The organism is Xanthomonas sp. NCPPB 3761, from assembly GCF_041475705.2.
GTDB classification, from domain to species: domain Bacteria; phylum Pseudomonadota; class Gammaproteobacteria; order Xanthomonadales; family Xanthomonadaceae; genus Xanthomonas; species Xanthomonas phaseoli.
This window is the reverse complement of the sequence record NZ_CM191262.1, coordinates 4,248,921-4,306,085: the sequence shown is the minus strand read 5'-3', so window position 1 is coordinate 4,306,085 and position 57,165 is coordinate 4,248,921. Positions and strand designations below refer to the sequence as shown.

Below are 57,165 nucleotides of genomic sequence, written 5' to 3'. Positions count from 1 at the left end.
GGACCGGTGTGGCCGATGTGCTGTTCGGCGACTACAACCCGTCGGCGCGTCTGCCGATCAGCTTCCCGCAGGCGACCGGGCAGCAGCCGTACTTCTATAACCATCTGCGCACCGGGCGCCCGGAATTGCCGACCCTGTCCGAGTACAAGGCGCGTTGGCGCGAGATGCCGAACGAACCGTTGTATCCGTTCGGACATGGCTTGAGCTACACCACGTTTGCATATGCGCAGCCGCAGTTGAGCGCGGCGCAACTGGGCTGGGATGAGACGCTGACCATTACCACGCGCGTCACCAATACCGGCAAGGTCGCAGGCGAGGAAGTGGTGCAGTTGTATGTGCACGATCGCGTGGCCAGCCGCGTGCGCCCGGTGCGCGAACTCAAGGGATTTCGCAAGGTGTTGCTGCAGCCCGGCGAGAGCCAGGACGTGGTGTTCACCCTGGAGCGCGACGCGCTGGCATTCACCAACCACAAGGGCGTGTTCGATGCGGAGCCGGGTTTGTTCGATGTGTGGGTGTGCGCGTCGGCCAAGAGCGGCGAGGCCGTCACCTTCGAGCTGCTGGAGCGCCGATAGCGGCGCGCTTGGCACTCATCGCGAGTCACCAGCGCGCGAACAGGTGACCATTGCTATCGCACGAAGCGCCTGCTGACATCGGGTTTAGAAGCGATGACGACGGTCCATGTCGCCATCGCGCGTGCCGGTGCAATGCGCAGATACACCGGCTGATGCTGCGGCGTCGATCAAGCGTCGTTCTCGACCGCGGCCTTGCTCTTGGGCGTCAGCTTCAGCAGACGTCCGGTGCTGCCACTGGCCTCGTCTTCCAGTAGCCAGAGCGCGCCGTCCGGACCTTGCTCCACTTCGCGGATGCGTGCGCCCATGTCGTAACGCGCCACTTCGCGCGGCTGGTCGCCCAGCGACACCTGCACCAGCGCCATCGACGATAGCCCACCGATGAAGCCATTGCCGCGCCACGCCGGGAACTGCTTGCCGCTGTAGATCACAAAACCGGCCGGCGAAATCACCGGTGTCCAGCTGATCTTGGGCGCGGCGAATTCCGGACGCGTGTTGTGGTCGGGGATCGGCGTGCCGTCGTAGTTGTCGCCGTTAGAAACGATTGGGTAGCCGTAATTGGCGCCACGCTGGATCAGGTTCAACTCATCGCCGCCGAGCGGGCCCATTTCGTGTTCCCACAGACGGCCCTTGCTGTCGAAAGCCAGGCCAAGAATATTGCGGTGGCCCAACGACCACACCTGCGCGGCAACGCCGCCTTGCGCAACGAACGGGTTGTCGGCCGGCACGCTGCCGTCGTCGTTGAGCCGGATCAGCTTGCCGAGGTTGGCTTTCATGTCTTGGGCAGGCGTGAATTTCTGCCGTTCGCTGGAGCTGATCCACAGCTTGCCGTCGGGCCCGAACGCAAGCCGATGCCCGAAGTGACCATTGCCGGTGACCTTGGGATCCTGGCGCCAGATCACTTTCAGGTCCGATAGCGTGCCGCCGCCGGTTGCATCCAGCGTGAGCTTGGCGCGGGCCACCGCCGCGCCGCGCGTGTCGCCCTCGCCCGGCTCGGCATAACTCACGTAGACCAGCCCGTTCTTGGCGAAACGCGGATGCGCCAGAACATCGCCAAAACCGCCCTGGCCGCCATACGCAACGGCCGGAATACCGGTAATGGCGCTCTTGCGTTTGGTCTTGAGGTCCAGTCGCATCAAGGCGCCGCGCTTTTCGCTGACCAGCAAGCTGCCGTCGGGCAGAAAGGTCATTGCCCACGGCTCGTCGAAATCGGCAACCGTGGTGGCCTGAAACGGCCACTGAGCTTTGGGAATGGAGGCCGCGGGGGCGGCTGCGGGCGCAGCAACTGCAGTGCCGGCAGTGAACAGGGTGGCCGTGCAGGCCAGGGCAAGCAGACGACGGACAGACATGGGGTCCTCCTGGGGATGGGCGCGGTACGTTGCAGCCCTCCCGCAACGTGTCCCGCGTCGGGTTTTAAATACCTTACACGACGTCGCCAGGGCGCCCTTGTTGCAGATCACTGTCTGCAAGATGCCCGCGTCTCACATCGTCGTATGTCGTGCATCGTTCCACTATGAAAAGGAGTTTCCATGGCCTCGCAAAAAACCTCGCCTGCTTTTATCGCCGCGTCCTGGGCCGCATTATTGCTGGTTGGTGCGGCGTATCTGGTGGGTTTGTGGAATGCCCAGATGTTGCTCAACGAGAAGGGCGATTACTTCACGCTATTGTTGTTCGGCTTGTTCGCCTCGGTCTCGTTACAGAAGAGCGTGCGTGACCTCGTCGATGGAATTCCGGTGACCGGCTTGTATTACGCCATCTGCTGGTTTTCGCTGATTGTTGCGTTGGTGCTGCTGACCATCGGCTTGATCAATGTCACGCTGTGGCTGGGCGAAAAAGGATATTAGGGCGTGTCCTAGATTTTGTGTAACCGGGCCACAGGCAGGAGACTGCCACCTAACCCGGAGACACCATGAGCCCACGCACACATGAGGTACCCGACGAGCTGCTTAGCAGCCTGTTGGTCAACTACACCAAACCCGAGGATCTGATCGGCGAGAACGGCCTGCTCAAGCAGCTGACCAAGCGGTTGGTGGAGCGGGCGCTGGACGCGGAGATGACCGAACACCTCGGTCATGACAAGCATGAGCCGGTCGCCAACGCGGCCGGCAACACGCGCAACGGACGCAGCCGCAAGACGCTCAAGGGCGAGTTCGGCGAGCTGCCGATCGAGATTCCGCGTGATCGCCACGGCAGCTTCGCGCCACAGCTGATCCCCAAGCACCAGACCCGCTGGGCCGGCTTCGATGACAAGATCTTGTCGTTGTACGCGCGCGGCATGACCGTGCGCGAGATCCAGTCGCACCTGGAGGAGATGTACGGCACCGAGGTGTCGCCGAGTCTGATTTCCTCAGTCACCGATGCGGTCGTCGAGGAGGTCAAGGCGTGGCAGGCGCGGCCACTGGATCCGGTCTATCCGATCGTCTATCTGGACTGCATCCACGTCAAAGTGCGCGAGGGCGCGGTGCGGGTCAAGGCGGTGTACCTGGCCATCGGCATCACCATGGGCGGCGAGAAGGAAGTGCTGGGCCTATGGCTGGCGCAGGCCGAGGGTGCCAAGTTTTGGCTGCAAGTCGTGACGGAGCTACGCAACCGCGGGGTGCAGGACATCTTCATTGCCTGCGTCGATGGCCTGAAGGGGTTTCCCGAGGCGATCGAGGCGGTGTTCCCGCAGACCACCGTGCAGCTGTGCATCGTGCACATGGTGCGGCACAGCCTGAACTACGTCTCGTGGAAACGCCGCGCCGAGGTTGCCGCCGATCTCAAGCGCATTTACGCCTGCGCCACCGTCGAGGAGGCCGAGCAGGCACTGACCGAGTTCGAGGCCAAGTGGGACGCCCAGTACCCGCCCATCAGCCAGTCATGGCGGCGCAATTGGTCACGACTGATCCCGTTCTTCGACTACCCACCGGAGATCCGCAAGGTGATCTATACGACCAACGCCATCGAGTCGGTCAACATGAGCCTGCGCAAGCTGACCAAGAACCGCGGCGCGTTCCCCAGCGACGAAGCCTTGATGAAACTGTTCTACCTGGCTCTGCGCAACATCACCAAGAAATGGACGCTGCCGATCCGCGACTGGAAGGCTGCGCTGAACCGCTTTACGATCCAGTTCGAGGGGCGACTTCCTCAGCGGTAACCCAAACCACGGTTACACAAAATTCTGCACACGCTCGGATATTACGCAATGGCCTACGCGCTGAGCCTGTCTGGTGCGGTTGCGGTGCAGAAGAATACCCGCGATGCGATGGAGATCACCGACACACTGCGTAGTGCGCGTAGCGTGCCGCCGGCACTGGACTGATGCGTTAAAGATCGTGCGATGCAACAACGCCACCTGGATGGTGGCGTTGTCGTTTCAGCGCTTGTGTGCGTCGTCACCGGTAACGAAATCGGCCGCATTTTCCCAGGCGCGCTTGACCGCATGCCGCGCCTTGCTCCAACTCAGCGAGGAGGTGCCGCGCTTGGCTTCCCAATCGCGATGCAACTCGGCTTCGACCTGGTCGTAGGCGCGTGCGTTGTCGCGGATACGCGCTTCATGGCCTGCGAGATAGGCGCCTTCATAATCTTCGTAGCGATCGCCTTCGGTGTAATACGGCTCTTCGGTGAAGCGTTCGCGCCAATACGTCGATACGTTCTGACTGCGGTCTTCGTCCGGTGCCCGGCCCGGAATCTGGTACGGCACGTTCATGCCTGTCTCCGTGGTGGATGTGCGGCCTACCCTAGGCCGGATGTCGTTAATTTCATTGCCAGGACAGGTGAGGAGTGCATCAACGCTGCAGGTTCGAAACAGCGGCATCGGCCACGCTTTTTGACGCGTCATCGCCGCAGCGTTGCGCAGCCTGGAAGGTCTTGGGCAGTCGCTTCAGGTGGTCGCCGAGGCCGCTTCATACGGCAACGGGGTTGCACCGGCGGCCACCATGGCGGCCTCGGCGTCCTGCAGCGCCGCCTGCTCTGCGTCGATAATTACCAGCACGCGCCCGGCCTGGATTTGATCTTCGAATTGACGGCGTACCGGATCGGGCACCGTGGCGCCGATCAACGCCGACGACCAGCTGCCGACCAGCGCACCCGCCAGTGCCATGACGCCCGCGCCGGCCAAGGTCAGCCCGATCGGGGGCACTGCGATGGCGACCAAGCCAGCCACCAGGCCTGCCGCACCACCGGTAGCGGCGCCACGTGCGGCAGCGGGAAGGAAGTCGGTCTTGACGTCCTTACGTTCGTCCGGCACCTCCTGCAGCTCGATATCGGAGCGGGCGATCAACGACAACGCATCGTTGTCGATGCCGGCACTGCGCGCGGCCTGCAGCACGCGCTGGGCGCTGTCGAGATCGGCAGTGCTGTAGACATGGCGCAATTTCATCGCAAGCTCCCATGCAGGTAGAAGCGCAGCGTTGGGTGCGCGCGGTTAGGCGTGCGTGAGCGCTGCGCGAGCATGCCGCGAAATCGCAGGTCACCGCCCAGCGCAGCTCACCGCCCGATGGACGGGAACACGCGGAAAAACATGCTTTCGTATGCGCATGCCGCTTCAGGGGCTGCCCAGTGGCAGCTCGTCGTGCCCTCAGCCGCTGTGAATCTGCTTGCGCGGAAACAGATAAAACACCCAACCGACCAAAAGTGCCACGCCTGCGGCGGCCAGATTCTGCCAACTGGCACTGGCCAGCAGTCCCAGCGACAGCACCAGGGCGGCAATAGGGATGGCCGGGCCGCCGGGCAGGCGCAAGGTATCGGTACGCTGCCGGTAGCGGCGCGCCAGCACGATCACGGCTGCGGCGGTACCGATGTAGGCGAACAGGCGGGTCACCATCGACAGCAATGCCAGCTGCGTAAACGATCCCGACAACGCCAATGCGAGCGACAACGCGCTCTGCGTGAGCACCGCCGCGGCGGGCGTATGGAAGCGCGGATGCACGCGTGCCAGAAACGCAGGGCCATAGCCATCGCGTGCAAGCGCAAATAGAAAGCGCGGGCCGAGCATCACGGTGTTGCTGGTGGTGCCGAGGATGGAAATGGTGGCGCCCACGGTGAGGATCAGTGCCAACGCTTCGCCACCGAATCGGCTTGCGGCATCTGCCAGCGGCGTCGGCGAGGCCGCAAGGTTGGGCAGGGTGCCCTGCGCCACCACCTGCACCGCGGCGTAGATCAGGGTGACGGTGACGATCATGGTGATCAACGCAAATGGCACATCGCGCCGCGGGTTGCGGTATTCGCCAGCGGCTGCGGGAATGTTTTCGAAACCTGCGTAGGCGAACAGCAGCAGCAAGGCCGCTTCACCGAGATTGCCCAGGTCGCGCAGATCGGGCGCGGTGCCGGCAAACGCCCATGACCAATCGACATAGAACAGGCCGATCGCCACGAACAGCAACAACGGCACCAGCTTGCCGATCACCAGCGCGATGCCGGTGCGCGCGGCCGATTTCACGCCGATCACGTTGATCGCGGTGAGCAGGCCCAGCGAGCCGACGACGACCAGCAAGCGCGCCCAGGTATCGGTGGCGGCGGTGGGCCAGAACCGCGCCACTGCGTCGGCCAGGCCATTGCTCAAGGCAGCCGCCGAACTGATGCGCGTGAGCCAGATCATCCAGCCAATCTGAAAACCGACGAACGGGCCGAATGCTTCGCGCGTGTAGAGATAGCTGCCGCCCGGCGTATCGAAGTAGCTGCCCGCCTGCGCGTAGCACAGCACCAGCAAGGCGACTGCAAGGCCGGCCAGCATCACGGCCCACAGGCTCATCGGCCCGAGCAGCGCGGCGGTTGCGGCAGGCAGCAGGTAGATGCCGCTGCCGATGACATCGTTGATCGACAGGCCGACGATCTGCCACCGGCTGACGACACGGACCAAACCTGCCGCGTCCGGCGCGGGCTGCGGTGTGCTCATGGCGTGTCCCCGGTCAGTGCAGGCAAGTGCCATGCAGTGTGCAGGCGCGCGTATTCGGCGCGTGGCAGCAGCACGAACAGCGGATGATCGTCCGGCTTCAGCCAGGCGAGCAAGCGTTGCATGTCGGCCGCTGCCATCGCGGTGCAGCCGGCGGTGAACTGGCCTGGTGTACGCCACAAGTGCGCGAAGATGCAGCTGCCACGTCCGGGAACGGCCCTGGGGTTGTGCGCGATGACGAAGCCCTCGCTGTAACGCGCATCGCCTGCGTGGCGCAGATCCAGACGCATCGGCTCGGTCGAGCCGGCAACGGCCGCCTCGCCCACTTGCGCGGCATCGACGATGCGGTTGTACAGCGGCGAGCTGGGCACATCCATGCAGTAATGGGTAGCGCTCATCGCCTGGTATGGCATCGCGCTGTCGATCTTCGACGCATAACCGAACGCCGGGCCGATGGCGAAGACGCCGGCAGGGCTGCGACCATCGCCTTCGCGCTTTTGCGGGCCCTGCATCTGCACAGGATGCAGGCCCTCGCCCCAGGCACTGCCCTGCCGCCCGAGCGCGACGGCGAAGCTCTGGGCAGCCGGTTGCCATTCGCCATCCACACGGGTGAAGGTGCGCAGACGCGCCTGGGTGCTGTCCCAGTCCGCGGTGGTCACCACGATCAACGTGCGTGCATGGTTCAACGCATCGATCGGGCTGGCCGCGATGGCAAGACTGCAACAGCTTGTCAGCGCCAGCAGCACAAGGGATCGAAACACGGTGGCAAGGCGCATGCAGGCTCCGGGCAATGGTCGAGCGGGATGAGTCCAAAGGCGAGACACGGTTGTCTGGAAACGGCGCGCTACGGTGGTGCGTGACCGACGCCGCGTTGTCGCTACTGTACTCAGCAATGCTGTTGCGTGGTGCATGTGCGTGTCGCGCATCAGACAGGCGCGTCCGTTGCCCGGAATCGGCGAGTAACGCTGGTCATACCCACGTTGTAGCGCGGTCTGCTTCCATTTGGGGGCTGTTCGCCGCACCGCGTCGGCCGCTCTCACGCCGGCAACAGTTCCAGCCCATGAATGCGGCGGATGCCCAGTCCCGGCGAATCGTCGATGTGGATCTGCGCCTCGTCGAATCGCACGCCACCCTCGGTGGGGTCGAACTGCCCAAGCGCAGGTGCATCCAGATCGGCCAGGGTGATGCTGTCGGCCTTGGCCACCGCCAGATGCACCGCGGCGGACACGCTGATGCTGGATTCGATCATGCAGCCGATCATGCATGGCAATCCATACAACCCGGCGATGTCGGCGATGCGGATGGCATTGGACAGCCCGCCGGTCTTCATCAGTTTGATGTTGATGATGTCGGCGGCGCGACGCTGAATCAGCGCGATCACCTGCGTAGGCGAGAAGACGCTCTCGTCGGCCATCACCGGCGTGTCGATGCGTGCGGTGACGAAGGCGAGCCCGTCGAGGTCGGCGGCTTTGACCGGCTGCTCCAGCAGCTCCAGCGCGATGCCGCCATCTTCCAGCGTACGCATGGTGCGCACCGCTTGTTTGGGCGTCCAGCCTTGATTGGCATCCAGCCGCAGCGATGGCGCCCAGCGACTGCCGCATGAATTGCCGTGACGCGTTCGACATCCGACTCGATGTCCTTGCCGACCTTGATCTTCAGTGCGCGATAGCCGTGCGCGAGCGCCGCTTGCGCCTGCGCCACCATGGTGGCGATGGTATCGGCGCTGATGGTGATGTCGGTCGTGACGCGCGGCGTGCCGCCACCGAGCAACTGGTACAGCGGCGCACCAAAACCCTGCGCCCACAGATCGTACAGTGCGATCTCCACGGCGGCCTTGGCGCTGGTGTTGCGTTCGAGCGCGTGTTGAACGAGCCCGCATAGCCGGTTGAGATCGGCCACGTCCTGCCCAATCAGCTTGGGGCCGATGCAGTGTTGGATCGCGGCAATGATGCTGCCATGGGTATCGCCAGTGATGGGCGCGGTGGCGGGTGCGGCGCCGTACCCGATGTGGCCGCTGTCGGTCTGCAACAGCACCACCACGTCCTCGATTGCCTGCACCGTGCGCACGGCTGTCTTGAACGGTGTTTTCAGGGGTACGCGCACCATGCCAAGCCGGAAGCCGGTGATCTTCATAAGGGGCCCGTTGGAAAAACGCGTTGAATGCGGGTGATGTGGTCGATGAATGCAGTGCCATCGCTGGCGAGCAAGGGCAGCAATGGGGTGACCGACACACCATTCAAACGCGCGCGCTGCACGCTGCCGTCGGCCGCGCGGTAACTGGCCCCGGCCACATCATGGATCACCCATGGCGCACCGCCTGCATGGCCGATCACCAGCATCACATGGCCTGGAATGTAGACCAGATCGCCAACCTGCAGCTGTGCGAGCTGTTGCAGGCGTTGCGCCAACGGTGCGCCAGCGTCGAACGTGACACTGTGCAACACCGTGCTGCGCGCCTGGTCGCCGGTATTGCGAGGCAGCGCGAGGCCGAGGCTGCGATAGACATCCAGCACCAAGCCGCTGCAATCGCGCGCATCGTAATCGTTGCCCCAGCCATAGCGTTCGCCAAGGAATTTGAAGGCCTGCCGGAGCAGTGCGGCGTCGGTGGCGGGCAAGGCGCCGATGCGCACATCGGCGCCGCGCGGCATCAATGCAGGCACCAGCTGCAGACGCCCATCGGCACTGCGCACCGGCAATTGCACCACGTGGGCCGCTAGCGGCAACTGTCCGTTGACTGGCTGCTGCGGCGGCCAGTCGCCGAGCAAGGGCAGGCTGGTGCCCATATCCAGTGCGCGTGCAGAAACGGCTGGGTTTTCGGGCGTGTAGGCGGTCTGCGCGCGGGCTGCGGTAACGATCAGGCGCGGGCCGCGTTGTGCGTAATTCAGCACCTCGGTGCGGCTGCCCTCGGCAATCTGCGTGCTTGCGATCCACGCGGCGTAATTGGCGGCGACCACGAACTTCCACGCGCCATCGGCACTGCCGTGCAGGACCGCCACCGGCGTGCCGGGATACAGCGCCGATTCCTGGAAGCGGTCGATATCGCGGTCGTCAGCACTGGTAAACACACGCTGGGCAGTGGGAAAGGTCCGCAACGCGCCACGTGTGACGACCAGCGCAAAGCGCAGTGGCACCTGTGCGGGTATCGCATCCAATGCCAAGGCCGTGCGCAATGCCGCCAAGCGTGCGGTATCCAGACGCCGCCCGTCCGCGTCGTACAGCGGACGTGTCGGCATGGCCGATAACGCGTCGATGCGCGCTCTCACGTCGGTTGCGGGCAGTATCTGGGGAAGCTGCGCGATGTCGTGCATCGATGCATCGCCGCGCAGCAGGCGTGCATTGACGTCAGCGATCTGCGCGGGGTCGATCCTCGGCAGCTGCGCGTTGCGGCTGCGCCGGATCCAGTACTCTGCGGTGAGCTGTGCATCGCTGACGACAAAGGGCGGTGCTTGCGCGGCCGGCGTGGCAGCAGGCGCTGGTGCGGTGCCGCTGGGAAGGGCAAGCGCGATCAGCAGCAACATCAGCAGGTGGCGCGACAATGGCATGCAGGGCTCGGGAGGAAGGCAGCCGCTGGCGCGCTGCGAGGCAAGGCCGATAGTGGCATGCGGCGCAGAGCGTATCCACATGTCCGAGCTGCGTGACGACTCTCGCCGGCAGTGGACGTTTGGGGGCGCGTTGGTGCGGAGCGTGCAGGAAGCCCGTGACCCTCTTTGCCGCAGCCGTAGATACGCGAGTGGCCGCTACTGCCGTCTTCGCAACGGCGATGCTTGCCAAGCTGCGAGACACCACCTGCGACTAACGATGGCAGCGCGCAAGGCCACCGCGCTGCCGACGGTCCCATCGGCAGACGGCCGCGCAAGCACGACTCGGCCGATAATGGTGATGCGCAGGTCGTCCGGCCTTCCCAGGAGCAATCCGTGCTGCCCAGCTTTTCTCTCTCGTCATCGGCCTGGCTGCGGACCGCCGTTTGCCTGGCCGCGCTGTCGCTGGGCGCCTGTGCCCACGCCCCGCAGCGCAATCCGCTGGCGCAGTGGGTGCCATCGCCCAATTACGACACGCGGCGACCGATCCTGATCGTGTTGCACTTCACCGACCAGCATTCAGTCCGGCAAAGCCTGAGTACCCTGCGCGGCCGCAACAGCGGTGGTCGCGTCAGTGCGCACTACCTGATCGGCGAAGACGGGCAGCGCTACCAATTGGTCAGCGATGGGCAGCGCGCCTGGCACGGCGGGGCCGGTCGCTGGGGCACCATCACCGACATCAATTCGGCCTCGATCGGCATCGAACTGGACAACGACGGCAGCGAGCCGTTCGCACCGGCGCAGATCGACAGCCTGCTGGTGTTGCTGGACGACCTGTGTCAGCGTCTGCGTATTCCACGCACGCAGATCGTCGGCCACGAAGACGTGGCCCCGACGCGCAAGAACGACCCCGGGCCGTTGTTCCCCTGGAGGCGCCTGGCCGACGCCGGTTTCGGCCGCTGGCCCGCGGCCGACGCGCCCGCAGCCCCGGAAGGTTTCGACCCATGGCAGGCGCTTGCCCTGATCGGCTACAGCATCGACGATCCCGCCGCCACCCTGCAGGCGTTTCACCGCCATTACCGCGGCAACAGCGCCACCACCCTGGATGCCGAAGATCTGCGCATCCTGTCTGCGATGACCAACCACGCGAGACTTTCTGGCTCGCGACCGGCGCTTGAGCCAACTGAAGGCGACGACCACTAGGCGCACAGGGAGCGCGCCATGCTGTGGCCAGCGGCGAAAGACGCGCAGCATGACCTGCCGCGGAAATGCGGCATCTTGCAAGGGAACGGAAATGACGGACAACCTGCTGTTTCGAAATGGGCGCTGCTGGCGGCAATGTGTTGCTCAAGGCGTCTTGCTGATGAGCGCCGTGGCGCCATGTGCGCTAGTCGCCGGCCAGGTGCATGTGTCCTCGGCAAGGACCGCGGCAGAGGCCGGCCTTGTGGACGTGCACGCCCTTGCGCCGGACATCGCATTGGACATGCGGTATGCGAGCAGCAACAACTTCACCGGCCGGGTGGTACCGGGCTATGACGCGCCGCGGTGTTACCTGTTGCGCCCGGCTGCCGACGCATTGGCACGGGTAGCGCAGACGCTCAAGGCCGAGGGCTATCGGCTACAGGTGTTCGATTGCTATCGGCCGGTGCGGTCGGTGAAGGCATTCGTTACCTGGGCTGCGGATCTGCAGGATCAGGCGACCAAGCCGCAGTACTACCCGCGGGTGGACAAGCGCGCACTGCTGGGCGATTACATTGCGCCCACCTCCGGGCACAGCCGTGGCGCGACGCTGGACCTGGGCTTGCTGGAGTGCCGGCCGGGCGGGTGCCGTGCAGTGGACATGGGCACAGGATTCGATTTCTTCGATGCGCGGGCGCACACCGACGCGCCCGACATCAGCGCAGCGCAACGCACGCACCGCCAGCGCCTGCTGCAGGCGATGGCTGCCGAAGGATTTACCAACTATCCGATGGAATGGTGGCATTTCACGTTTCGTCCCGAACCCACGCCAGAGACGGCCTACGATGTTCCGGTGGACTGACAGCGGTCAGGCAACACGCTCTTGGTCGCTGATCGATCTGATCGTGCTCGCGATCGGTTGGCTGCTCGCGAGACCCGTGGAGGCAGGCATCGTGTCGACGTCGGCCGCACTTACATGGTCGGGCGCGCGCGCGCCTCATGCAGATCGTGCTGGCACCGGTCGCCTCACCGGCACGGCGCAAGCACCAGCACAGCGCCAGTCGTACACTCCAATGTCCGCCAGCAGCACCGGCCGGCGTCGCCGCCACGTCCGGTCACTTGCCTCGACAGATCCAAGGAACCGCCATGTCCGACCCGGAACGCTTCGTCGATATCGCCTGCCCTTACTGCGGGGAGTGGATCACGCTGGCGCTGGATCTGACAGGCGGCGACCAGCATTACATCGAAGATTGCCAGGTCTGCTGCAAGCCGATTGCGGTGAGCGTGCGCTGGGACGAAGAAGGCGAAGCGCAGGTGCGTGCGCGTGGTCAGGACGACGCCTGAGCCATTGCGCAGGCCGCATCTGGCCCGCCTGTGGTTGCGATGCGCGACAGTAGCGCGCCCGACAGCGTCCGGATGCCGGCAATCGCCTGCATCTGCAGGTCGCCACGGCTGCGCCATCGCCCCTGGCAGTCTCCAGGTCGTTCAGGGCGCCTGCATTGCGAGGCGCGCCGATCCAGGCACTGCAGCCGCTAGACTGGTGCGCCTGCTGCCTGGATCGTCACAATGAATTTGCCCCTGCATTTCGGCCTGCTCGGTTCACTGGAGGCCGGGCTGATTGCGCTCATCCTGGGCGTGGTGGTCTTTGCGGTGGTGGAGCGGGGCGGGCGGCGGGTGCAGTTCAACCATGGGCACACGCTGGGCATTGCGTGTCTGCTGGCCGTGGCCATCGGTGCCGGATACGACATCTGGCATCTCGTCTATACCAGCATCGTGCGACTGGAATCGCCGCTGTATGCGCGCCTGGCGCTGGCCAAGATCCACGACCCCAACGAACTGGGCTCGCGCGTGGTGCTGGAAGTGGCCGGCGCGCTCGCTGGCGTGGTGGTTGGTTGGAAGCTGTTCAGTTCCGGGAGCTGGGAAAACGACCCGCCAAGTGCCTGAGCGTGGGGCATAAAGTGCGGGGCGGGTCGCAAATTTTCATGCATTGAATGAAGCGCTTCGGTTTGACTCACTCATGCCTAACAGGCGGTTAGCCGCAAACATTCGGGCTGTGGTTAAAAGACTGTTCTGCGCGAAATTGCGCCGGGTTGGGCGTTCATTTGCGATGGGTAGGGTGGTGCCATGTGCGGCGACACCGCGCATTCCCAAGCACAAGGAGACCACCCCAATGAAGAATCGCAACCGCACCTCGCTGCTCGCCGCTACCGCCGCTCTTGCTGCCGCCCTGGCGCTGCCGGCGATGGCGCAAAGCACCTCTCAAGACGCAGCGGCGCAGTCGGGCAGTTCGGCCACCGCGGCACAGTCGAGCGGTGCAAGCTCCGGTGGGGGCCAGACCTGGGCCAGCGTGGACACCGATAGCGATGGCGCCATCAGCAAGCAGGAAGCGCAGGTCAACGCCGGCCTTGCGCAGATCTTCGATCAGGCCGACGGCAACACCGATGGCAAGCTGACCCCGGATGAGTACAAGGCGTTCGTCGCCAAGCAGCAGGGGGGCGGTGCCACCGGCTCGCAGGGCAACTAAGCGACGCTCAAGGCACCTATGAGGTTTTGAGAAAGTGATGCATGCAGAGCGCTGGCATACAGCCCCGTCAGCGCTCTGCGACAGGCAATAACCAGCACCAGCAACAGCAAAAGACAGTACTAGCAACAGGATGGACACGCGGGAGCGATCTGCCAGGGTCGCTCCCGTTTTGTTGACGTCTGCCGCGTTAGGGTGAGCCGTTCCACGTCGGGCGCTCATCCATCATGTCGCACTTACGTCTTGCACTTCTGCTCGGGTTGGCGAACCCCGTATCTGCGCTCGCCGCGCCGCCGGAACTGCCACCCGCCACCCCGACAACGTCGGTGCCGGCAGCCGCTGGCAGCACTACACCGGCGATGTCGCCGTTGCCGATCGATCCGCCGGCTCCGGCCACCACGCCCCTGCTGCCGACCGCACCCGGGCCCGCCAGGTCCACGAGCGGTGCCGAGGCGTCCGCCACCGCCGGCAGCCTAGCACCGCGTAGTTTCCGTAGCCTGGATACAGACGCCGACGGATCGCTGGCGCTGGCCGAGGCAAGCGCCGCCCCGGTGTTGCGCGAAAACTTCTCCAGCTTGGACAGCAACGGCGACGGGCGCCTATCGCGCGAGGAATTCGCCAGCTATCAGCCTGGCCCGGGCGATGCCGCAGGCGATTGAGCACGGCGCAATACCGATGCGCTGCTAAACTTGCCCGATGAGCTCACTTGCACAGCGCGACGGCCAGGCGATCCAACTGGTCGGCTTCGATGGCGACGATACCCTCTGGAAAAGCGAGGACTATTACCGCATTGCCGAAGCGGATTTCGAAGCGATCCTGGCCGCGTATCTGGATCTGGGCGACAGTCGCATGCAGCAGCATCTGCTGGCAGTGGAGCGGCGCAACCTCAAGGTCTTCGGGTATGGCGCCAAGGGCATGACGCTGTCGATGATCAAACCGCGATCGAACTGACCCAGGCGCGCATCGCCGCGCACGATATCCAGCGCATCGTCGAGATCGGCCGTGCCACGCTGCAGCATCCGGTGGAAGTGATTGCCGGCGTACGCGAGGCAGTCGGTGCGATTGCCGCCGATTATCAGGTGGTGCTGATCACCAAGGGCGACCTGTTTCACCAGGAGCAGAAGATCGAGCAATCTGGCCTGGGCGATCTGTTCCCGCGCGTGGAAGTGGTGTCCGAAAAGGACCCCCGGACCTATGCGCGTGTGCTCGGCGAATTCGGTTTGCCGGCGCAGCAGTTTGCAATGATCGGCAATTCGCTGCGTTCGGATGTGGAGCCGGTGCTGGCCATCGGCGGTTGGGGCATCTACACCCCCTACGCGGTGACCTGGGCGCACGAACAGGAGCATGGTGTGGCTGCCGACGAACCGCGCATGCGCGAAGTGCCCGACGCCGCCGGCTGGCCGGCAGCGGTGCAGGCGCTGGATGCGTTGGCGCGGCGGCAGGGCTAGAGCGTGTTATGTACGTTGAGGTGAGTGCTCCCCGGAGGATTGGCCGTCAGCGGCACGGAGTGCGCGTCGCGGAGCTTGCCTTGGCGCCAGCCAAGCCGGCGCCGCGCAGCACCCGCTCCGCATCGCTGGCGGCCAACGCATCTCATCCCAACGTGCATAACACGCTCTAAGCTGGGCCGGGTCGCCGCTGCCTGGCGACACTGATCTGGCCCGATGCGTCACATGCGGGTGCTGTATGGCGCCCAACGACAGGATGTTCACGGCCCTGCCTGCGTGCGCGGCCGAGCTTGGAGGAAGTGCCGATGACCATGTTGTCCATGACCCAGCGCGCCAGCCTGGCCTTGTTGCTCTTGGTGCTGATCGGTGCCGCGCCACTGGCTGCCGCCGAGCTGGAAGAAGAAATCATCCATCCGAGCGAAGTCATCTTTCGCAACGGGCAGCCTTACTACGACGATGGCGGCCGCTACGTCCGCCTGCAGACCCGTCAGGTGGGTGGTGAGCCAGTGTATTTCCGCACCGTGCGCTTCGATCGCGAGCAGGGCTACGTGGATGCGCGGGGCGAGAGTGTCGCCAGGTTGCAGGCTCGACCGAGCGAGCGCGATCGTAGCGCCGGGTTTGTCGGCGCCGGGTACGATGACCGTGACGTGGGCGATGGCGGATATCGGGGTGTTGGCGGCCCACTCCGCCTTGGTGCCTCGCGCAATCGCCCCTACGGCCAGATTTACTATGGCAATGGCCTGTATGGTCCGGATCCATACAGCAGTCCGCACAACCGCGACGCGCGCCAGCGTTACATCGGTCCCGGCTACATCGGCTCCTGCGATCTGAGCGGTTGCCGCGAGGTCCAACAGTTCGGGTTTTACGACCTGCGTTAGGAGTCAGGGGATGGCTCGCGCCATCCACCGGGCGTATCGTGCGGCATCGCCGGGCAGCTCGCAGTATCCGATCTTTCCGCCAAACCTTCGATTGCGTGCACGTCGATGACCATCGCAAGGGCTGGTTGCCACCAGAGCGCACTGGGACGCTGCGACCGACGCGCTCATCTATGCCCGATAGCGTAACTGGGGGGCTCCGGTGCACTTCCTCGCCAGGCGTGGGTCGTTGAAAAGCGGATGTGCCTGGCGCCCGGCAGTGGCGCTTGATCCGGCGTCCGCCTGACAGCACCGCACGCATGCGGCATCATCGCTGCATGCCCGTATCCCGCTCATCCATGTTGCGCTCTGTGCCATTGCTGGTGGCATTGCTGTGGCCGGCGCTGGGCGCCGCGCAGGCCTTGCCGGCCTCGGCGACCGCAGCTGCTACGGAAGAACCGGCGCCAGCGGCGACCCCAGGCACCGGCGATGCCTGGGTGGATCAGCACCTGGCCGATATGGGCAGTTATGCGCAGCGCTATCCGGCCAGCTTCATCGACGAGGTGGCGCGCTATACCGGCACGCCGCGCGCGTACGTGCAGGCGCTGCTGCAAGTGCACGGCTGGCATGCCGGGGATATCTATTTCGCGTGCTTCTGGGCGCAGACCGTACAGCTGTCGTGCCGCGACACGGTACGCGCCTATAGCCGCGACCATCGCGATGGCTGGGAGGGCGTGGTCGCGCGGCTGTCGGTGGCACCGGACAACCTGCACATGCGCGCGCTAAGGCACGCCATCGTCGCCAGCTACGACCGCTGGGAACGTCCGATCACCCTGGATGCATTGCTGCGCCGGCAGCTCGGCGATCATGCGCAGCGCCTGGAAGCGGCGCGCCAGGCGAGCGAAGCGGCCGAAGCGGCGGCGCAGGCCGGGCTCTGACGCGGTCGTTGTGTCGTCGCGCCATGCACTTCCCGGCATGGCGCGGCTGTCTGCGCACTAATCGCGTCGCCTGCAATGCTGCCGTGCCGCTGGTCGACGCAGGGCGCGGTCGGCGAGAATGCGGTACCGCTGGCGTTCGGCCGGCACCTGCCCAAGACCAGCCCATGCGCGATACCGCCTTTGTCTCTCCCGATCAGATCCGCAGCTGGTTCGCCCAGGCGATGTCGGACATGTATCGCACCGAGGTGCCGTTGTATGGCGATCTGATGTCGCTGGTGGCGCAGGTCAACGCACAGACGCTGCAGGCCAATCCGGCGCTGGCGCAGCGGCTGCAGCGCAACGACGAGCGCGCGCGGCTGGATCTGGAACGGCACGGCGCCATCCGTGTCGGCACGGCGGCCGAACTGGCCACCTTGCGCCGGTTGTTCGCAGTGATGGGCATGCAGCCGGTGGGCTATTACGACCTGTCGGTGGCCGGCGTGCCGGTGCATTCCACCGCGTTCCGCCCGATCGATGAGGCGGCGCTGTCGGCAAATCCGTTTCGCGTGTTCACCTCGCTGCTGCGGCTGGAACTGATCGAAGACGCCGCCCTGCGCGAACAGGCGCAGCAGATCCTGCAGCAGCGACAGATCTTTACCGCCGGCGCCTTGCAGTTGATCGAGCGCTACGAACAGCAGGGCGGGCTGGATGCCGACCAGGCACGGCAGTTCGTGGCCGAAGCGCTGGAAACCTTCCGCTGGCATGGCGATGCCACGGTGTCGTTGCCGACCTATCGCGCGCTGAGCCAGGCGCATAAGTTGATTGCCGATGTGGTGAGCTTCCACGGCCCGCACATCAATCACCTCACGCCACGCACGTTGGACATCGATGCGGCGCAGGAACAGATGCAACGCGCCGGCATCGATGCCAAGGCGGTGATCGAGGGGCCGCCGCGTCGGCGCGTGCCGATCCTGTTGCGGCAGACCAGTTTCAAGGCGCTGGAAGAGCCGGTGCGTTTTGTCGGCGATGACGGGCAAGCGGAACACGGCACCCATACCGCACGCTTTGGCGAGATCGAGCAGCGCGGCCTTGCCCTCACGCCAAAGGGGCGCGCGTTGTACGACGCGCTGCTGGCGCAGGCGCGCGATGCCGATGGTGCCGGCAGCACCGGCACCGATTACGCCACCCGGCTGCAGACTGCCTTCGTGGCCTTCCCCGACGACGAGGCGTTGCTGCGGCAGGAAGGGCTGGGGTATTTCCGCTATGCGCTCACCGACGCCGGCCGCGCCGACCCCGCGCAGGTGGCCGCCATGCCGGCAGAAACGGCGATCGCGCTCGGCTTCGTCAGCGCCGACCCGATCATCTATGAAGACTTCCTGCCGGTGAGTGCGGCCGGCATTTTCCAGTCAAATCTGGGCGGTGCAGAACAGCGCGCCTACGCCGCGCACTCGAGCAAGCGCAGCTTCGAACAGGCATTGGGCGCGCAGGTGCATGACGAATTCGCGCTGTACGCGCAGCTGGAGCGCGACTCCTTGCAGGGCTTGCTGGTGTAGCGCGCTGCGCGCCGTATTGCACTGCGCTGTGACGGCCTCGTTGCACCTCAGCCTGGCATACGGCTGCTATGGAAGACCTGCCACACGTGGCGTCCGGGCGGCAAACCCATGTTGATCCATGAAGCCATCATGCTTCGCGGCGCTGTGCACCTGCCTACCGGCCACACGCGTTTTGCTCACCAACGCATCCACCTCGGCGCGCCCACCGCCGACGCAGTAATGGTTTCTGCGGCATTGGCCATGTCGCAGATGCCTTGATGGCTGAAGCCCCGAAAGAACGGTTTGACCGGCACCATCGCGAAGATGTGCTCGCCCAGACTCAGGCAGGTGGCGTTCGCATCGGTGTAGGCGGGATTGAAGGTAAAGCCCATGACGGTGAAGAAGGCAACCGAGCGCGGTAGCAACTCGACCGGCAGGTTGACCAAAACGTGCGTGGTCATGCCGCGGTGCCCTGCGGCGTGGCGCGTTGGTCAGGCGCTCCGGTCACGGCCGTTGACCAGCCATTGGATGCCGAAGCGGTCGGTGCACATGCCGAAGCCTTCTGCCCAGAAGGTCTGGCCGAACGCCATCTGCACCTGACCGCCCTCGGCCAATGCCGTATACGCGCGTTCGGCCTCAAGGTTATCGTCGAAACCGAGCCCGACCGACACCGGTCTGGCGCCCTCCAACTGCTGGCCCGGCGGCATGTCCGAGCCCATCAGCAAGGGGCCATTCGGCCCAGCGAGGGTCACGTGCATCACCAGGTCGGTTGCCGCAGCGTCGATCGACATGTCAGATCCCGCTTGCGGGGGCATCTGTGCGTACGTCGTCAACATCAGTTCGCCGCCCAGCACCTGTTGGTAGTGCGCGAATGCTGCGCGGCAGGTGCCTTCGAAATACAGGTAGGGTGTGACTTGCACCGGGCAGTCCTCTGGAAGCACGTGAGCGATACAGCGCGGATTGCTGCGTGCGGTCCTGTCGAGACGAAGCCGATGCAGTCGGCCATCAGGTCCGGGCGCAGTGCGGGGTCGATGCGTCATGCCCGAGTGGGCAGGCACCGTAACCAGCGCAGCCTACCGTCCAGCGCGAACAGGTGCATTAGTCGCGATCGTTTGGAGCCGCCGGCAACCAGCCGGAGCACCTGGCAGTTGCCGGTACGCCCATGCGTGGGCAAAGCCACGCATGGGCTTGCCTGCACGGGCGCCGCAGGATCAGACCACGTACCGCTGTACGCACGAACACGTCCGCATTGTCGGCCCTGAATGCACCGAGAGCAGCCGAAACAATGGCGATCAGTTGTCAGGCGCGGGTGGCACACCGCAATGGCGTGTACGCGCCGGCACATGCCGATTCCGATCACCGGCCGCGCCCACCGAGTGCTGAGCGCGATCTTTGCCAGCTGCTCCAACAGGCCGCACTGCCCGGCAATGCGGCCGATGCTTGCGAAACCTCAGTGCGCTTGGGCGGCCGGGCGACGCGCCGCTGCGCGTTCTGCACGGCGCGCGCGCGCACGTGCGCGACGCGCCTTCCAGCGCTCGCTCAGGCACGAGAAGATCACGTATAGCGCCGGGGTGCTGAGCAGGGTCAGGCTCTGCGAGAACACCAGCCCGCCGATCATCGCGATACCCAGCGGGCGACGCAGCTCCGAGCCCTCGCCCAGGCCCACCGCCAGCGGCACGGCGGCCAGGATCGCCACCATCGTGGTCATCATGATCGGGCGGAAGCGCACGATCGAAGCCTCGCGTGCGGCTGCGCGCGCATCCATGCCATGCACGCGCTGCGCCACCAGCGCGAAATCGATCATCATGATGGCGTTTTTCTTGACGATGCCGATCAGCAGCACCAGCGCGATCATCGAGATCACCGACAGTTCGGTGTTGGTGATGAACAACGCCAGCAGCGCGCCCACGCCGGCGGCCGGCAAGGTGGACAGGATGGTCACCGGATGCATCAGGCTCTCGTAGAGCATGCCCAGCACGATGTAGACGGTGAGCACCGCGGCCAGCAGCAGGATGCCCATCGAATTGGGACTGAGCTGCACGTTGAAGCTGTCGTCGCCACTGAGGCGGATGCCGTCGGGCATGCGCAGGCCCTCCACGGTGGATTTGATGATCAAGTCCGCCTCGCCCGTGCTGACGCCCGGCGCCAGGTTGTAGCTCAGATCCATCGTGGTGTACTGGTTTTCGTGGATGATCTGCGGCGGCGCCAGGCCCGGTACCTGGGTGGCGACCGCGGTGATCGGCACCATCTGGCCGGCACGGTTGGGCACGAAGATCTGATCCAGCGCCTTGGGGGTGGCGGTCTGCGACGGCAATGCATTGACCACCACGCTGTACTGATTGAGATCGGAATAGATGGTGGAAATGGAGCGCTGGCCGAACGCGCCATACAGCGCCCCATCGATGGCGCCCACCGAGATGCCCAGGCGCGCCGCCTTGGCGCGGTCGATCACGATGTTCTGGCGCAGGCCGGCGGTATCCACGTCGGTACCGACATCGCGCAGGTGCGGGTTCTTTTTCAGCGCAGCCTGCAGTTTGGGAAGCCATTCCTGCAGCTGCGCCAGATCGTTGCCCTGCAGCGACACGCGGTATTGCGCGCCCTGGCTGGTGCCGCCGCCGCCGTCGCTGGGCAGGTCCTGGATCGCCCGCAGGCGCAGATCCAGGTCCGGGTAACGGTCGGCCTTGGCGCTCAGGCGCGCGACCACTTCGGCGGTGGTGTCGCGACGGCCCTCATCGCGCTTCTTGAGCTCGATATTGAACGATGCGCTGGAGCCCTGACGGCCGGAGCCCAGGCGTGCGCCGACGGTTTTCACCGCCGGGTCGGCCATCAGCATGTCGGTGATGCGGCGCTGGCGGCTGACCATGTCGGCGAACGACACCGCGGCGCTGGAATTGGCGCGGCCCCAGATCAGGCCGGTGTCCTGCGCGGGAAACGAGCCCTTCTTGACCGCACTGCCCAGGAAGATGGTGGCGGCAATCAGCAATAACGGCGTCAACGACAGCAGGAGGGCGTGGCGCAGCGAGAAATCCAGCGCCACCGTGTACACGCGCAGCATGCGTTCGTGCATGCGGTCCAGCCAGGCGCCGAAACGGCCGGGTTTTTCAGGCTCGGCGTGCGGCGACAGGAAACGGCTGCACAGCGCCGGTGTCAAAGTCAGCGACACCAGCATCGACACCACGATCGCCGCCACCAACGTCACGGTGAACTCGCGGAAGAACGCACCGATCATGCCGCTGGCGAACAGCATCGGGATGAACACCGCCACCAGCGAGGCGGTGATGGAGACGATGGTGAACCCGATCTCGCGCGCACCGGCCAACGCCGCGTCCAGGCGCGACATGCCTTCGTCCAGATGGCGCATGACGTTTTCGATCACCACGATCGCATCGTCGACCACGAAGCCAATCGCAATGACCAACGCCAGCAGGCTGAGGTTGTTCAAGGTGAAGCCGAGCACGTACATCACCAGCGCCGAGCCGGCCAGCGACAGCGGCACGGTGACAGCGGCGATCAGGGTGGGCGCCAGCCGGCGCAGGAACAGCGCCATGGTCAGGATCACCATCGCCAGGCTGATCATCAGCGTGGCCTGCACCTCGTGCAGCGAGGCGCGAATGGTGGGTGTGCGGTCGAAGTAGGGCGTGAGCGTGGTGCCGGGCTGCAGATAGCTACGCAGTTCGGGAATCTGCGCCTTCACCTGGTCGACGGTTTCGACGATGTTGGCGCCGGCGCAGGTGAAGGCGTACATCACCACCGCCGGTTTGCCGTCGAACCAGGCGGCTTGATAGGCATCCTGCTGGCCGTCGTAAACGGTGGCCACATCGCCCAGGCGCACGATGCGCCCGTTGGACTGGGTGGAGATCGCCAACTGCGCAAAATCGGCGGCTTTGGACACCGAATCGTTGGAGATGATGGCCATGGTGGTGTTGCCGTCGGACAGGAATCCGGTCGGCGAAGTCACATTGGCCGCGCGCACCGCATTGCGCAGATCGTCCGGTGTCAGGCCCAGTGCATTGAGTGCGCGCAGGTCCACGTCCACGCGTACTGCCGGGGTGGATGCCCCGGCAATGTCCACCGAGCTGATGCCGGTGATCTGGCGCAGCCGCTGCGCCAACAGCGAATCGGCCACGTTGTAGAGCTCATCGGCCGATTGCGTCTCCGAGGTCAACGCGATGGCGATCACCGGGTCGTCGTTCGGGTTGGCCTTGGAGTACATCGGCGTTCCGAGCCCGGAGGGCAGGTCCGATTGCGATGCGTTGATCGCGGTCTGGATGTCCTGCGCGGCCGAATCGATGTTGCGGCTGCTCTGGAACACCAGTACGACCAGGCTGCTGCTCTCCGAGCTGGACGAGCGCATGCGGTCGATCCCGGGCAACTGGCCCAGGTGACGTTCCAGCGGCGCGGTGACGGTGGAGGCCATGGTGCTGGCGTCGGCACCGGATTGGGTGGCGTGCACGAAGATGATCGGAATCTGGATGTTCGGCAGCGCCGCCACACCCAGCCGCAGGTAGCACATCAATCCGATCACGAACAAACCGATCGCCAGCAGCGAGGTGCCGATCGGGCGCTTGATGAAGGGCGCGGAGATGTTCATGGGTGTGGTGCCGGGAATCGGGAATCGGGATTCGGGAATTGGTAAAGGCAACAGCCAGCGCGGCCTCCACGCGTGCGTGTGGGCAGGCGATGCCGTGGGCAGGCAGAGCGATCAGCGAAGACGTCAGCAGTCGTCATGCCGATCGCTCCGAGGTGGATGCCGGGGTTGCGCCGTCATGGCGCGCTGCGCGGCGCGCACGCCATGCGCGCAGGCGCTCGCCGGCGCGTTCCATGTACAGATAGATCACCGGGGTGGTGTACAGCGTGACCAGCTGCGACAGCAGCAGGCCGCCGACGATCGCAATGCCCAGCGGGCGGCGCAGTTCCGAGCCGATGCCGGTGCCCAGCGCCAGCGGCAACGCGCCCAGCATGGCGGCAGCGGTGGTCATCATGATCGGGCGGAAGCGCAGCAGGCAGGCGCGCCGGATCGCATCGTGCGCAGTCGTCCCTTCGCGGCGTGCGTCGATGGCGAAGTCGATCATCATGATGGCGTTCTTCTTGACGATGCCGATCAGCAGCACGATGCCGACGATGCCGTCCACCGACAGGCTCAGCCCGCACATCATCAGCGCCAGCAACGCACCGACACCGGCCGGCGGCAACGTGGAGATGATGGTCAACGGATGGATGTAGCTTTCGTACAACACGCCCAGCACGATGTAGATCACCACGATCGAGGCCAGCAGCAGCCACACGATGTCGGTCTGGCTGCCGGTGAATTCGGCGGCCTTGCCGACGAACTGCGCATGCACCTGGGTCGGAATCTTGAGTTCTTCGCGCGCCTTTTCGATCGCCGCCACCGCCTGCGACAACGAATGCCCCGGCGCCAGGTTGAACGAGATGGTGATGGCCGGCAGCTGCTGCTGGTGGCTCACCACCAACGGCGTGTTGGTGACCTTGGCTTCGGCCAGCGCGGCCAGCGGAATGATGCTGCCGGCACCGACCACGATGCCGGTGTTCTGCGCGCCTACGCCGGTGGCAGTGGACGAGTTGGACGAGGTGACCTGGCCGAAGCTGGTGGCGTTGGTGCCGGTGAGCGCGCCACTGCCGTTGCTGGCCACCGCCAGCTGGTTCATCAAGGCGGTGCTGGTGCGGAATTCCGGCGCCACTTCCAGCACGACGCGGTACTGATTGAGCTCGGTGAAGATGGTGGAGATCTGGCGCTGGCCGAAGGAGTCGTACAGCGTGTCGTCGATGGTCTGCATCGGCACGCCGAGCATGCTGGCCTTGTCGCGGTCGATGCTCAGTTCCAGCGCACGCCCCTGGTTGGCCAGGTTGTTGTCCACGTCCGCCAGCTCGGGCAACTTGCGCATTGCCTCGGTCATGCGCCCGGCCCAGGTGGCCAGCTCGCTGCTGTCGACGTCCGAGATCGAATACTGGTATTCGGTCGCGGCTACCCGCGTGTCCAGGGTGACGTCCTGCACCGGCTTGAGGAACAAGGCCACGCCCGGAATGCCGGCCACTGCGTTCTGCAGGCGCGGCAGCACCTCGTCCAGGCCCTCGCGGTCGCCGCGCGTCTTCAGCACAATCGACAGCTGGCCCTGGTTGAGCGTGGGGTTCATGGTGCCGGCGCCGATGAAGGCTGCCACGCCGGTCACCGCCGGGTCCTTGCGCAACGCGGCGGCCACCGCCTGGGTGCGTTGCTCCATCTGCGGGAACGCCACGTTCTGGTCGGCCTGCACCACACCGGTGATCAGCCCGGTGTCCTGCTCGGGCAGCAAGCCCTTGGGAATGGCCACATACAGCACCACCGTCAACGCCACCGCACCGATCGCCACGGCCAGGGTCAGCGGTTGGTGGGCAAGCACCCAGTCCAGGCTGCGCTCATAGGCGCCCACGGTGCGCGTCCACAGGTTGGTCTTGCCGGCCGCGCTCGCGCGCTCGTGCGCGTCTTCGCCTTCGGGCAAGGCATCGGGCTTGAGCAGGTAGGCGCACATCATCGGCGTCAACGTCAGCGACACCAGCATTGAGATGACCACTGCAATCGACAGCACCCACGCAAACTCGTGGAATAACCGACCGGTGACGCCCGGCATCAACAGCAGCGGCAGGAACACCGCCACCAGCGACACGGTCAGCGACAACACGGTGAAGCCGATCTGCTTGGCGCCGATTTCGGCCGCTTCCGGCCCGCTCTTGCCCTGTTCGATGTAGCGCACGATGTTCTCGATCATCACGATCGCATCGTCGACCACGAACCCGGTCGCCACCACCAGCGCCATCAGCGACAGGTTGTCCAGCGACATGCCGGCGAAGGCCATCACCCCGAAGGTGCCGGCCAGCGACAACGGCACCGCCACCGAGGGAATGATGGTGGCCCACAGCCGGCGCAGGAACACGAAGATCACCGCCACCACCAGCGCGATGGTCAGCACCAGGGTGAACTTCACCTCATGCACCGAGGCGCGGATGGTTTCGGTGCGGTCGGAGAACACCTCCAGATGCACATCGGCCGGCAACACCGATCGCAGCTGCGGCAGGATGTTGCGGATCTGCTCCACCGTCTGCACGATGTTGGCGCCGGGCTGGCGGCGGATCTCCAGCAGCACCGCCTGTTTGCCGTCGGCCCAGGCGGCAAGCTGATCGTTCTCCACCCCATCGACCACGTTGGCCACGTCGGCAAGCCGCACCGGGCGGCCGTCCTTGTAGCTGATGATGGTCTCGCGGTACTGCGCCGCGTCGGTGAGCTGGTCGTTGGTGCCGATGCTGTAGGACTGGGTCTTGCCGTTGAGCGAGCCCTTGGGCGCACTGACGTTGGTCTGGGTCAGCGCGCTGCGCAGCGACTCCATGGTCAGGCCCATGTTCGATAGCTGCGCCGGGTTGACCTGGATGCGCACCGCAGGGCGCACGTTGCCGGCGATCGACACCAGGCCCACGCCCGGCACCTGCGACAGGCGCTGGGCCAGGATCGCATCGGCATAGCGGTTGACCTCGCGCAGCGGCAGCGAATCGGAGGTGAGCTTGAGCGTGAGAATCGCCGCATCGGCCGGATTGACCCGGTTATAGACCGGCTGGTACGGCAGCGAAGAGGGCAGGGTGGCCTGGCGGATCGCCGCCTGCACATCCTGCGAGGCGATATCGATATCGCGCTCCATCGAGAACTGCAGAATGATGGTGGACAGGCCCGCCGACGAATCGGAGGTCATCATCTGCAGGCCGGAGATCTGCCCGAACTGGCGCTCCAGCGGCGTGGTGACCAGCGAGGCCATGGTGGTCGCATTGGCGCCGGGATACTGGGTGGTGACGACCAGGCTGGGCGCGTCGATTTCCGGCAATGCCGAGACCGGTAATTGACGGTAGCCCAGGATGCCCAGCAGCAGGACGCCGGCCATCAACAACGAAGTGGCGATCGGGCGGCGGATGAAGATGGTCGAAAAGCCCACGGGGGGTGTCCTTGCTGAAGACGTCAGGCGAAGCCGGCGCATGCAACGCCGGCGCACATCGGCGACGGAAGTTCCGTCGCCGGTGGTCGAGAGTTAGCGCGGACCGCCGCCACGGCGGCCGCCGGGGCCACCACCACGGCTCTGTTTGTCCTTGGCGGCCTTGAGTTCGGCCTCGGTCGGTTCCGGCGGCGTCTCGCCCGGCTTGAGCGCGCTGACCTTGCTGCCCGGTTTCAGGCGGAACTGGCCTTCGGTCACCACGCGCTCGCCGGGCTTGAGGCCCTTGGTGATCTGCACATGGCTGTCGTCCACTTCCACGCCCTGCACCACGGTGCGCATCTGTGCGGTGTTGTCGCTGCCCACCACGTACACGTAATCGCCATCCGGGCCGCGCTGCACCGACTGGGACGGCACCACGGTGCCGCCGGCGATGGTGCGCAGCTGCAGGCGCACATTGACAAACTGGCCCGGCCATAGCGCGTTGTCGGTGTTGTTGAAGATCGCGCGTGCGCCAAAGGTGCCGCTGTCGGCGGAGATACGGTTGTCGATCACATCCAGCTTGCCGTCGCTGCTGATCACGTGCGCATCGCCACGATCCAGTGCCGCCACGGCCAGTGGCGCCGCCGTTTGACCGGTACGCACGGCCTGCAACTCACGCTCGGGCAGGTTGAAAGACACGTAGATCGGGCGGATCTGGGTCAGGGTGACGATCGTGGAGCTGCTGGTGACGATGTTGCCCACGTCCACGCCACGGATGCCGGCGATGCCGTCGATCGGCGCAGTGACGCGGGTGAACTGCAATTGCACCTGCGCCGAGCGCATCTGCGCATCGTTGGCCGCAACCGCGGCCTCGTACTGGGCAACCTGGTTGCGTTGGGTGTCCAGATCCGTGCGCGAGACGTATTGCTTGTAGGCCGGGTCGTTGGAACGCTGGTAATTCACCCGCGAGGTCGCCAACAGCGCCTGGTTCTGGCGTTTGGCGGCCAGTGCCTGGTCGTAGCTGGCCTGCAGCGTGCGTGGATCGATCTGCGCCAGCAGATCGCCCTTCTTCACTTCCTGGCCTTCCTTGAAATTCAGGCTCATCAACTGGCCGCCCACCTGCGGGCTGACCGTGACCGTATTGAGGGCGGTGACCGTACCCAGCGCGCTGGCATAGACCGGAACATCCTGCGTGGTGGCCGCTACCACCGTCACCGGCACCGGGCCGCCGTTGTCCGGATCATTGCCGTCCGGCGCGCCTGCGCGCTTGCCGTGATTGCCCCCACCCATCATCCGCACTGCGACGAACACCACGACAAGCACTGCGACAACCAGCAGTGTGATCTTCCAAAAACGCGACATGCGACAACTCCTGAGGGCGGGCCGGGCGCATGGGTGCGACCGTGGGGCGGCGGTGCAAAGCATATCGTTGCGCTTCACCAATTGAGCATTACTGAAGTAACGGCTTGGGCGGCGAAACGACCGCAACGGTCACACTTGCACTGCAGCGGCAACGCGCCACGGTGACCGCGGTTGACCGCCGGGCTGAATCGGGCCCCACTGCAGCCCATCCGGCACCCGCCTGCACTACATTAAGCAACCATCTTTCAAGGATTGCCGATGCGCCCCTCCCGCCTGCTGACCAGCGCGCTGCTGCTCGCCCTGCCCACGCTCGCCACCGCGCAGACCGCGCAGACCGCGCAACGGCCCGAAGTCCAGGCCGCCGCCGCCCCGCTGCAGGCCAAGGTGGTGCAATGGCGCCGCGACTTCCACCAGCACCCGGAGTTGTCCAACCGCGAAGAGCGCACTGCCGCCACCGTGGCTGCGCAGCTGCGCAAGCTGGGCCTCAAGCCGCGCACCGGCATCGCCCATCACGGCGTGGTGGCCATCATCAAGGGCGGCAAGCCGGGGCCGAAGATCGCCCTGCGTGCCGACATGGACGCGCTGCCGGTGACAGAGCAGACCGGGCTGCCGTTCGCCTCCAAGGCCACCGCCCAATACCGCGGCGAGCAGGTCGGGGTGATGCACGCCTGCGGCCACGACGCGCATACCGCCATCCTGCTCGGCGTGGCCGAGGCGCTGGTGGGCATGCGCGAGCAGTTGCCCGGCGAAGTGATGCTGATCTTCCAGCCCTCCGAAGAAGGCGCGCCCGGCAACGAAGAGGGCGGTGCCTCGCTGATGCTCAAGGAAGGCCTGTTTGCCGACTTCAAGCCGCAGGCGGTGTTCGGCCTGCATGTGTTCTCCAGCGTGCAGGCCGGCAAGATCGCGGTGCGCAGCGGCCCGCTGATGGCGGCCTCGGACCGCTTCGCGATCAAGATGATCGGCCGCCAGACCCATGGCTCGGCGCCGTGGAACGGCATCGACCCGATCGTGGCCAGCGCCGACATGATCGGCGCCGCACAAACGGTGATCAGCCGCCGCGCCAACCTGTCCAAGCAACCGGCGGTGCTCAGCTTCGGCGCGATCAAGGGCGGCATCCGCTACAACATCATCCCCGACGATGTGGAAATGGTCGGCACCATCCGCACCTTCGACGAAGGCATGCGCCAGCAGATCTTTGCCGACCTGAAGAACGTGGCCGAGCACACCGCTGCCGCGCATGGTGCCAAGGTGGACGCGAAGGTGCCCGACCAGGACGGCAACCCGGCCACGGTCAACGACCCCGCCCTGACGGCCAAGATGCTGCCCAGCCTGCAGGCGGTGGTGGGTGCGGACAACGTCTACGAGCCGCCGTTGCAGATGGGCGCCGAAGACTTCTCGTTCTATGCCCAGCAGGTGCCGTCGATGTTCTTCTTCGTCGGCTCCACTGCCAAGGGCATCGACCCGGCCACTGCGCCCAGCAACCACTCGCCACAGTTCCTGCTGGACGAGTCGTCGCTGGATGTGGGCTTGCGCGCGCTGTTGCAGGTGTCGCTGGATTATCTGCAGCAGGGGTGAATGGGGAACCGGGAATCGGGAATCGTCTGCGGCTGGGCGATTCCCGATTTCGTTGGTTGGGCCGGTGGCGTGATTGTGGAGCGGCGATCTTAGGGCGTTCCATTGGCTTTCTTTCACGCGTTGCCGTACACCTCACGGCCAGCCCGTGCGGCCTAAAATGGCGGCATGAATACCCCAGAAGATTCCACCCTCGGTCGTGAGGTCGCCTATCCGAGCGGCTACGACCCGTCGTTGCTGTTTCCGATTCCGCGCGCGGCCGGGCGCGAGGCCATCGGGCTGACCGGTGAGCTGCCGTTTATCGGCCGCGATCGCTGGCATGCCTACGAACTCAGCTGGCTGGATGCACAGGGCAAGCCTTGCGTGGCCACTGCCACCTTGCATGTACCCTGCGATTCGCCCTCGCTGATCGAATCCAAGTCGCTCAAGCTGTATCTCAACTCGCTCAACGCCACCCGCTTCAACAGCGCCGAAGCGGTGCGCACGCGCATTGCGACCGACTTGTCCACGCGCGCCGGTGCCGACGTGGCGGTGGAGTTCGGCCTGCCGCCGATCGATGCGGTCGGCGAGGGCGAGTCGATCGACACGCTGGATGTCAGCATCGACGATTACGGCCCGCCGAACGCGGCCTATCTCTGCGCACTCGCGCAGCCAGTGGTGGAAGAAGTGCTGACCTCGGCCTTGCTCAAATCCAATTGCCCGGTGACTGGCCAGCCGGATTGGGCCAGCGTGACCTTGCGTTACCGCGGCGCACCGATCGACCGCGAGGGGTTGCTGCGTTATCTGGTGAGTTTCCGCGACCACGCCGAGTTTCATGAGCAATGCGTCGAGCGCATTTTCAACGATGTGCTGACGCAGTGCGCGCCGCAGTGGCTGGTGGTGGAAGCGCGCTACACACGTCGTGGCGGCCTGGACATCAACCCGCTGCGCAGCTCGGCCAGTGTGCCGATGCCACTGTCGATCTTCCGCGACCTGCGTCAGTAGGTCGCGCGCATATGGGATCGCGCGGGCTTCACGGCGGCGCGATCCACGCTTAACGGCGCCCCGCGCACGCTGCCGACACCGCGATGCACAGGGATTGCAGCAATGAGTGTCGACAAGAAGGCAGATTTCTCCAACGTCACCTCATCGGTCGACAGCACCGCCGAGGTGACGCCTGCGCCCGATTTTTCCAACGTGCGCACCAGTGTGCAAAGCACCGCGCAGCTCGTTGAAGAATCGGTGACCGTCCAGGCCGGCGACAGCCTCTCCAGTATTGCCAAGCGCCATCTGGGCGACGGCAATCTGTGGCCACGTATTTTCGAAGCCAACCGCGAAACGCTGCAGGACCCGGACAAGATCTTTCCCGGTCAGGTGCTGCGCCTGCCTGCAAAATCGTAACGGCAGGTCGGCTTCCAGTCGCTGGCGGCAACGTCATTCAACAAACCCAGAAACCAATCGAACACTGCCACTGCAGGTGTTCTGGCTACCGGAGAATCGATTTATGCGTACTACCTCTGTTTCGAGCAGCTTAGCCCTGGCCTTGGCCGGCGTTCTGGCAGTGTCTGGCTGTAGCAAGAAGGCCGACGACGACAGCGTTTCCAAGGACCCCACTTCCGGTGCCGCGACCGAAGCGATGCCCGGCCCGGCCGCCACCCCGCCGGCGGGCGATCAGGCAGCCCAGGGCAGCGCAACCGGTTCGGCCAGCACCGATGGCGGTGCTGCGGCGAGTAGCGCGGTGACGGTGTCCAGCGTGGCCGTCGGCACCCAGGCCGCAGCCGACAAGACGGTGACTCCGGCGACCAGTGTCGGCAGCAAAGACACCATCATCGTCTCGGTCAAGACGGACGGCAGCGCGAGCAACGTGGCCGTGTCGGCGAAGCTGACCTATCAGGATGGCCAGGTGGCTGGCGAACAGAACGCGACGTTGAACACCACCGGTGCCGAAACCACCAACCTGAGCTTCAGCAAGCCCGATGGCTGGCCGGCCGGCACCTACACCGTGCAGGTCATGGTGGACGGCAAGCCCGCAGGTAATCCGCAGACCATCACCGTCAAGTAAGGCTGGGCGACATTGGCGATGTACGGCATTGGCCGTGCGTCGCCGCTGCTCCCGTCAACTGGTGGCTCGACATTGCACTAAGCCATGCAAGCAGGGCGCGACCGATCAAGTCGCGCCTTTTTGTTGCATCGCATTTGTTACAGCTGCATCCATGTCGATTGCCTTGGCGACGGGACGAAGCATCCGCCTGTGGTCGCTTTACCCGGGCGCGGCTCAGACGCGACAATGCCGTGCTGATCCATCGCCGCGTCCAATGCGCTGGCCGACCGGTGTGCCATCAACGACCCCCGTCGCGCGCACCACGGCCCTCGTCCGTGGATGCCGGCGCTCCTCCCGACCACAAGAGCCATCGCACCTCATGTCGAAGACACCGAAGATCCTCTATACGCTCACCGACGAAGCACCCTACCTGGCCACGCAGTCGCTGCTGCCGATCATCGATGCCTACACCGATACCGCCGGCATCGTGGTCGAAACGCGCGATATCTCGCTGGCAGGACGCATCCTGGCGCTGTTTCCCGAGCAGCTCAACGATGCGCAGAAGATCGCCGACGACCTGGCCGAACTGGGCGAACTGGCCACCACGCCGGAGGCCAATATCATCAAGCTGCCCAACATCAGCGCCTCGGTGCCGCAGCTCAAGGCCGCGATCAAGGAGCTGCAAGGCCAGGGCTATGCACTGCCGGCGTATCCGGACGAGCCCAAGGACGCTGCGGAAAAAGACATCAAGGCGCGCTACGACAAGGTCAAGGGCAGCGCGGTGAATCCGGTGCTGCGCGAAGGCAATTCCGACCGTCGTGCGCCGTTGTCGGTCAAGAACTACGCACGCAAGCATCCGCACCGCATGGGCAAGTGGAGCAGCGCGTCCAAGTCGCATGTCGCGCACATGGATGCCGGTGATTTCTTCGGTAGCGAGCAGTCGACCACGCTGGCCGAGGCCGGCACGCTGAAGATCGAATTCGTCGGTGCCGATGGCAGCAGCACCGTGTTGAAAGACAAGGTGGCGGTGAAGGCGGGCGAAATCGTCGACGCTGCCGTACTGAGCAAGCGTGCGCTGGCCAGCTTCATCGACGCGCAGATTGCCGATGCCAAGGCCAAGGATGTGCTGTTCTCGGTGCATCTGAAAGCCACCATGATGAAGGTCTCCGATCCGGTGCTGTTCGGCGTGGTGGTCGGCGAGTTCTACAAGGACACGCTGAGCAAGCATGCCGATGCGCTCAAGTCGGTCGGTTTCGATCCCAACAACGGCATCGGCGATCTGTACGCACGTATCACGTCGCTGCCAGAAGCCAAGCAAGCCGAAATCAAGGCCGATATCCAGACCGAATACGCGCAGCGCCCGGGCCTGGCGATGGTCAACTCCGACAAGGGCATCACCAACCTGCATGTGCCCAGCGACGTGATCGTCGATGCTTCCATGCCGGCGATGATTCGCGACTCCGGCCAGATGTGGAACGCGCAAGGCAAGCTGCAGGACACCAAAGCGGTGATTCCGGATCGTTGCTATGCCGGCGTGTACCAGGCGGTGATCGACGACTGCAAGGCGCACGGTGCCTTCGATCCGGCCACCATGGGCTCGGTGCCCAACGTGGGGCTGATGGCGCAGAAGGCCGAAGAATACGGCTCGCACGACAAGACCTTCCAGATGGCCGCCGCCGGCACCGTCAAGGTCACCGATGGCAACGGCAAGACGGTGTTCGAGCACGCGGTGGAAGCCGGCGATCTGTGGCGCATGTGCCAGGTCAAGGACGCCCCGATCCAGGACTGGGTGAAGCTGGCCGTGGAGCGCGCCCGCCTGAGTGAGACGCCGGCGGTGTTCTGGCTGGACAAGGCGCGCGCGCACGATGCGCAGGTGATCGCCAAGGTCGAGCAGTATCTGAAGGATCACGACACCAAGGGCCTGGATATCCGCATCCTGCCGCCGGTGGAAGCGACCACGTTCTCGCTGGAGCGCATCCGCAAGGGCCAGGACACCATCTCGGTCACCGGCAACGTGCTGCGCGACTACCTCACCGACCTGTTCCCGATCATGGAGCTGGGCACCAGCGCCAAGATGCTCTCCATCGTGCCGCTGATGGCCGGTGGCGGCCTGTTCGAAACCGGTGCCGGTGGTTCGGCGCCCAAGCATGTGCAGCAGTTCGTCGAAGAGAACTGCCTGCGCTGGGATTCGCTGGGTGAATTCCTGGCCCTGGCCGCGTCGCTCGAGCATCTGGGCAGCCGTTACGACAACCCGTCGGCCACGGTGCTGGCCAAGGCGCTGGATGTCGCCAACGGTCAGTTCCTGGACAACAACAAGTCGCCCGCGCGCAAGGTCGGCGAGCTCGACAACCGCGGCAGCCACTTCTACCTGGCGATGTACTGGGCGCAGGCCCTGGCCGCGCAGACCGAAGACACGGCATTGCAGGCTAAGTTCGCGCCGCTGGCCAAGGCCCTGACCGAGAACGAGGCCACCATCGTGGCCGAGCTCAATGGCGCGCAGGGCAAGCCGGTGGAAATCGGCGGTTACTACCATCCCGACCTGGCCAAGGTCAGCGAGGCGATGCGCCCGAGCAAGACCTTCAACGACATCCTGGCCACGCTGAACGCCTGAGTCGCCGCACCACCTGCGGTCTTTGCATGTCGTCTTCAAGGCCCGTCTCGCAGGAGGCGGGCCTTGTCGTTTCAGCGAAACGGCGACAATGCCGTCACGCCACGCAGCAGGCGTCGGCTGAGCCGCGCCATGCGTCGCTCGCGCCGGCGTTGCGAAGGCGGATCGGGCATCGTCTGCATGTCTTGCCGTGGAGCCGCTGTAGATTCCGGCGATTCCAGTGAGGTCTGCGGTTGCAGCGCGTCGACTGCCGTGTCCGGTTCCGCCAGGCGCTGGGCCAGCGCCACATCGGCAATGTGGCCGTGCTGAAACAACAGTTCGCTAAAGATGCGCATGACCCATCTCCACTTGAGTGGAATCCACGTTAGGCGCAGGCTAGGCGACGTAAAAGCGAGACTTTTACAAGTGAGTATTGAATTCCATTCAAGGGTTGGCCATGTCGCGTCCGCCGCTTCACGCATTGCAAGGCTTCGTCAGCGCGGTGCGACTGGGCAACCTGTCGCGCGCTGCCGGCGCGATGCATCTGACCGTCAGTGCACTCAGTCATCAAATGCGCGCGCTCGAACAACGGCTGGGGTATCCGCTGCTGCAACGGCATGCGCGCGGCGTCACCGCCACGCCGCAGGCCAGCAACTGCTCGACCGCATCGCACCGCATCTGGACGCCATCGCTGAGGCATTCGAGCCATTCGGTGCGCGTCGCGAAGACACCCTGACGCTGAGTCTCACGCCGTCGATGGCATCGGCCTGGCTGGTGCCGCGTCTGGGCGAATTTCTGGCCATTCATCCCACCATCGAAATCAACCTGCTGTCGAGCGAGCGGCTGGTGGATTTCGAGCGCCAGCAGCAGGTGGATGCCGCCATGCGCATCGGTGCCGGGCAATGGCCCGGCGTCATCGCCGAGCCCTTGTTCGACGAATGGCTGGTGCCGATGGCAAGCCCGGCCCTGATCGCCCGCATGGGCGGTAGGCAGGCGCCACCGTTGCATCAGTGGCCATTGCTGGGCGACCCGGATGACGCCTGGTCGCGCTGGTTCGCGGCATTTGGCGGCGATGTACCGCGACGCTATGTCGCGGTACTCGACGAATCAGAAGCGCACTATCGTGCCGCCCTGGATGGCGTCGGCGTTGCCCTGGGGCGCGTAACGCGCGCGCGTCTGTTGCTGGCGTCCGGCCAACTGGTGGCGTTATCCACGCAGCGGCTCAAGACCAGTTGGTCGCATTACCTGGTGTATCCGCCACGTTCCAGTACGCATGGCGGGTTTCTTGCGTTTCGCACCTGGCTACAGGGCCAGGCGCGCGAACACGCCGCGCATGCGCAACAGGCAACCGCCACGCCACTGCTCGCGCGCCGCCGCAAGCGCACCGGGACACTGCCGCCATGAGCCCTCGACCGTTGCCACCACAATCCGAGCGCCGCGCGCTGGCGATCGCCCAGGCCGTGTACGAAGCGTTCGAGGACTATCACGCGCGCTTTTCCGAAATCACCGCACGCGCCAAGCAGCGCTTCGAAACACGCGACTGGAGCGCCGCGCGCGAAGACGCAGTGGCGCGCATCGCACTTTACGACCAATACATCGCCGAATGCATGTTGCGTCTGCGCGCAGTACTGCTGGGCCAGGCGCACGACCGCGCGCTATGGATGCGCGCGCGCGATCATTACGCCGCCTTGCTGAGCGGGTTGATCGACCAGGAGTTGTACAAGACCTTCTACAACACCCTGACCCGGCGCTACTTCGGTACCCACGGCGTCGATGCCGAGATCGAATTCATTGCCCTGGATATCGAGCCAACCGACGCCATCACCGTGCCTGTTGCGCGTCACACCTATGCGGTCTCGCCCGGCCGGCTGACCGACATGCTGGTGCGGGTGCTGGGCGACTACGCGTTCGCCGTGCCGTATGCGCACCGCACCCGCTGCGCGGCTGCCATTGCGGTGCGTCTGCTCGACGACCTCGCGCACTGGGGCGAGCATCCGGTGCGGAGCGTGGAATTGCTGGAGACGGTGTTCTATCGCGAGCGGCGTGCCTATCTGGTTGGCCGCGTGTTCGGCGAGCATCGCTTTTCGCCTTGCGTCATCGCGCTGGTCAACGACGATGCCGGCCTGCGTGCCGAAGCGGTGCTGACCCGGCGCAGCGATGTCGCGCAATTGTTCAGTAACTCGCGTAGCTACTTCCAGGCCGACTTGTCCACGGTCGGCGACGCGGTGGTGTTCCTGCGCAGCCTGCTCACCCACAAGCCGGTCGATGAGCTATATACGATGCTGGGCCGCGCCAAGCAGGGCAAGACCGAGCGGTATCGCACGTTTTTCAGCCATTTCCAGGCGCATCCGTCCGAACAGCTGGTGCACGCCGATGGCACTCCCGGCATGGTCATGGTGGTATTCACGCTGCCCAGTTATCCGCTGGTCTTCAAACTCATTCGCGATCGCTTTGCGTATCCCAAAAGCATGAGTCGCGCGCAGGTAGAGGGTAAGTACGAGCTGGTCTTCCAGCTCGACCGCATCGGCCGGCTGCTCGACGCGCAGCCGTATCGCTTCCTGCGCTTTCCCAAGGCGCGCTTTTCACCGGCGCTGCTGCAAGAGCTGCAGACCAGCTGCGCGATGAGCCTGAGCGAAGACGGCGACGATGTCCTGATCGCATTGTGCTATGTGCAGCGCCGGCTGCGCCCGTTGAATTTGTACTTGCGCGAACAATTGCCCGAAGCCGCGCATGCCGCAGCACTGGACTACGGCCAGGCCATCAAGGACATGGCGCGCAACAACATCTTTCCCGGCGACATGTTGCTGAAGAACTTCGGCATTACCCGCCATCAGCGCGCAGTGTTCTACGACTACGACGAACTGTGCCTGATCACCGAATGCAACTTCCGCGATTGGCCCACGCCCACCACCTACGAAGAACAGCTGGCCGCAGAACCCTGGTTCCATGTCGGCCCGCGCGACGTCTTCCCCGAGCGCTTCGCCTTGTTCATGGGTCTGCCTTCCTCGCAACTGCAAGCGGTCAAGCACCTGCACCCGGAACTGTTCGACCCACGCTGGTGGCGCGACCTGCAGAGCCGGCTTCGCGAAGACGATTACCCGGATACCCCGCCATATGCGGAGTCGCGCAGGCTGGCGTAGCGATTTACCGGCAGCGGCAAGACTGGTACAACGCACGCTACATCATCAAGGAGTGTGGTCATGCAGCGGACGCAGCGATTCGGTCTTGGCATCCTGTTGGCATTGAGCAGCATCGCAGCGACGCAGGCACGTCCAAGCGCAGAACAGGCGCAAGTGCAGATCGAGGCCAGCATGAACGTCGCGGGCGAATTGACCTTGACCCCGGACGGCGCGGTCACGGCAGTGAAACTTGCCGACGAAGCGAGTTTGCCGCCGGCAGTGCGCGAGCGGATCAAGCATTCGGTCGCATCGTGGCGCTTCGACCCTGTGCGCGACAACGGAAACGCCTTGCCCGCGCAGTTGCCGATGAGCCTGCTGCTGGTCGCCAAACAGGGAGAAGGGGAAAATTATCTGGTGTCGATCCGTAGCGCGCATTTTGGTGGGGAGGCGCAGGGCGCGACGAGTGTGCAGACCCGCGACATGCAGCCGCCGCGCTACCCCGAAGCGGCGTTTCGGGCCGGTGCCACCGGCGTGGTCTATCTGATGCTCAAGATCGGGCGCGATGGCAAGGTCGAAGATCTGATCGCAGAGCAAGTCAACCTGACATCGCTCGTGCCGGAATCCAAACGTGCACGCCTGCGCCAGGTGTTTGCCGATGCAGCCTCGAAGAAGGCGCGTACATGGACGTTCCTGCCGCCGACAGAGGGTCCGGAGGTCAAGGCGCCGCACTGGGTCATGCGTGTTCCGGTCAGCTTCGACATCGGAACATCCCCACGCGATCTGATCGCCGCAAAACAGGCCCAGAAAATGGCGTTCGTATCTGCCTGGCCCCCGTCAGGTCGCCCCATGGAATGAACGGCGCGGCGCAGCGACATTGAGCGACAGCCCGGATGCTCTGCCTGCGAGCGGGTTGTTTTCCGCACGCGGAGAAGGTGTGCACCTGGTGACACCGCTGCAAGGAAGTTGAGAGTGGCTGACCGAGCAGGCGAAACGCCGCGCAATGGTCGCATCACAAAAAAAGCCCCGCAATGCGGGGCTTTTTCGTCTCGATAAACCGACTGAACTCAGCGCTTCATCGAACTGAAGAACTCGTCGTTGGACTTGGTGGTCTTCATCTTGTCCAACAGGAATTCCATCGCGGCGATTTCGTCCATCGGGTGCAGCAGCTTGCGCAGGATCCAAATCTTCTGCAGCAGCTCCGGCTCGATCAACAGATCTTCGCGACGCGTGCCCGAGCGGTTGATGTCGATCGCCGGATACACGCGCTTTTCGGTGATGCGGCGGTTCAGATGCACTTCGCTGTTGCCGGTGCCCTTGAACTCTTCGTAGATCACCTCGTCCATCTTGCTGCCGGTTTCCACCAGCGCCGTGGCGATGATGGTCAGCGAGCCGCCTTCTTCCACGTTACGCGCCGCACCGAAAAAGCGCTTCGGGCGGTGCAGGGCATTGGCGTCCACACCACCGGTGAGCACCTTGCCGGAGCTGGGCACCACGTTGTTGTAGGCGCGCGCCAGGCGGGTGATGGAGTCCAGCAGGATCACCACGTCCTTCTTGTGCTCGACCAGGCGCTTGGCCCGCTCGATCACCATCTCGGCGACCTGCACGTGACGCGCAGCCGGCTCGTCGAACGTGGAGGAGATGACTTCGCCGCGCACGGTGCGCTGCATTTCGGTCACTTCTTCCGGGCGCTCGTCGATGAGCAGCACGATCATGTGCACTTCGGGGTGATTGGTGGTGATGGCCGTGGCCACCTGCTGCATCATCATCGTCTTACCGGCCTTGGGCGGGGAGACGATCAGCGCACGCTGACCCTTGCCCTGCGGTGCCATCAGATCCAGGATGCGGCCGGTGATGTCCTCGGTGGAGCCATCGCCACGCTCCAGACGGAAGCGGCGGCGCGGGAACAGCGGGGTCAGGTTCTCGAACAGGACCTTGTTCTTGCTCGCTTCCAGCGGCTCGCCATTGATGGTGTCGACGATCGACAGCGCGAAATAGCGTTCGCCGTCCTTCGGGAAGCGGATGCGGCCGGAGAGGTGGTCGCCGGTACGCAGGTTGAAGCGGCGGATCTGGCTGGGCGAAATATAGGTATCGTCCGGGCCGGCCAGGTAGCTGGCTTCTGCCGCACGCAGGAAACCGAAGCCGTCGGGCAGGATTTCCAGCACGCCGTCGGCGGCAACGCCTTCACCATGACGGGTCAGCACCTTCAGCAGGGCGAAGATCACGTCCTGCTTGCGCGCACGCGCCACGCCTTCCTGAATATTGAGCTGGTCGGCGATATCCAGCAGCTTCTGCGCCGGCATGCGCTTGAGGTCGCTCAGCGAATACACCGGAAAACCTTCCGGTACGGCCGGATGCGGACGCGCGACGAACGGCTCATTGTTGCCGTCGGACGAGGGCATGCCGCCGTCGTTGCCGAAGCGGTCGCGCGGGCCGCGGTCGCGGCGGTTGCGGAACCGGTCGCGGCGATTGCCCTGCTGGTTCTGGCCTTGCTGGTTTTGTCCCTGACCCTGACCGCCCTGGCCTTGCTGATTCAGGCCGGCGTTCTGGTTCTGGCCCTGTGCCTGGGCCTGACCCTGCTGCTGACCTTGACCCTGGTTCTGCTGTTGCTGCGCCTGATTGAAGCGCTGCTGCTGCGACTGGCCGCCCTCGCGGGGCTCGCCGTGGGTGTCGCTGCCGTGGCTGGCGCTGGGCGCCTGACCGGCCTGGGCGCCATCGCTGGACGTCTGCGCCGGTGCCGGATCGGCAGCGCGCGACGGTGCCTGCGGGGCACGGGGTGCTTCGGGTGCGGGACTGGCGGGCAAGGGCAGGTTGGGCTGCTGTGCGCCAGCATCTTCAGTGGCGGCGGCGGTCTTGCTCACGCGCGGCTTGCGCACGCGCTTCTCGACGGGAGCGTCGACGCTGCTCCCGGTATCGGAGGAAGGATGATCGGACAAGTGCGTGATTCCTCGCTAAGGTGCGAGCGCCCAACTAGGGGGCGAACTGGTGGTAGATGGGAGTCTAGAAGAGGTTCTAGATGGGTGCGGCGGCGCACGAACGTGTGCCGGACCGACTGACACTATCACCGCCGCGCATTACCGCGCAAGCGTCTTGCCGGGCACGATTTAACTGCCGGCGCATCATCGGGCGCCCATTGCTGGACGCCCGCTTGCTCAGGCGGCCGCGCCACCCAGGGTCTTGTCGATCATCTGGGTCAGCTGGCCCTTGCCGACGGCACCGATCTGGGTCGCCTGCACCTGCCCGTCCTTGAACAGCAACAGCATCGGGATCGAGCGCACGTGGTACTTGATGGCCAGCGCACGGTTCTGGTCCACATTGACCTTGGCAACCTTGAGGCGGCCCTGATAGGTGTCGGCCAGATCGTCCAGCACCGGGGCGATCATCTTGCACGGGCCGCACCACTCGGCCCAGAAATCCACCAGAACCGGTTCGCCCGATTGCAGTACAGCTGTGTCGAAGTCGGCATCGCCGACATGTTGAACCTTATCGCTCACCTTGGGTCTCCTGGAAACCAAAACGGCCCACCCGAACGGGCAGGCCGCTACATTGCGCTAAACTGGGGCATTGCGCGACTGAATCAAGTGTCAGTCCTGAAGCCGCGCTGTCCGCCACAACAGTCGCAGTTTGCGACGCTGTCGGCATCGATGCAAGCCGCGCCCGGGCTGCCCAGGGCGCCTCACGAAGACGGAATAATGAGCGACAAGCCGCTGACCGATGTGACCTTTTCCTCGTTCGACCTGCATCCGGCCTTGATCGCCGGGCTGGAGAGCGCCGGGTTTACCCGCTGTACCCCGATCCAGGCGCTGACCTTGCCGGTCGCGCTGCCGGGCGGCGATGTCGCCGGCCAGGCCCAGACCGGTACCGGCAAGACCTTGGCGTTTCTGGTCGCGGTGATGAATCGGCTGCTGATCCGCCCGGCCCTGGCCGACCGCAAGCCGGAAGACCCGCGCGCGCTGATCCTAGCGCCGACCCGCGAGCTGGCGATCCAGATTCACAAGGACGCAGTGAAGTTCGGCGCCGACCTTGGCCTGCGCTTTGCGCTGGTCTATGGCGGGGTGGATTACGACAAGCAGCGCGAGCTGTTGCAGCAGGGCGTGGACGTGATCATCGCCACCCCGGGCCGTCTGATCGACTACGTCAAACAGCACAAGGTGGTCTCGCTGCACGCCTGCGAGATCTGCGTGCTGGACGAAGCCGACCGCATGTTCGACCTGGGCTTCATCAAGGACATCCGCTTCCTGCTGCGGCGCATGCCCGAGCGCGGTACCCGGCAGACGTTGTTGTTCTCGGCCACGCTCAGCCACCGCGTGCTGGAGCTGGCCTACGAGCACATGAACGAGCCGGAGAAGCTCGTCGTCGAAACCGAAAGCATCACCGCCGCGCGGGTGCGCCAGCGCATCTATTTTCCGTCCGACGAAGAGAAGCAGACGCTACTGTTGGGCTTGCTGTCGCGCAGCGAAGGCGCGCGCACCATGGTGTTCGTCAACACCAAGGCCTTCGTGGAGCGCGTGGCGCGCACCCTGGAGCGGCATGGCTACCGGGTCGGCGTGCTGTCGGGCGATGTGCCGCAGAAGAAGCGCGAGTCGCTGCTCAACCGCTTCCAGAAAGGCCAGCTCGAAATCCTGGTCGCCACCGACGTGGCCGCGCGCGGTCTGCATATCGACGGCGTCAAATACGTCTACAACTACGACCTGCCATTCGACGCCGAAGACTACGTCCATCGCATCGGCCGCACCGCGCGTCTGGGCGAGGAGGGCGATGCGATCAGCTTCGCCTGCGAACGCTATGCGATGAGCCTGCCGGACATCGAGGCCTACATCGAGCAGAAGATTCCGGTCGAGTCGGTGACGTCCGAACTGCTGACGCCGCTGCCGCGCGCGCCACGCGTGCCGGTGGTAGGCGAAGAGGCCGACGAGGACGCTGGCGACAGCGTGGGCACGATCTTCCGCGAGGCGCGCGAGCAGCGTGCCGCCGAAGAACAGCGTCGCGGTGGTGGGCGCGGTGGCCCGGGCGGGTCGCGCAGCGGCAGTGGCGGTGGTCGCCGCGATGGCGCCGGTGCCGATGGCAAGCCGCGTCCGCGTCGCAAGCCACGGGTGGAAGGCCAAGCGCCTGCAGCTGCGGCGTCGACCGAACATCCGGTGGCTGCAGCAGCGGCACAGGCGCCTTCCGCGGGCGTGGCCGATGCCGAGCGCGCACCACGCAAGCGTCGGCGTCGTCGTAACGGTCGTCCGGTCGAGGGTGCCGAGCCGGCAGTGGCATCCACGCCGGTTCCCGCACCTGCCGCACCGCGCAAGCCCACCCAGGTGGTTGCCAAGCCGGTGCGTGCCGCCGCCAAGCCGTCGGGCAGCCCGTCGCTGCTCAGCCGGATCGGCCGCCGACTGCGTTCGCTGGTCTCCGGCAACTGACCGTTTGCGGCACTGATCGCATCGCCGCGCATCGGCGATGCGACGCAAGCACTGGCGCTCCGGCATAATCGCTGAATGACCGTTCTGCGTTTCGACAACGTCAGCAAGCACTACGCCGGTGGCCACCAGGCGCTGACCGATGTCAGCTTCGAAGTGGCCGATGGCGAGATGCTGTTCGTGACCGGCCACTCCGGCGCCGGCAAAAGTACCTTGCTCAAACTGATCCACCTCAGCGAACGCCCGAGTCAGGGCGCGGTGCTGCTGGGCGAACGTAACCTGCTCAAGGTGCGTGGCCGGCAGATTCCGCTGCATCGGCGTCAGGTGGGCGCGGTCTATCAGGACCACCGTCTGCTCAACGACCGCAGCATCGCCGAGAACGTGGCCTTGCCGCTGATCTTGCGCGGCACCCGGCGTGCCGAGATCGGCAAACGCGTGCGCTCGGCATTGGAGCGCATCGGTCTGGCCCATCGCGAGAAAGCCCTGCCGTCGCAATTGTCTGCCGGCGAGCAGCAACGCGTTGGCATCGCGCGCGCCATCGTCGGCGAACCGCGGCTGCTGGTGGCCGATGAGCCCACCGGCAATCTCGACCCCGCCCTGGCCGCGGAAATCATGCAGTTGTTCGCCGAACTCCCGGCCCGTGGCACCAGCGTGCTGGTGGTCAGCCACGACCTGGCGCTGCTCAAGCAGATGCGCAAGCGCGTGCTGATCCTGGATCACGGCCGCCTGGTCGACGACATCTCGCCGCAGGACCTGGCCGAATGAGCAAGCCCGCCAATACCGAAACTGTCGCGCCGTCGCGGTTCGGCGTGTGGATCGACCATCACCTACACAGCATCGCCTTCAGCCTGGGCCGTGCGATGCGCAAGCCGTGGGCCACCTTGTTGACCATCGTGGTGATGGCCCTGGCGCTGGCCCTGCCGTTGGGGCTGTCGATCGCGCTGGACAACGTCAAGCTGCTGGCCGGCAGCGTGCAGCAGTCGCGCGAGATCAATCTGTTCCTGAAGGTCGACGTGGCTGCCGATGCGGCGCAGGCGCTGGCCGGCGAGCTGCGTGCACGCCCGGATGTGGCCAAGGTCACGCTGCGCACGCCCGAACAGGGTTTGGCCGAACTGCGCGAGAGCGCCAAGCTCGATGAAGCGGCCGATGCGCTGGGCGACAATCCGCTGCCCACCTTGTTGATCGTCACTCCCGCCGACGCGACCGACGACGCGCAGCTGGCCGGTGCGCTACAGGCGCTGCCGCAAACCGATCAGGTGCAGCACGACGCGCTGTGGCGCAAGCGCCTGGATGGCTGGTTGCACTTCGGCGAGCGCCTGGTCCAGGTGTTGTCTGCCCTGCTCGGGATCGGTGCGGTGCTGGTGGTCGGCAACACCGTGCGGCTGGACATCCAGTCGCGGCGCGAAGAAATCGGCGTGCTGCAGTTGCTCGGCGCCAGCGATGGCTTCATCCGTCGCCCGTTCTTGTATCTGGGCGCGTGGTACGGGCTTGGCGCCGGTGCTGTCGCGCTCGCTCTGATCGCCGCCTCCGGCCTGGCATTGCGTGCGCCGTTGGCGACATTGGCCGACAGTTACGGCAGTTCTTTTACCCTGCACGGGCTGGATCTGTTGCATTCTGCGCTGGTGCTGGTCGGCACCTTAGTCCTGGGTTGGTTGGGTGCCTGGCTGGTGACCGGCCATTTCCTTCGCCAGACCCGACCTACCGAGACCTGAGGCCTGCCATGCATCCACCAGATCTCAAACACCTGATCAGCGACGCACCGCGCGTGATGGTGGTCGATGGCTCCAAGTTGGTGCGCAAGCTGATTGCCGACGTGCTCAAGCGTGACCTGCCCAACGTGCAGGTGATCGGCTGTTCCAACATTGCCGAAGCGCGGCAGGCGCTGGAAGCCGGCGCGGTGGATCTTGTCACCACCTCGCTGTCGCTGCCCGATGGCGACGGCCTGACCCTGGCGCGCAGCGTGCGCGAAACCGCCGGGCAGGCCTATGTACCGGTGATCGTGGTCTCCGGCGATGCGCAGCAGCATCTGGTGGAGCGCCGTTTCACCGAGTACGTCACCGATTATTTCGACAAGGCGCTGGGCCATGAAGCCCTGGCGACGTTCATCCGCGGCTACGTGCAGCCCGAGCCGGTGGTGGGCGCGACCGTGCTCTACATCGAAGACAGCCGCGTGGTGGCCGAGGCGACCAAGCGCATGCTTGAACGCCAGAGCCTGAAGGTGGTGCACGTGCTCACCGCCGAAGATGCCTTTGCGCTGCTCACCGCCGAATCGCTGGGCCGCACCGAGCGCCGCATCGACGTGGTGCTGGCCGACGTGACCCTGAAGGGCGAACTCAACGGCCGCGACGTGGTCGAGCGTATCCGCATCGACTTCGGCTACGGCAAGCGCCGCCTGCCGGTGCTGGTGATGACCGGCGACACCAACCCGCGCAATCAATCCGAATTGCTGCGCGCCGGTGCCAACGATCTGGTGCAAAAACCGATCGAAGAGCGCCTGCTGGTGACCAAGGTGCTGTTCCAGCTGCGCCTGGCACGCCTGGAGGATCAGGCTGTCACGCTATGACGGAAGGAGGAGGACGCATTCAGCTGGAACCGTCGTGGAAGGCAAAGGTGGGCGACTGGCTGCTGCGCCCGCAGATGCAGGAGCTGTCGGCGTTCCTGCGCCAGCGCAAGGCGGCCGGGGCGCGGGTGTTTCCACCCGGCCCGCAGATCTTTGCCGCCTTCGACGCCACCCCGTTCGAGCAGGTCAAGGTAGTGATCCTCGGCCAGGACCCGTATCACGGCGAAGGTCAGGCGCATGGGCTGTGCTTTTCGGTACTGCCCGGCGTGCCGGTGCCGCCGTCGCTGCTCAACATCTATAAGGAGATCCAGGACGATCTGGGTCTGGCGCGGCCGGATCACGGCTACCTGATGCCCTGGGCGCGCCAGGGCGTGCTGCTGCTCAATGCCGTGCTGACGGTGGAGCAGGGCCGCGCCGGTGCGCATCAGAACAAGGGCTGGGAAGGCTTCACCGATCATGTGGTGGAAACCCTCAATCGCGAGCGCGAAGGCTTGGTGTTCCTGCTGTGGGGCAGCTACGCCCAGTCCAAGGGCAAGGTCATCGATCAGGCGCGCCACCGGGTCTTGAAGGCGCCGCATCCTTCGCCGCTGTCGGCACACCGCGGCTTTCTGGGCTGCCAGCATTTTTCCAAGACCAACGACCATCTGCGGCGGCGAGGTCTGAGCCCGATCGACTGGTCGCTGCCGCCGCGTAGCGCGCTGGACACGACCTCCACCGGCGCCTGAACGACGCTGGCGGCATCCCGTCGCGCAACCAAGTTGTCACGGTTTGCACAGGGGCTTGGTGATACCGTTAGGCCTCGAATTTGGGGTGCCGGGCTGTAGAACACCAGTGCCACCAAAAGCCCGAACGTTCTGTAAATGGAATGCTGGGAACTCTTTCTGTACCCGGCAGTCCAATAGTTCGACTGCTAAGATGGTGCCTATGAACCAGACTACCTCGACTGCCCTTGTGGCAAACAATCTCCCGATTCCCAGTGCGCTCGGTTCGCTGGACGCCTACATCGGTGCCGTGCACCAGATCCCGGTGCTGTCGGTCGATGAGGAGCAGGATCTGGCCCGTCGCTTCCGCGACGAGCTGGACCTGGACGCCGCGCGCGAGCTGGTCCATTCCCACCTGCGCTTCGTGGTGCATGTGGCCCGCGGCTACAACGGCTATGGCCTGCCGCTGGGCGACCTGATCCAGGAAGGCAATATCGGCCTGATGAAGGCGGTCAAGCGCTTCGACCCGGACATGGGCGTGCGCCTGGTCAGCTTCGCGGTGCACTGGATCCGTGCCGAAATGCACGAGTTCATCCTGAAGAACTGGCGCATCGTCAAGGTCGCCACGACCAAGGCGCAGCGCAAGCTGTTCTTCAACCTGCGCAAGTCCAAGACCCGCCTGGGCTGGCTCAATGCGTCGGAAGTGACGGCGGTTGCCAAGGACCTGAACGTCTCCGAACGTGAAGTGATGGAGATGGAGTCGCGTCTGTCCGGCCGCGATATCGGGTTCGACGCGTCGTCGGACGAAGACGACGACCACGGCCCGCCGTCGCCGGTGAGCTACCTGGTCGCCAACGAGGAAGACCCCTCGCAGGCGTACGAGCGTCACGACAGCGAAGACAATCAGCTGCAGCTGCTGCGCGAAGGCATGGCGGGCCTGGACGCGCGTTCGCGCGACATCGTCAAGCGCCGTTGGCTGGATTCCGATTCCAAGGTGACGTTGCAGGAACTGGCAGACGAATACGGCGTGTCGGCCGAGCGCATCCGCCAGATCGAAGCGAATGCGCTGAAGAAGATGAAGGCGCTGTTCGTCGCCTGATCCTGTCGGGCTCGCGCGAGGTGTTGCACAGACGGCCCGGTTTTCCGGGCCGTTTGCTTGTGTGGTGTTGGCGATGTCTTGATTGCCCAGGCGCGTGGTCGGTACCCGATTGTGTCGCGCCTGTGGGCCTGCGTGCCTGGCCGGACGCGGCGATTGCATCGCGGTGCGCTGATCCAGGTCGCCAGCGAGCTGTGATGGCAGCGCGTGCGTTGCGTAACAGGAACCTGTCGCTTTTCGTTGCGTTGGCCATGCACGATAAGCAGCCTCGGATCCGGCATGCGCGGCGTGCTCGCACTGGCAGCCATGCTCTTTGGCAAATGCAGGACTGGTTCGTGCCTGCCTGGCGGTGCTTGATTGTCGCGTGTGGCGACCGCTTGGCTATTCCGGCAGGCGCGCCACAGGAAGATGCCAGCCGTAGCGGATGGCCATGAAGCGCAGGCCGAAACACACGCCGGCGCCGGTCGCCAACGACCAGGCCTGCGGCACATGCAAGACGTGCCCGATCGCGACCAGCCCGCCACCGGCAAGCGCTGCGACCGCATACAGTTCGGCCTGCAGCACCACCGGCGTGCGCGCCACCAGCAGATCGCGCGCGATGCCCCCGCCGATGCCGCTGAGCATGCCCAGCAACGTCGCGCTCAGTGGGCTGAGGTGATAGTCCAGCGCCTTGCTGGTGCCGTAGACCGCAAACAGCGCCAGCCCGGCCGCATCGAAGAGTTGCACCGGATTGCGCAGGCGCTCCACCGCTGCATGCCAATAGAACCCGGCCAGGTCGGCCAGGCAGGCCACCAGCAGATACTGCGGCTGCACCAGCGCGGCCGGTGGGGTGGCGCCAATCAGCACATCGCGCACGATGCCGCCGGACACCGCTGCCGCGCAGGAAAGCACCAGCACGCCGAACAGGTCCAGTCGGTTGCGCACCGCCACGGTCGCGCCGCTCAGGGCGAACACGAAGGTGCCCAGCAGATCCAGTAGGAACAGGACAGTTGCCACGATCGGGTCGTCGAATCAGGCCGCACAGCATCGCACGGCCTGCGCCGCTGTCAGCCGTCCTTGCTGCTGGGTGGAGGGTCGTCGGTGGCGCCGCCGAAGATGATGCGTGCGGCGCGCTGGTAGCTCCAGTACGCCATCGCCCAGTTCACCAGCACCACGAAGCGGTTGCGGAAGCCGATCAAAAAGTACACGTGCGCAGCCAGCCAGAACCACCAGGCGACGATGCCGGACAGCTTGAGCTTGCCCACATGCACGATGGCGGCCATGCGGCCGATCGTGGCCAGGTTGCCGTAGTCCTGGTAGCGGAACGCCGGCGCGGTCTGGCCGCGCTGCCGCGCCCGGATCGCCTTGGCGATGTGCTTGCCCATCTGCTTGGCGGCCGGTGCCACGCCCGGCACCGGGCGGCCGTCCTGCTGCACCGCCGCCAGATCGCCGCCGACGAAGATTTCCGGGTGGCCCGGTACGCTGAGGTCGGCCTCGACCAGCACGCGGCCGGCGCGATCCAGCGGTACGCCCAGCGTACGCGCCAGCGGCGAGGCGGCCACGCCAGCGGCCCACACCACCGTGCGTGCCGGCACGAAGGTGTCGCCGAGCTGGTAGCCCAATGCATCGATCTGCGTGACCGGAGTTCCGGTGTGCACCTCCACGCCCAGACGTTCCAACTGCTTGCGCGCCTTGGCGGTGAGATCTTCCGGAAACGAGGGCAGTACGCGCGGACCGGCTTCGACCAGCCGCACGCGCGCCTGCCGTGGGTCGATATGGCGGAACTCGTTCTTGAGCGTGTGGCGGGCGATTTCAGCCAGGGTGCCGGCCAGTTCGACGCCGGTGGGTCCGCCGCCGACCACGGCAAAGCTCAGCCAGGCAGCGCGTGCGGCAGGGTCGGATTCGGCTTCTGCGCGTTCGAAGGCCAGCAGCAGCTTGCGCCGCAGCACCAGCGCGTCGTACAGCGTTTTCAGGCCAGGGGCGTGTTCGGCCCATTGGTCGTTACCGAAATAGGCATGGGTGGCGCCGGTGGCCAGCAACAGCATGTCGTAGCCGAGCGTGCTGCCATCGGCCAATACCACCTCGCGGCGGCCTGGCGCGATATCGGTGACATCGCCGAGCAGGACTTCGACATTGCGTTGCTCGCGCAGGATGTGCCGGAGCGGCGCGGCGATGTCCGGTGCCGACAGGCCGGCGGTGGCCACCTGGTACAACAGAGGCTGGAACAGGTGGTGATTCTGACGGTCGACCAGGGTGATACGGATGCCGGGGTCGTTGAGCGCGCGGGTCGCCCATAAGCCGGCGAATCCGCCGCCGACCACAACCAAATGCAGCGGAGCTTGGGAGGGGGGAGAGGTCATCGTAAGGTCCGATGGAGTGCGACGCGGGCCTATCAGGATGCCGCATCGGCAATGAACATGCCGCGTGAGCGCGGCCCGCCTGCGGCATCATGTCGCATCTCCCGCTTCCGGCCACCCCATGTCGTCGCTCCCGCCGCCACTGCCGCCGTTGTCGTCCGTGCCGTCCGCTGCACCGCCACCGCCCGCTGTCGTCAAGAAGCCACTCAGCAGTGTGGCGATCGGGCTGATTGGCGTGGCGACGTGTGTGGTGCTGTTGGGGATGCTGGCGCTCGGTGCGCTCGTCTGGCTGATGTCGATCGGTTGGTCGTTGTTCGCCGATCAGGCGCGCAGTGCGCTGCAGGCCGATGCCGTGGTGCAGGAACACATTGGGCACATCCGCGACATGCGGGTGGATCTGTATCGCACCAGTCTGGCACCGGGGAGCGATGAGTTCGTGTTCGATGTGCAAGGCGATCGCGGCAGCGGGCGCGTGCACGCCACCTGGGTCAGCGACGGTGCCGAACGCGAGATCCTGAGTGCGGGCGTGCTCACGCTGCGTGATGGTACCGAGTACACATTGCCGGCCGAGACCGATGCGGAGGAGAGTGAGATGGACACCGACGCCGACGCCGACTTCAAGACCGAATCTGCCCAAACCCTGGAGCGATGAGCATGATCGACAATCCCGACAAACGCATCGCGCTGCTGATCGATGCGGACAATGCGCCGGCCGGCAAGATCGACGTGGTGCTGGCCGAAGTGGCGCGCTACGGCGTGGCCAACGTGCGCCGCGCCTACGGCAACTGGAAGAGCCCGCACCTGAAAGGCTGGGAGGCGGCATTGCACGACTACGCGATCCGCCCGATCCAGCAATTTGCCTACAGTTCCGGCAAGAACGCCTCGGACATGGAGATGGTGATCGATGCGATGGACCTGTTGTACGCACGCAATCTGGATGGATTTGCGATCGTCTCCAGCGATGCCGATTTCACGCCGCTGGTGATGCGCCTGCTGACCGACGGCATGAAGGTCTATGGCTTCGGCGAGAAGAAGACGCCGGCGCCGTTCGTCAATGCGTGCTCCAAGTTCACCTATGTCGAGGCGCTCGGGCAACAGGCGGCAGCCGCCAGCGAAACGGCTGCCGGTCGCAAGGACGCCACCGCATTACGTAGCGATACGCGTCTGGTCCAAATGCTGCGCAATGCGATCGTCAGCGCCTGCGAAGACGATGGCTGGGCGCTGCTGAGTGCAGTCGGCAAGCAGGTGGCCAACCAGGCCTCGTTCGATCCACGCAACTATGGCTATCGCAAACTCAGCGATCTGGTACGCGCGATCGGCTTGTTCGAGATCAAGCAGGACGAACAGGCGTTGTGGGTGCGCGACGCGCCCAAGGGGGGCCGCGCCAAACCGGCGCAGCCTGCCGCTGCCAAGCGCCCGGCACGCACGCCGGCCAAACCTGCAGCAGGGGGCTGAGCATGCCGCAGAACGCAAGCCTGCCCGCCGCAGCGATGCCCGCCATCACGATCTGGGGGCGGCGCAATTCCAGCAATGTGCGCAAGGTGTTGTGGTGCGCCGAAGAAGCCGGAGTGGCCTACAGCTCGATCGAGGTGGGCGGCGCGTTCGGCGGCAACGACACGCCGGCCTATCGCGCAATGAATCCGAACGGCGTGGTGCCGACCTTGCAGGATGGCGCGCTGGTGCTGTGGGAATCCAATGCGATCGTGCGCTATCTGGCCGCGCAATACGCGCCGGCGTTGTATCCGCATGCGCCGGCCGAACGCGCGCTGGGCGACCGCTGGATGGATTGGACCACCTCCACTTTCGCCGGCGTGTTTCGCGACCTGTTCTGGGGCATTGTGCGCACGCCGCAGGCCGAGCGCGATCACGCACGCATTGCGGCGGCGTTGACCCGGTCGGGCGAGTTGCTCGCACGTGCCGATGCGGCATTGGCGCAGCAGCCGTACCTGTCCGGCGAGCAGTTCGCGATGGGCGATATACCACTGGGCAGCTTCATCTACGCGTGGTTCGAAATGCCGATCGAGCGCCCCGAATTGCCGCATCTGCAGGCCTGGTATGCGCGCCTGCGTGCGCGGCCGGCGTACCGGCGCGCGGTGATGACTGCGCTGACCTGAGTGCCGCGCCGTCGCTGAGTCAATGCGATTCACCACAGGCACCGCACGCGCTGCCGACCCGGCACATTGCTGCAAGCCACTGGGCCTTGTACATCACCCAGACAGGTAGCCTGCGGTGTTGTTGGAGCGCGCCCGGGTGCGAGGGCATTCCCGTCGTGCCACATCGCGCCCGGGTGCGCCGCTACCAAAGATCACGCACGTGTGCTTCATGACCTGGGCACAGCGCGCAAAACCTGGGTCTGGCTTGTGCTCCATGGTCGAGACGCCTTGCGCTAATACAGGTCGATCGGGTCCACATCCAGCGACCAGCGCACACGGCGGGCTTGCGGTAGCGCATAGATGGCCGGCAGTTGGGTGTCGAGCAGGCGATGCAATGCCGCGCGTTGTTGCGCCGACAACAGCAGCTGCGTGCGCTGGAAGCCGGCGCGGCGCGGCATCGGTGCCGGCATCGGGCCGTAGCATTCCACCGCGGCAAACGCCGGCGATTGCGTGCCGGGCTCGGCGCTGGTCAAACTGCGCACCGCCAGCAGGAATTGGTTGGCTGCGGCCACATCCTTGGCTTCGGCACGGAACAAGGCCAGGTGCGCGAAGGGAGGGAATCCGGCCGCTTCGCGCTGCTGCAGTTCGGCATCGGCAAAGGCGTGGTAGCCGCCATTGACCAGGGTCTGCAGCAAGGGGTGTTCGGGGTGATGGGTCTGCAACCAGACTTCGCCCGGCCGGTCGGCGCGCCCGGCGCGTCCGGCCACCTGGATCAACTGCTGGGCCAGTTTCTCCGCGGCGCGGAAGTCGGCCGAAAACAGGCCTTCGTCGATGCCGACCACCACCACCATGGTCAGCCGCGGCAGGTCGTGGCCCTTGGCCAGGATCTGCGTGCCCACCAGGATGCCGGCCTCGGTGCCGAGCCGGGCGAGCTGGGTTTCCAGTGCGTCGCGGCGCTGGGTGGTGCTGCGGTCGATGCGTACCACCGGGAAATCCGGAAACGCCTCGGTCAGGCGCTCTTCCAGCCGCTCGGTGCCGATGCCCTGCGGCTGCAGCGCTAGGCTGGCGCAGGCCGGGCAGGCCAGCGGTGCGGGTTGGCGCGCGCCGCAGTGGTGGCACTGCAGGCGGCGGCCGCCGGCATGCACGGTCATCGGCGTCTGGTGCAGCGGCGTGCTGCAGCGCTGGCAGGCGGCGGTCCAGCCGCAGTCGTGGCACAGCAGCACCGGTGCATAGCCGCGGCGGTTCTTGAACACCAGGACCTGTTCGCCACGCGCCAGGGTGGCGCCGATACCGGCCAGCACCTCGGGCGACAGGCCGTCCTTGAGCGGGCGCTTGCGCACGTCGAGCACCCGCACGCGCGGCGGACGCGCGTCGCCGGCGCGCCGCGACAGACGCAGATGCTGGTAGCGGCCGGAATAGGCGTTGTGCAGGCTTTCCAGCGAGGGCGTGGCGCTGCCCAGGATCACCGGCACATCCAGCGCCTTGCCGCGTACCAGGGCGAAATCGCGCGCGTGATAGCGGATGCCGTCCTGCTGCTTGTAGCTGCCGTCGTGCTCTTCGTCGATCACGATCAGGCCGGCGTTGGGCAGCGGGGTGAACACCGCCGAGCGGGTGCCGACGATCAGCTTGGCCTCGCCGCGCCAGGCCGCCGCCCATACCCGGGCGCGTTCGCCATCGGACAGGCCCGAGTGCAGCGCGTGCACCGGCACGCCCAGACGGCTACGGAAGCGGCCCAGGGTCTGCGGGGTCAGGCCGATCTCCGGCACCAGCACCAACGCCTGCTTGCCGGCAGCCAGGCAATCGGCGATCGCTTGCAGGTAGACCTCGGTCTTGCCGCTGCCGGTGACGCCGTCGAGCAGGTAGGTGGCAAAGCCGCTGTGCGCGCGGACTGCGGCGGCGGCCGCCTGCTGTTCGTCGTTGAGCGGCGGGCCGCTGCCGGGGCGCGGCGGGATGGCGTCGGCCGGCACTGCCACGCGCTGGGCGTAGTTGCGTTTGGCCAGGCTGTGCGCGGCCTGCCGCCACTGCGGCAGCAGCGGGTCCAACTGCCCTTCGCCCACTGCGCCGGTCAGCAGCAAGGCCGCCAGCAGGGCGGGGCGGCTGCCCGCACGCAGGCTGGCGGCACCGCTGCGACCGGCTTCGGTCAGCTGCCAGGCCCAGGCGTGGGTGTCGGCCAGCGGTTCGCCGCGGCGCAGCGGGCCGGGCAGGGCGCTGGCCTGGGCCTCGCCGAGCGGGGCGTGGGTGTAGCGGGCCAGCCAGTGCAGCGAGCGCGCCAGTTCATCGACCAGCAGCGGGGCCTGGTCGCACCACGCCAGTGCCGGGCGCAAGCCGTCGGCCGCGGGCAGTTGCCTGATCTCCACCACGACCCCGACCAACTCGCGTGGCCCGAACGGCACCCGCACCCGGCAGCCGACCCGCGCCGGGTCGGTCAACGGCGCATCGGTCGGAGGCAGATAGTCGAACAACTGGGGCAGCGGCACCGGCAAGGCGACGCGCAGGGTGGCGACGGTCGAAGGCATCCGACCAGTCTACCCACCCTGTCCAGAGGCCGGCAGCCGCCTCCGAATCGGCCCGAATCCGCGTCGAGGCAGCGGCCGCGTTTCTGTGACGGAAGTGATAAATACGACGTAAACCTATGTGAGGGTTAAGGAAACGGGTTTATCCACACTGGCTGTGGATAAACCTGTGAATTAGTGTCGTGCTCCACGCTGTGATGATGGATTCACTAGCCTCTGCAACCTCTTGGACATTTTTTAGCCAACATGCATAAGTCGATAAATTTTAATCACTTATGCGTGAAACACGAATGCAACAAAGAAAAAACAACAGTTGACAGACGCCTGCGTATCGGCATGTCTGCCGCTGTGCACAACCCGCCGCGGCGGCCGGCACGGCCAGTGTGAAGGCGGAGCGGGGCCGGGCCGATCTGTCAAGCCATCGGCGGGGGGCAATCGCGTCGGTATCATGCCGGCCGATGCTGGAGTTCTCATGACCGTAGTCCCCGACGCCCCCGTGACCCCCGCTGCGCTAGCTGCCTTCTTGCGTGGTGTGGAACGCCGGGGTCTGGTGCTCGCACAATTGCAATGCGGCGACGTGGCCGCCGCCGAGCGCGCACTTGCAGCGGCCTTGCGCGCCTTCAGCAGCCAGGCGGCAGGTCGGCCGATGGCAGGCTGGCCGATGCGCTTCTGGAGCCTGCTGGCCACCGCGCCACCGTTGCGGCGCGAGCCGATGCCGGGCACGTGGCTGCCCCCATTCACCGCCTTGGGCCGGATGCAGACTGCCGACCGCCTGGCGCTGCTGCTGCGGATCGTGGCCGGGCTGGAAGAAGGCGTGGCCAGCGAGGTGCAAGGCGTCGACGCGGCGGACTACCGGCAAGCGCTGGCGCGTGCCTGCCCGCGCGATGCCGCCGGCAACCCGGATGCCCAGGCCTGGCGGGCCCTGGCCGAGGCGGCGCAAGTGGAACTACGCGACCTGAGCCCGGCCCAGTTGACCCGGCTGGGCCAGCTCCGCGATTCGGCCCTGGCCGGAATGCCGCTGCATACTGCCGCGCCGGCCCAGTCGGCACCGGCGCCGCGTCGTCCGGCCGCCGCCCGCGCTCGGCGGCAATGGCGGTGGCCGCGGCTGGAGCGCCGCCACGCCGGCATGGCGCTGGGCGTGCTGGCGGTGGCATTGCTGCTGGCAGTGCTGGGCTGGTGGTGGACCCACCGCCGGCCCGCGCTTCCTCCCGAGCCTGTCTCGCAGGCGCCTGCCGGCGTGCTGCACGTGACCGACGCGGCGCCGGTACTGGTGGAAGAACTCCCGGCGTCCGACCTGCCGGATGCCGTGGCCACGCCGGGCCTGGATCCGCGCGACCAGGCGATGTTGGCCGACCCGGATCTGGAGCTGGCCCGCGCGGCGGACTTCTATGCCTGGTATGCCGCCGGCCACCCGGTGCCGGTCGATGAATCCGGTGCGCATGCCACCGCGGCCGAGCAGCCTTCCGCCCCTCTGGAGACGGTCGATGATGAAACCAACTGAGTGGTGCGGCTTGCTGCTCTGCGCGTTTGCCGGCGTCGCCGGCGCGCAGCGCTTGCCGACGCCGCTGGAAGAATCCGCCGCTGCTCCCGCCGCGTCCACCTCCGCTGCCGCAGCGCCGAATACAGCGCCGAGCGCCGCGCAGCAACGCGCACGCTGGGCGGCGATGACGCCTGCGCAGCAAGCCGAGCTGCGTGCCCGCTACGCCGCCTGGAAGGGGCTGACGGCCACCGACCGCGTGGTGTTGCGCCAGGCACGCGAGCGGCTGCAAGCCTTGCCCGAAGATCAGCAACGCGCGTTGCGCACCCAGTTCGGCGCGATGGACCGCCTGCATCGCGACGGCTGGCGCCTGGGCTCGCAGGTGGGGGCGTTCTATGCCCAGTTGCAGCCGTTGATCGGCTACGTGCAGCCCAACCAGCGCGAGGCCATGCTGGCCGCGCTGCGCAGCCTGGACGCCGGCCAGCTGGAGCAACTGGCAGTGCTGGCACAGCGCACCCCGCCCCAGGAGCGCGACGGCTTGCGCGAGGCCTTCCTGGCCGAAGCGCCGGCCACCCGCAACGCCTGGTTGAAGCGCCAGCTGGCGCGTTGATCGCTCGCCACCGGTTCGTCGCCGTCGGCGCGCGCCATACTTCTTGGTGTTGCGCCGGTGACACCGGTTCAAGCGGCTGCTTCTTTCCATACTGCCGCTCCACACGCGCCGCACCCGGCTCCGGTATCGCTGCGTCGCGCTGCAATGCGGCTGTTCTCGCGCAAGCGTCTCTGCAATCGGCGCGTCAAAGGCGCGCCAGACTCGCCACCATCAACAGCGCCGCGGCCACGGTCACCAACACCAGGTACACCCCGCTCAGGCCGATGTACTTGAGCATGGTGACCAGCCAGGACTGCGCGTACACGCGCCGCTGCATCCATAGCAGATACACCGGCATCCACAGCGTCAGCCCGAACTGCACGACCCCGATACTCCAGGTGATCGGGCTGGCGATGTGCGCCAGCGCATCGCTGAGCAGCGACAACAGCAGCTGCGTCAGCAGGTTCAGGCACAGGAAGGCGTGGCTGTACAACGCCACCACCAGATGCTCCAGATACACCTGCCCGCTGCGCACGTAGAACACCCGCAACAGCAGTGCAAACAGCGGCACCAGCACCAGCAATGCAGACGGTACCGCTGCGAAGAACGCGTTGTAGAGCAGCTGCGGATCGCTGCGCAGCCGTGGCAGGTTGTCGCGGATATGGCGAAGCTGGGTATTGATCCAGCGGTTGGCGAACTGCGGTAGCGCCGCATAGTGCAGTGGGTTGCTCACCGGGTCCCACGGCTTGCCCATCACCGAAAAGAACGTGCTGTCGCTGTTTGCCTCTGCGGTGGGCACGGCGCTGGTCGGACGCGCGTCGGCTTGCAGCTGCGTCAGACGACGTTGCGCTTGCGCGTTGGCACGCGCGATGCCGGCGTCCATGCTGTCGCGTGCGATGCCGCTCGGCACGGCCGCGCGTGTCTGCGTCAGCGTCTCGACCAACTGCCTGCGTACCGCTTCCACCTGCGCCGGCGTGCGTGCATGTGCGAAATCCTTGGGAACCGTGGTCTGGCTGGTGCCGGGCGCAGCTGCGCTATCGCTGTCTGCGTCTGATGCATGCACCGCGATGCGCGCGATGAAGAACGTCAACAGGCTCAGGACCAGGAACAGTCGCATCGGCGCCACGTAACGCACGCGTTGGCCGCCCAGGAAACGCTGCACCACGCGTCCGGGCACCAGCAGATCGCGCAGGGTGCGGAAAATGCGCCCATCCAGATGCCAGAACGATTCGAAGACTTCTTCCACCGCATGGGCGACGCTGCGCACCGGGTTGTGCGCGCTTTGCCCGCAAGCGTGGCAATACGCCCCCTGCAAGGCAGTCGCGCAATTTTCGCAGGCCGTGGGATGGTGCGCGGTCGAATGCGGTGACATGAGCCAGTTCCGG

General features: G+C 65.6%; 46 protein-coding genes and 6 pseudogenes (2 of these 52 running past the window's edge). 33 read left to right on the top strand and 19 right to left on the bottom strand.

The window, feature by feature from the left end; all coding sequences use genetic code 11:
- On the top strand, positions 1–572 hold the 3' portion of the coding sequence (locus ACCQ00_RS18780) for a glycoside hydrolase family 3 N-terminal domain-containing protein (RefSeq protein ID WP_039573403.1). It extends 1,603 nt beyond the left edge of the window; the window shows 572 of its 2,175 coding nt (coding positions 1,604–2,175); its start codon lies beyond the left edge, outside the window; it ends in the stop codon at positions 570–572.
- 167 nt (positions 573–739) lie between these two features.
- Here the strand turns inward: ACCQ00_RS18780 and ACCQ00_RS18775 are convergent, their stop codons facing one another.
- Positions 740–1,918, bottom strand: a complete 1,179-nt coding sequence (locus tag ACCQ00_RS18775; RefSeq protein ID WP_017159378.1) for a PQQ-dependent sugar dehydrogenase — start codon at positions 1,916–1,918, stop codon at positions 740–742.
- Positions 1,919–2,098: 180 nt separating this feature from the next.
- On the opposite strand from ACCQ00_RS18775, the pseudogene ACCQ00_RS18770 reads away from it, so the two are divergent.
- The 3 genes and pseudogenes from ACCQ00_RS18770 to ACCQ00_RS18760 all read left to right on the top strand — a co-directional run.
- A pseudogene (locus ACCQ00_RS18770) lies at positions 2,099–2,410 on the top strand (YiaA/YiaB family inner membrane protein); the annotation flags it as partial.
- Positions 2,411–2,478: 68 nt separating this feature from the next.
- Positions 2,479–3,705 carry an IS256-like element ISXax1 family transposase gene (locus tag ACCQ00_RS18765; RefSeq protein WP_011345585.1) on the top strand — a complete coding sequence of 409 codons (1,227 nt, stop codon included), beginning with the start codon at positions 2,479–2,481 and terminating at the stop codon, positions 3,703–3,705.
- A 33-nt stretch (positions 3,706–3,738) separates the two neighbouring features.
- A pseudogene (locus tag ACCQ00_RS18760) lies at positions 3,739–3,870 on the top strand (YiaA/YiaB family inner membrane protein); the annotation flags it as partial.
- A gap of 54 nt (positions 3,871–3,924) precedes the next feature.
- Here ACCQ00_RS18760 and ACCQ00_RS18755 read toward each other — a convergent pair.
- The 6 genes and pseudogenes from ACCQ00_RS18755 to ACCQ00_RS18730 all read right to left on the bottom strand — a co-directional run bounded on the left by ACCQ00_RS18755 (position 3,925) and on the right by ACCQ00_RS18730 (position 9,983).
- Complete coding sequence (locus tag ACCQ00_RS18755) at positions 3,925–4,257, bottom strand: hypothetical protein (RefSeq protein ID WP_039575652.1); 333 nt, start codon at positions 4,255–4,257, stop codon at positions 3,925–3,927.
- Positions 4,258–4,431: 174 nt separating this feature from the next.
- Positions 4,432–4,929, bottom strand: a complete 498-nt coding sequence (locus ACCQ00_RS18750; protein WP_017157006.1) for a hypothetical protein — start codon at positions 4,927–4,929, stop codon at positions 4,432–4,434.
- 198 nt (positions 4,930–5,127) lie between these two features.
- Positions 5,128–6,444 (bottom strand): APC family permease, encoded by a 1,317-nt coding sequence (locus ACCQ00_RS18745; RefSeq protein ID WP_039583400.1) that lies wholly within the window; start codon positions 6,442–6,444, stop codon positions 5,128–5,130.
- Positions 6,441–7,217 carry a L,D-transpeptidase family protein gene (locus ACCQ00_RS18740; protein WP_022560166.1) on the bottom strand — a complete coding sequence of 259 codons (777 nt, stop codon included), beginning with the start codon at positions 7,215–7,217 and terminating at the stop codon, positions 6,441–6,443. Before ACCQ00_RS18740 ends, ACCQ00_RS18745 begins: the two co-directional genes overlap by 4 nt.
- A gap of 260 nt (positions 7,218–7,477) precedes the next feature.
- A pseudogene (locus ACCQ00_RS18735) lies at positions 7,478–8,574 on the bottom strand (dipeptide epimerase).
- A complete protein-coding gene (locus tag ACCQ00_RS18730; protein ID WP_033481323.1) occupies positions 8,571–9,983 on the bottom strand; it encodes a C40 family peptidase in 1,413 nt (470 codons plus the stop codon). The pseudogene ACCQ00_RS18735 and the gene ACCQ00_RS18730 overlap by 4 nt, the downstream one beginning before the upstream one ends.
- 372 nt (positions 9,984–10,355) lie before the next feature.
- On the opposite strand from ACCQ00_RS18730, the gene ACCQ00_RS18725 reads away from it, so the two are divergent.
- The 10 genes and pseudogenes from ACCQ00_RS18725 to hglS all read left to right on the top strand — a co-directional run bounded on the left by ACCQ00_RS18725 (position 10,356) and on the right by hglS (position 18,428).
- The gene (locus tag ACCQ00_RS18725; protein WP_039575646.1) at positions 10,356–11,162 is read left to right on the top strand and encodes an N-acetylmuramoyl-L-alanine amidase; all 807 of its coding nucleotides are present in this window, start codon (positions 10,356–10,358) and stop codon (positions 11,160–11,162) included.
- 91 nt (positions 11,163–11,253) lie between these two features.
- Complete coding sequence (locus ACCQ00_RS18720; protein WP_039575643.1) at positions 11,254–12,000, top strand: M15 family metallopeptidase; 747 nt, start codon at positions 11,254–11,256, stop codon at positions 11,998–12,000.
- Between the two features lie 284 nt (positions 12,001–12,284).
- Positions 12,285–12,482 (top strand): CPXCG motif-containing cysteine-rich protein, encoded by a 198-nt coding sequence (locus tag ACCQ00_RS18715; protein ID WP_022560162.1) that lies wholly within the window; start codon positions 12,285–12,287, stop codon positions 12,480–12,482.
- 222 nt (positions 12,483–12,704) lie between these two features.
- Positions 12,705–13,082: a hypothetical protein gene (locus ACCQ00_RS18710; RefSeq protein ID WP_022560161.1), complete on the top strand. Its 378-nt coding sequence runs from the start codon at positions 12,705–12,707 to the stop codon at positions 13,080–13,082.
- A gap of 226 nt (positions 13,083–13,308) precedes the next feature.
- Positions 13,309–13,662, top strand: coding sequence for an EF-hand domain-containing protein (locus ACCQ00_RS18705; RefSeq protein WP_005923024.1), 354 nt, complete (start codon positions 13,309–13,311; stop codon positions 13,660–13,662).
- A 257-nt stretch (positions 13,663–13,919) separates the two neighbouring features.
- Positions 13,920–14,318 carry an EF-hand domain-containing protein gene (locus tag ACCQ00_RS18700; protein ID WP_033481324.1) on the top strand — a complete coding sequence of 133 codons (399 nt, stop codon included), beginning with the start codon at positions 13,920–13,922 and terminating at the stop codon, positions 14,316–14,318.
- Between the two features lie 37 nt (positions 14,319–14,355).
- A pseudogene (locus ACCQ00_RS18695) lies at positions 14,356–15,107 on the top strand (HAD family hydrolase).
- Between the two features lie 302 nt (positions 15,108–15,409).
- Positions 15,410–15,982 carry a hypothetical protein gene (locus ACCQ00_RS18690; RefSeq protein WP_033481325.1) on the top strand — a complete coding sequence of 191 codons (573 nt, stop codon included), beginning with the start codon at positions 15,410–15,412 and terminating at the stop codon, positions 15,980–15,982.
- Between the two features lie 296 nt (positions 15,983–16,278).
- The gene (locus tag ACCQ00_RS18685; protein WP_042675887.1) at positions 16,279–16,896 is read left to right on the top strand and encodes a hypothetical protein; all 618 of its coding nucleotides are present in this window, start codon (positions 16,279–16,281) and stop codon (positions 16,894–16,896) included.
- A 164-nt stretch (positions 16,897–17,060) separates the two neighbouring features.
- The gene (hglS, locus tag ACCQ00_RS18680) at positions 17,061–18,428 is read left to right on the top strand and encodes a 2-oxoadipate dioxygenase/decarboxylase HglS (protein ID WP_022560156.1); all 1,368 of its coding nucleotides are present in this window, start codon (positions 17,061–17,063) and stop codon (positions 18,426–18,428) included.
- 176 nt (positions 18,429–18,604) lie between these two features.
- On the opposite strand, the gene ACCQ00_RS18675 is transcribed toward hglS, so the two are convergent.
- From ACCQ00_RS18675 to ACCQ00_RS18655, 5 genes are all read right to left on the bottom strand, one after another.
- On the bottom strand, positions 18,605–18,868 hold the full coding sequence (locus ACCQ00_RS18675; RefSeq protein WP_022560155.1) for a VOC family protein: 264 nt from the start codon (positions 18,866–18,868) through the stop codon (positions 18,605–18,607).
- 30 nt (positions 18,869–18,898) lie between these two features.
- Positions 18,899–19,327, bottom strand: a complete 429-nt coding sequence (locus tag ACCQ00_RS18670; RefSeq protein ID WP_022560154.1) for a VOC family protein — start codon at positions 19,325–19,327, stop codon at positions 18,899–18,901.
- A gap of 530 nt (positions 19,328–19,857) precedes the next feature.
- Positions 19,858–22,998, bottom strand: coding sequence for an efflux RND transporter permease subunit (locus ACCQ00_RS18665; RefSeq protein ID WP_039568741.1), 3,141 nt, complete (start codon positions 22,996–22,998; stop codon positions 19,858–19,860).
- A 133-nt stretch (positions 22,999–23,131) separates the two neighbouring features.
- A complete protein-coding gene (locus tag ACCQ00_RS18660; RefSeq protein WP_039583702.1) occupies positions 23,132–26,380 on the bottom strand; it encodes an efflux RND transporter permease subunit in 3,249 nt (1,082 codons plus the stop codon).
- A gap of 93 nt (positions 26,381–26,473) precedes the next feature.
- The gene (locus tag ACCQ00_RS18655) at positions 26,474–27,718 is read right to left on the bottom strand and encodes an efflux RND transporter periplasmic adaptor subunit (protein ID WP_039568736.1); all 1,245 of its coding nucleotides are present in this window, start codon (positions 27,716–27,718) and stop codon (positions 26,474–26,476) included.
- Between the two features lie 258 nt (positions 27,719–27,976).
- On the opposite strand from ACCQ00_RS18655, the gene ACCQ00_RS18650 reads away from it, so the two are divergent.
- From ACCQ00_RS18650 to ACCQ00_RS18630, 5 genes are all read left to right on the top strand, one after another.
- Entirely contained in the window at positions 27,977–29,293 is a 1,317-nt protein-coding gene (locus ACCQ00_RS18650) for a M20 family metallopeptidase (RefSeq protein WP_039568733.1), read from the top strand.
- A 165-nt stretch (positions 29,294–29,458) separates the two neighbouring features.
- Positions 29,459–30,274 (top strand): NADPH-dependent 7-cyano-7-deazaguanine reductase QueF, encoded by an 816-nt coding sequence (gene queF / locus ACCQ00_RS18645; protein ID WP_039568732.1) that lies wholly within the window; start codon positions 29,459–29,461, stop codon positions 30,272–30,274.
- 102 nt (positions 30,275–30,376) lie between these two features.
- The gene (locus tag ACCQ00_RS18640; RefSeq protein WP_003484545.1) at positions 30,377–30,670 is read left to right on the top strand and encodes a LysM peptidoglycan-binding domain-containing protein; all 294 of its coding nucleotides are present in this window, start codon (positions 30,377–30,379) and stop codon (positions 30,668–30,670) included.
- Between the two features lie 103 nt (positions 30,671–30,773).
- Positions 30,774–31,331 carry a hypothetical protein gene (locus ACCQ00_RS18635; protein ID WP_022560149.1) on the top strand — a complete coding sequence of 186 codons (558 nt, stop codon included), beginning with the start codon at positions 30,774–30,776 and terminating at the stop codon, positions 31,329–31,331.
- A gap of 358 nt (positions 31,332–31,689) precedes the next feature.
- Positions 31,690–33,921, top strand: a complete 2,232-nt coding sequence (locus tag ACCQ00_RS18630; RefSeq protein ID WP_039568730.1) for an NADP-dependent isocitrate dehydrogenase — start codon at positions 31,690–31,692, stop codon at positions 33,919–33,921.
- Positions 33,922–33,992: 71 nt separating this feature from the next.
- On the opposite strand, the gene ACCQ00_RS18625 is transcribed toward ACCQ00_RS18630, so the two are convergent.
- Positions 33,993–34,253 (bottom strand): hypothetical protein, encoded by a 261-nt coding sequence (locus ACCQ00_RS18625; protein ID WP_039568727.1) that lies wholly within the window; start codon positions 34,251–34,253, stop codon positions 33,993–33,995.
- A gap of 101 nt (positions 34,254–34,354) precedes the next feature.
- Between ACCQ00_RS18625 and ACCQ00_RS18620 the strand changes: the two are divergent.
- The 3 genes and pseudogenes from ACCQ00_RS18620 (at position 34,355) to ACCQ00_RS18610 (ending at position 37,983) form a co-directional block, all read left to right on the top strand.
- A pseudogene (locus tag ACCQ00_RS18620) lies at positions 34,355–35,301 on the top strand (LysR substrate-binding domain-containing protein).
- On the top strand, positions 35,298–37,037 hold the full coding sequence (gene aceK / locus ACCQ00_RS18615; protein ID WP_017159367.1) for a bifunctional isocitrate dehydrogenase kinase/phosphatase: 1,740 nt from the start codon (positions 35,298–35,300) through the stop codon (positions 37,035–37,037). Before ACCQ00_RS18620 ends, aceK begins: the two are co-directional and overlap by 4 nt.
- A 60-nt stretch (positions 37,038–37,097) precedes the next feature.
- Positions 37,098–37,983 (top strand): annotated as a pseudogene (locus ACCQ00_RS18610) (energy transducer TonB).
- A gap of 97 nt (positions 37,984–38,080) precedes the next feature.
- Here ACCQ00_RS18610 and rho read toward each other — a convergent pair.
- Positions 38,081–39,949, bottom strand: coding sequence for a transcription termination factor Rho (rho, locus tag ACCQ00_RS18605; protein ID WP_022560144.1), 1,869 nt, complete (start codon positions 39,947–39,949; stop codon positions 38,081–38,083).
- A gap of 216 nt (positions 39,950–40,165) precedes the next feature.
- A complete protein-coding gene (gene trxA, locus ACCQ00_RS18600) occupies positions 40,166–40,507 on the bottom strand; it encodes a thioredoxin TrxA (protein WP_005923050.1) in 342 nt (113 codons plus the stop codon).
- 198 nt (positions 40,508–40,705) lie between these two features.
- Here trxA and rhlB point away from each other — a divergent pair, with 198 nt between their 5' ends.
- The 6 genes from rhlB to rpoH all read left to right on the top strand — a co-directional run bounded on the left by rhlB (position 40,706) and on the right by rpoH (position 46,775).
- Positions 40,706–42,418, top strand: coding sequence for an ATP-dependent RNA helicase RhlB (gene rhlB / locus ACCQ00_RS18595; RefSeq protein WP_033481332.1), 1,713 nt, complete (start codon positions 40,706–40,708; stop codon positions 42,416–42,418).
- Between the two features lie 75 nt (positions 42,419–42,493).
- Positions 42,494–43,180, top strand: coding sequence for a cell division ATP-binding protein FtsE (gene ftsE / locus ACCQ00_RS18590; RefSeq protein WP_003484499.1), 687 nt, complete (start codon positions 42,494–42,496; stop codon positions 43,178–43,180).
- On the top strand, positions 43,177–44,127 hold the full coding sequence (gene ftsX / locus ACCQ00_RS18585; protein ID WP_007966623.1) for a permease-like cell division protein FtsX: 951 nt from the start codon (positions 43,177–43,179) through the stop codon (positions 44,125–44,127). Before ftsE ends, ftsX begins: the two co-directional genes overlap by 4 nt.
- Before the next feature lie 8 nt (positions 44,128–44,135).
- On the top strand, positions 44,136–44,978 hold the full coding sequence (locus ACCQ00_RS18580; protein WP_372354004.1) for a response regulator: 843 nt from the start codon (positions 44,136–44,138) through the stop codon (positions 44,976–44,978).
- Positions 44,975–45,700, top strand: coding sequence for a uracil-DNA glycosylase (gene ung / locus ACCQ00_RS18575; protein ID WP_039568719.1), 726 nt, complete (start codon positions 44,975–44,977; stop codon positions 45,698–45,700). Before ACCQ00_RS18580 ends, ung begins: the two co-directional genes overlap by 4 nt.
- 199 nt (positions 45,701–45,899) lie before the next feature.
- Complete coding sequence (gene rpoH / locus ACCQ00_RS18570) at positions 45,900–46,775, top strand: RNA polymerase sigma factor RpoH (RefSeq protein ID WP_005911428.1); 876 nt, start codon at positions 45,900–45,902, stop codon at positions 46,773–46,775.
- Positions 46,776–47,153: 378 nt separating this feature from the next.
- Here the strand turns inward: rpoH and ACCQ00_RS18565 are convergent, their stop codons facing one another.
- The gene (locus tag ACCQ00_RS18565; RefSeq protein ID WP_039568715.1) at positions 47,154–47,768 is read right to left on the bottom strand and encodes a trimeric intracellular cation channel family protein; all 615 of its coding nucleotides are present in this window, start codon (positions 47,766–47,768) and stop codon (positions 47,154–47,156) included.
- 50 nt (positions 47,769–47,818) lie between these two features.
- On the bottom strand, positions 47,819–49,111 hold the full coding sequence (locus ACCQ00_RS18560) for an NAD(P)/FAD-dependent oxidoreductase (RefSeq protein ID WP_017157036.1): 1,293 nt from the start codon (positions 49,109–49,111) through the stop codon (positions 47,819–47,821).
- A gap of 118 nt (positions 49,112–49,229) precedes the next feature.
- On the opposite strand from ACCQ00_RS18560, the gene ACCQ00_RS18555 reads away from it, so the two are divergent.
- Genes ACCQ00_RS18555 through ACCQ00_RS18545 form a run of 3 tightly spaced genes read left to right on the top strand, consistent with a single transcriptional unit; the run spans position 49,230 to position 51,222 of the window.
- Complete coding sequence (locus ACCQ00_RS18555; protein ID WP_039568712.1) at positions 49,230–49,760, top strand: hypothetical protein; 531 nt, start codon at positions 49,230–49,232, stop codon at positions 49,758–49,760.
- Positions 49,757–50,563 (top strand): NYN domain-containing protein, encoded by an 807-nt coding sequence (locus tag ACCQ00_RS18550; RefSeq protein ID WP_039583704.1) that lies wholly within the window; start codon positions 49,757–49,759, stop codon positions 50,561–50,563. The genes ACCQ00_RS18555 and ACCQ00_RS18550 overlap by 4 nt, the downstream gene beginning before the upstream one ends.
- A gap of 35 nt (positions 50,564–50,598) precedes the next feature.
- Complete coding sequence (locus ACCQ00_RS18545; RefSeq protein ID WP_017157038.1) at positions 50,599–51,222, top strand: glutathione S-transferase family protein; 624 nt, start codon at positions 50,599–50,601, stop codon at positions 51,220–51,222.
- Between the two features lie 272 nt (positions 51,223–51,494).
- Here ACCQ00_RS18545 and ACCQ00_RS18540 read toward each other — a convergent pair whose 3' ends face one another.
- Complete coding sequence (locus ACCQ00_RS18540) at positions 51,495–53,717, bottom strand: primosomal protein N' (protein WP_039568708.1); 2,223 nt, start codon at positions 53,715–53,717, stop codon at positions 51,495–51,497.
- Between the two features lie 469 nt (positions 53,718–54,186).
- On the opposite strand from ACCQ00_RS18540, the gene ACCQ00_RS18535 reads away from it, so the two are divergent.
- Positions 54,187–55,215, top strand: coding sequence for a hypothetical protein (locus tag ACCQ00_RS18535; protein WP_039568705.1), 1,029 nt, complete (start codon positions 54,187–54,189; stop codon positions 55,213–55,215).
- A complete protein-coding gene (locus tag ACCQ00_RS18530) occupies positions 55,199–55,801 on the top strand; it encodes a DUF3106 domain-containing protein (protein ID WP_039583706.1) in 603 nt (200 codons plus the stop codon). Before ACCQ00_RS18535 ends, ACCQ00_RS18530 begins: the two co-directional genes overlap by 17 nt.
- 184 nt (positions 55,802–55,985) lie before the next feature.
- Here ACCQ00_RS18530 and ACCQ00_RS18525 read toward each other — a convergent pair whose 3' ends face one another.
- Positions 55,986–57,165, bottom strand: the 3' portion of a protein-coding gene (locus tag ACCQ00_RS18525) for a DUF3667 domain-containing protein (RefSeq protein ID WP_039568700.1). It continues 71 nt past the right edge of the window; the window shows 1,180 of its 1,251 coding nt (coding positions 72–1,251); its start codon lies off the right edge, out of view; its stop codon occupies positions 55,986–55,988.

What these genes read in the sequence shown, in the direction of transcription:
- ACCQ00_RS18775 (WP_017159378.1), bottom strand. Translation starts at nt 1,918, where the DNA reads ATGTCTGTCCGTCGTCTGCTTGCCCTGGCCTGCACGGCCACCCTGTTC.
- ACCQ00_RS18765 (WP_011345585.1), top strand. Translation starts at nt 2,479, where the DNA reads ATGAGCCCACGCACACATGAGGTACCCGACGAGCTGCTTAGCAGCCTG.
- ACCQ00_RS18755 (WP_039575652.1), bottom strand. Translation starts at nt 4,257, where the DNA reads ATGAACGTGCCGTACCAGATTCCGGGCCGGGCACCGGACGAAGACCGC.
- ACCQ00_RS18750 (WP_017157006.1), bottom strand. Translation starts at nt 4,929, where the DNA reads ATGAAATTGCGCCATGTCTACAGCACTGCCGATCTCGACAGCGCCCAG.
- ACCQ00_RS18745 (WP_039583400.1), bottom strand. Translation starts at nt 6,444, where the DNA reads ATGAGCACACCGCAGCCCGCGCCGGACGCGGCAGGTTTGGTCCGTGTC.
- ACCQ00_RS18740 (WP_022560166.1), bottom strand. Translation starts at nt 7,217, where the DNA reads ATGCGCCTTGCCACCGTGTTTCGATCCCTTGTGCTGCTGGCGCTGACA.
- ACCQ00_RS18730 (WP_033481323.1), bottom strand. Translation starts at nt 9,983, where the DNA reads ATGCCATTGTCGCGCCACCTGCTGATGTTGCTGCTGATCGCGCTTGCC.
- ACCQ00_RS18720 (WP_039575643.1), top strand. Translation starts at nt 11,254, where the DNA reads ATGACGGACAACCTGCTGTTTCGAAATGGGCGCTGCTGGCGGCAATGT.
- ACCQ00_RS18715 (WP_022560162.1), top strand. Translation starts at nt 12,285, where the DNA reads ATGTCCGACCCGGAACGCTTCGTCGATATCGCCTGCCCTTACTGCGGG.
- ACCQ00_RS18710 (WP_022560161.1), top strand. Translation starts at nt 12,705, where the DNA reads ATGAATTTGCCCCTGCATTTCGGCCTGCTCGGTTCACTGGAGGCCGGG.
- ACCQ00_RS18705 (WP_005923024.1), top strand. Translation starts at nt 13,309, where the DNA reads ATGAAGAATCGCAACCGCACCTCGCTGCTCGCCGCTACCGCCGCTCTT.
- ACCQ00_RS18690 (WP_033481325.1), top strand. Translation starts at nt 15,410, where the DNA reads ATGACCATGTTGTCCATGACCCAGCGCGCCAGCCTGGCCTTGTTGCTC.
- ACCQ00_RS18685 (WP_042675887.1), top strand. Translation starts at nt 16,279, where the DNA reads ATGCGGCATCATCGCTGCATGCCCGTATCCCGCTCATCCATGTTGCGC.
- hglS (WP_022560156.1), top strand. Translation starts at nt 17,061, where the DNA reads ATGCGCGATACCGCCTTTGTCTCTCCCGATCAGATCCGCAGCTGGTTC.
- ACCQ00_RS18675 (WP_022560155.1), bottom strand. Translation starts at nt 18,868, where the DNA reads ATGACCACGCACGTTTTGGTCAACCTGCCGGTCGAGTTGCTACCGCGC.
- ACCQ00_RS18665 (WP_039568741.1), bottom strand. Translation starts at nt 22,998, where the DNA reads ATGAACATCTCCGCGCCCTTCATCAAGCGCCCGATCGGCACCTCGCTG.
- ACCQ00_RS18655 (WP_039568736.1), bottom strand. Translation starts at nt 27,718, where the DNA reads ATGTCGCGTTTTTGGAAGATCACACTGCTGGTTGTCGCAGTGCTTGTC.
- ACCQ00_RS18650 (WP_039568733.1), top strand. Translation starts at nt 27,977, where the DNA reads ATGCGCCCCTCCCGCCTGCTGACCAGCGCGCTGCTGCTCGCCCTGCCC.
- queF (WP_039568732.1), top strand. Translation starts at nt 29,459, where the DNA reads ATGAATACCCCAGAAGATTCCACCCTCGGTCGTGAGGTCGCCTATCCG.
- ACCQ00_RS18640 (WP_003484545.1), top strand. Translation starts at nt 30,377, where the DNA reads ATGAGTGTCGACAAGAAGGCAGATTTCTCCAACGTCACCTCATCGGTC.
- ACCQ00_RS18635 (WP_022560149.1), top strand. Translation starts at nt 30,774, where the DNA reads ATGCGTACTACCTCTGTTTCGAGCAGCTTAGCCCTGGCCTTGGCCGGC.
- ACCQ00_RS18630 (WP_039568730.1), top strand. Translation starts at nt 31,690, where the DNA reads ATGTCGAAGACACCGAAGATCCTCTATACGCTCACCGACGAAGCACCC.
- ACCQ00_RS18625 (WP_039568727.1), bottom strand. Translation starts at nt 34,253, where the DNA reads ATGCGCATCTTTAGCGAACTGTTGTTTCAGCACGGCCACATTGCCGAT.
- aceK (WP_017159367.1), top strand. Translation starts at nt 35,298, where the DNA reads ATGAGCCCTCGACCGTTGCCACCACAATCCGAGCGCCGCGCGCTGGCG.
- rhlB (WP_033481332.1), top strand. Translation starts at nt 40,706, where the DNA reads ATGAGCGACAAGCCGCTGACCGATGTGACCTTTTCCTCGTTCGACCTG.
- ftsE (WP_003484499.1), top strand. Translation starts at nt 42,494, where the DNA reads ATGACCGTTCTGCGTTTCGACAACGTCAGCAAGCACTACGCCGGTGGC.
- ftsX (WP_007966623.1), top strand. Translation starts at nt 43,177, where the DNA reads ATGAGCAAGCCCGCCAATACCGAAACTGTCGCGCCGTCGCGGTTCGGC.
- ACCQ00_RS18580 (WP_372354004.1), top strand. Translation starts at nt 44,136, where the DNA reads ATGCATCCACCAGATCTCAAACACCTGATCAGCGACGCACCGCGCGTG.
- ung (WP_039568719.1), top strand. Translation starts at nt 44,975, where the DNA reads ATGACGGAAGGAGGAGGACGCATTCAGCTGGAACCGTCGTGGAAGGCA.
- rpoH (WP_005911428.1), top strand. Translation starts at nt 45,900, where the DNA reads ATGAACCAGACTACCTCGACTGCCCTTGTGGCAAACAATCTCCCGATT.
- ACCQ00_RS18560 (WP_017157036.1), bottom strand. Translation starts at nt 49,111, where the DNA reads ATGACCTCTCCCCCCTCCCAAGCTCCGCTGCATTTGGTTGTGGTCGGC.
- ACCQ00_RS18555 (WP_039568712.1), top strand. Translation starts at nt 49,230, where the DNA reads ATGTCGTCGCTCCCGCCGCCACTGCCGCCGTTGTCGTCCGTGCCGTCC.
- ACCQ00_RS18550 (WP_039583704.1), top strand. Translation starts at nt 49,757, where the DNA reads ATGAGCATGATCGACAATCCCGACAAACGCATCGCGCTGCTGATCGAT.
- ACCQ00_RS18545 (WP_017157038.1), top strand. Translation starts at nt 50,599, where the DNA reads ATGCCCGCCATCACGATCTGGGGGCGGCGCAATTCCAGCAATGTGCGC.
- ACCQ00_RS18540 (WP_039568708.1), bottom strand. Translation starts at nt 53,717, where the DNA reads ATGCCTTCGACCGTCGCCACCCTGCGCGTCGCCTTGCCGGTGCCGCTG.
- ACCQ00_RS18535 (WP_039568705.1), top strand. Translation starts at nt 54,187, where the DNA reads ATGACCGTAGTCCCCGACGCCCCCGTGACCCCCGCTGCGCTAGCTGCC.
- ACCQ00_RS18530 (WP_039583706.1), top strand. Translation starts at nt 55,199, where the DNA reads ATGATGAAACCAACTGAGTGGTGCGGCTTGCTGCTCTGCGCGTTTGCC.